At 70.0% G+C, this 50,377-nt stretch carries 50 protein-coding genes and 1 tRNA gene; 21 read left to right on the top strand and 30 right to left on the bottom strand.

What is annotated here, in order from left to right:
• Nucleotides 1-24 precede the first annotated feature (24 nt).
• A tRNA-Met gene (locus tag ACESM1_RS24550) sits at nucleotides 25-101 on the top strand.
• Here ACESM1_RS24550 and ACESM1_RS24545 read toward each other — a convergent pair.
• The 5 genes from ACESM1_RS24545 to ACESM1_RS24525 form a co-directional block, all read right to left on the bottom strand.
• Nucleotides 58-1,770, bottom strand: coding sequence for a recombinase family protein (locus ACESM1_RS24545; protein ID WP_372623861.1), 1,713 nt, complete (start codon nucleotides 1,768-1,770; stop codon nucleotides 58-60). The genes ACESM1_RS24550 and ACESM1_RS24545 overlap by 44 nt on opposite strands.
• Nucleotides 1,771-1,783: 13 nt before the next feature.
• Nucleotides 1,784-1,981, bottom strand: coding sequence for a hypothetical protein (locus tag ACESM1_RS24540; RefSeq protein WP_372623860.1), 198 nt, complete (start codon nucleotides 1,979-1,981; stop codon nucleotides 1,784-1,786).
• A gap of 397 nt (nucleotides 1,982-2,378) precedes the next feature.
• Entirely contained in the window at nucleotides 2,379-3,464 is a 1,086-nt protein-coding gene (locus tag ACESM1_RS24535) for an IS5 family transposase (protein WP_372623859.1), read from the bottom strand.
• A 149-nt stretch (nucleotides 3,465-3,613) separates the two neighbouring features.
• Entirely contained in the window at nucleotides 3,614-4,627 is a 1,014-nt protein-coding gene (locus tag ACESM1_RS24530) for a hypothetical protein (protein WP_372623858.1), read from the bottom strand.
• 122 nt (nucleotides 4,628-4,749) lie between these two features.
• Nucleotides 4,750-5,172 (bottom strand): hypothetical protein, encoded by a 423-nt coding sequence (locus ACESM1_RS24525; protein ID WP_372623857.1) that lies wholly within the window; start codon nucleotides 5,170-5,172, stop codon nucleotides 4,750-4,752.
• A gap of 749 nt (nucleotides 5,173-5,921) precedes the next feature.
• On the opposite strand from ACESM1_RS24525, the gene ACESM1_RS24520 reads away from it, so the two are divergent.
• The 4 genes from ACESM1_RS24520 to ACESM1_RS24505 all read left to right on the top strand — a co-directional run bounded on the left by ACESM1_RS24520 (nucleotide 5,922) and on the right by ACESM1_RS24505 (nucleotide 8,370).
• On the top strand, nucleotides 5,922-6,221 hold the full coding sequence (locus ACESM1_RS24520) for a hypothetical protein (protein WP_372623856.1): 300 nt from the start codon (nucleotides 5,922-5,924) through the stop codon (nucleotides 6,219-6,221).
• A gap of 318 nt (nucleotides 6,222-6,539) precedes the next feature.
• Nucleotides 6,540-6,851, top strand: coding sequence for a MucR family transcriptional regulator (locus ACESM1_RS24515; RefSeq protein ID WP_372623855.1), 312 nt, complete (start codon nucleotides 6,540-6,542; stop codon nucleotides 6,849-6,851).
• A 231-nt stretch (nucleotides 6,852-7,082) separates the two neighbouring features.
• Complete coding sequence (locus ACESM1_RS24510; protein WP_372623854.1) at nucleotides 7,083-7,769, top strand: hypothetical protein; 687 nt, start codon at nucleotides 7,083-7,085, stop codon at nucleotides 7,767-7,769.
• Between the two features lie 115 nt (nucleotides 7,770-7,884).
• Complete coding sequence (locus ACESM1_RS24505) at nucleotides 7,885-8,370, top strand: hypothetical protein (protein WP_372623853.1); 486 nt, start codon at nucleotides 7,885-7,887, stop codon at nucleotides 8,368-8,370.
• Between the two features lie 6 nt (nucleotides 8,371-8,376).
• Here ACESM1_RS24505 and ACESM1_RS24500 read toward each other — a convergent pair whose 3' ends face one another.
• Entirely contained in the window at nucleotides 8,377-8,661 is a 285-nt protein-coding gene (locus tag ACESM1_RS24500; RefSeq protein ID WP_372623852.1) for a multiprotein-bridging factor 1 family protein, read from the bottom strand.
• A 69-nt stretch (nucleotides 8,662-8,730) separates the two neighbouring features.
• On the opposite strand from ACESM1_RS24500, the gene ACESM1_RS24495 reads away from it, so the two are divergent.
• Together ACESM1_RS24495 and ACESM1_RS24490 are read left to right on the top strand one after the other, a co-directional pair.
• Entirely contained in the window at nucleotides 8,731-10,416 is a 1,686-nt protein-coding gene (locus ACESM1_RS24495; RefSeq protein WP_372623851.1) for an AAA family ATPase, read from the top strand.
• 254 nt (nucleotides 10,417-10,670) lie between these two features.
• Nucleotides 10,671-11,804, top strand: coding sequence for a hypothetical protein (locus ACESM1_RS24490; protein ID WP_372623850.1), 1,134 nt, complete (start codon nucleotides 10,671-10,673; stop codon nucleotides 11,802-11,804).
• A 174-nt stretch (nucleotides 11,805-11,978) separates the two neighbouring features.
• Here the strand turns inward: ACESM1_RS24490 and ACESM1_RS24485 are convergent, their stop codons facing one another.
• On the bottom strand, nucleotides 11,979-13,439 hold the full coding sequence (locus ACESM1_RS24485) for an IS4 family transposase (RefSeq protein WP_372623849.1): 1,461 nt from the start codon (nucleotides 13,437-13,439) through the stop codon (nucleotides 11,979-11,981).
• Nucleotides 13,440-13,572: 133 nt separating this feature from the next.
• Here ACESM1_RS24485 and ACESM1_RS24480 point away from each other — a divergent pair, with 133 nt between their 5' ends.
• Entirely contained in the window at nucleotides 13,573-13,737 is a 165-nt protein-coding gene (locus ACESM1_RS24480) for a hypothetical protein (RefSeq protein WP_372623848.1), read from the top strand.
• 18 nt (nucleotides 13,738-13,755) lie between these two features.
• Here the strand turns inward: ACESM1_RS24480 and ACESM1_RS24475 are convergent, their stop codons facing one another.
• Together ACESM1_RS24475 and ACESM1_RS24470 are read right to left on the bottom strand one after the other, a co-directional pair.
• Entirely contained in the window at nucleotides 13,756-14,496 is a 741-nt protein-coding gene (locus tag ACESM1_RS24475; protein WP_372623847.1) for an alpha/beta fold hydrolase, read from the bottom strand.
• Between the two features lie 30 nt (nucleotides 14,497-14,526).
• Complete coding sequence (locus ACESM1_RS24470) at nucleotides 14,527-14,871, bottom strand: hypothetical protein (RefSeq protein WP_372623846.1); 345 nt, start codon at nucleotides 14,869-14,871, stop codon at nucleotides 14,527-14,529.
• A gap of 353 nt (nucleotides 14,872-15,224) precedes the next feature.
• Between ACESM1_RS24470 and ACESM1_RS24465 the strand changes: the two genes are divergently transcribed.
• The 3 genes from ACESM1_RS24465 to ACESM1_RS24455 all read left to right on the top strand — a co-directional run bounded on the left by ACESM1_RS24465 (nucleotide 15,225) and on the right by ACESM1_RS24455 (nucleotide 16,405).
• Nucleotides 15,225-15,845 carry a hypothetical protein gene (locus tag ACESM1_RS24465; protein ID WP_372623845.1) on the top strand — a complete coding sequence of 207 codons (621 nt, stop codon included), beginning with the start codon at nucleotides 15,225-15,227 and terminating at the stop codon, nucleotides 15,843-15,845.
• Nucleotides 15,846-15,947: 102 nt separating this feature from the next.
• Nucleotides 15,948-16,199, top strand: coding sequence for a hypothetical protein (locus tag ACESM1_RS24460; protein ID WP_372623844.1), 252 nt, complete (start codon nucleotides 15,948-15,950; stop codon nucleotides 16,197-16,199).
• Nucleotides 16,196-16,405: a hypothetical protein gene (locus ACESM1_RS24455; protein ID WP_372623843.1), complete on the top strand. Its 210-nt coding sequence runs from the start codon at nucleotides 16,196-16,198 to the stop codon at nucleotides 16,403-16,405. Before ACESM1_RS24460 ends, ACESM1_RS24455 begins: the two co-directional genes overlap by 4 nt.
• A gap of 18 nt (nucleotides 16,406-16,423) precedes the next feature.
• On the opposite strand, the gene ACESM1_RS24450 is transcribed toward ACESM1_RS24455, so the two are convergent.
• Nucleotides 16,424-16,714 (bottom strand): hypothetical protein, encoded by a 291-nt coding sequence (locus ACESM1_RS24450; protein WP_372623842.1) that lies wholly within the window; start codon nucleotides 16,712-16,714, stop codon nucleotides 16,424-16,426.
• 541 nt (nucleotides 16,715-17,255) lie between these two features.
• On the opposite strand from ACESM1_RS24450, the gene ACESM1_RS24445 reads away from it, so the two are divergent.
• The gene (locus ACESM1_RS24445) at nucleotides 17,256-18,050 is read left to right on the top strand and encodes a class I SAM-dependent methyltransferase (RefSeq protein WP_372623841.1); all 795 of its coding nucleotides are present in this window, start codon (nucleotides 17,256-17,258) and stop codon (nucleotides 18,048-18,050) included.
• Nucleotides 18,051-18,499: 449 nt separating this feature from the next.
• On the opposite strand, the gene ACESM1_RS24440 is transcribed toward ACESM1_RS24445, so the two are convergent.
• From ACESM1_RS24440 to ACESM1_RS24420, 5 genes are all read right to left on the bottom strand, one after another.
• Nucleotides 18,500-18,922 carry a hypothetical protein gene (locus ACESM1_RS24440; RefSeq protein ID WP_372623840.1) on the bottom strand — a complete coding sequence of 141 codons (423 nt, stop codon included), beginning with the start codon at nucleotides 18,920-18,922 and terminating at the stop codon, nucleotides 18,500-18,502.
• A 128-nt stretch (nucleotides 18,923-19,050) separates the two neighbouring features.
• Nucleotides 19,051-19,959: an acetamidase/formamidase family protein gene (locus ACESM1_RS24435; RefSeq protein ID WP_372623839.1), complete on the bottom strand. Its 909-nt coding sequence runs from the start codon at nucleotides 19,957-19,959 to the stop codon at nucleotides 19,051-19,053.
• Between the two features lie 408 nt (nucleotides 19,960-20,367).
• Nucleotides 20,368-21,438 (bottom strand): hypothetical protein, encoded by a 1,071-nt coding sequence (locus tag ACESM1_RS24430; protein WP_372623838.1) that lies wholly within the window; start codon nucleotides 21,436-21,438, stop codon nucleotides 20,368-20,370.
• Nucleotides 21,439-21,552: 114 nt separating this feature from the next.
• A complete protein-coding gene (locus ACESM1_RS24425) occupies nucleotides 21,553-22,089 on the bottom strand; it encodes a hypothetical protein (protein WP_372623837.1) in 537 nt (178 codons plus the stop codon).
• 284 nt (nucleotides 22,090-22,373) lie between these two features.
• Entirely contained in the window at nucleotides 22,374-23,681 is a 1,308-nt protein-coding gene (locus ACESM1_RS24420; protein ID WP_372623836.1) for an IS701 family transposase, read from the bottom strand.
• A 462-nt stretch (nucleotides 23,682-24,143) separates the two neighbouring features.
• Between ACESM1_RS24420 and ACESM1_RS24415 the strand changes: the two genes are divergently transcribed.
• Nucleotides 24,144-26,030 (top strand): glycoside hydrolase family 15 protein, encoded by a 1,887-nt coding sequence (locus tag ACESM1_RS24415; protein ID WP_372623835.1) that lies wholly within the window; start codon nucleotides 24,144-24,146, stop codon nucleotides 26,028-26,030.
• A 66-nt stretch (nucleotides 26,031-26,096) separates the two neighbouring features.
• Nucleotides 26,097-27,419: a ferric reductase-like transmembrane domain-containing protein gene (locus ACESM1_RS24410; RefSeq protein WP_372623834.1), complete on the top strand. Its 1,323-nt coding sequence runs from the start codon at nucleotides 26,097-26,099 to the stop codon at nucleotides 27,417-27,419.
• Between the two features lie 1,131 nt (nucleotides 27,420-28,550).
• Here the strand turns inward: ACESM1_RS24410 and ACESM1_RS24405 are convergent.
• The 3 genes from ACESM1_RS24405 to ACESM1_RS24395 all read right to left on the bottom strand — a co-directional run bounded on the left by ACESM1_RS24405 (nucleotide 28,551) and on the right by ACESM1_RS24395 (nucleotide 31,144).
• Nucleotides 28,551-28,733: a CsbD family protein gene (locus tag ACESM1_RS24405; protein WP_372623833.1), complete on the bottom strand. Its 183-nt coding sequence runs from the start codon at nucleotides 28,731-28,733 to the stop codon at nucleotides 28,551-28,553.
• Between the two features lie 90 nt (nucleotides 28,734-28,823).
• Nucleotides 28,824-30,350 carry a hypothetical protein gene (locus tag ACESM1_RS24400; RefSeq protein ID WP_372623832.1) on the bottom strand — a complete coding sequence of 509 codons (1,527 nt, stop codon included), beginning with the start codon at nucleotides 30,348-30,350 and terminating at the stop codon, nucleotides 28,824-28,826.
• Nucleotides 30,351-30,445: 95 nt separating this feature from the next.
• Complete coding sequence (locus ACESM1_RS24395; protein ID WP_372623831.1) at nucleotides 30,446-31,144, bottom strand: hypothetical protein; 699 nt, start codon at nucleotides 31,142-31,144, stop codon at nucleotides 30,446-30,448.
• A 385-nt stretch (nucleotides 31,145-31,529) separates the two neighbouring features.
• On the opposite strand from ACESM1_RS24395, the gene ACESM1_RS24390 reads away from it, so the two are divergent.
• From ACESM1_RS24390 to ACESM1_RS24375, 4 genes are all read left to right on the top strand, one after another.
• On the top strand, nucleotides 31,530-32,945 hold the full coding sequence (locus tag ACESM1_RS24390) for a sensor histidine kinase (protein WP_372623830.1): 1,416 nt from the start codon (nucleotides 31,530-31,532) through the stop codon (nucleotides 32,943-32,945).
• Complete coding sequence (locus ACESM1_RS24385) at nucleotides 32,942-34,342, top strand: sigma-54-dependent transcriptional regulator (RefSeq protein WP_372623829.1); 1,401 nt, start codon at nucleotides 32,942-32,944, stop codon at nucleotides 34,340-34,342. The genes ACESM1_RS24390 and ACESM1_RS24385 overlap by 4 nt, the downstream gene beginning before the upstream one ends.
• A gap of 161 nt (nucleotides 34,343-34,503) precedes the next feature.
• A complete protein-coding gene (locus tag ACESM1_RS24380; RefSeq protein ID WP_372623828.1) occupies nucleotides 34,504-35,070 on the top strand; it encodes a DUF421 domain-containing protein in 567 nt (188 codons plus the stop codon).
• Between the two features lie 214 nt (nucleotides 35,071-35,284).
• The gene (locus tag ACESM1_RS24375; RefSeq protein WP_372623827.1) at nucleotides 35,285-36,997 is read left to right on the top strand and encodes an ATP-binding protein; all 1,713 of its coding nucleotides are present in this window, start codon (nucleotides 35,285-35,287) and stop codon (nucleotides 36,995-36,997) included.
• A gap of 181 nt (nucleotides 36,998-37,178) precedes the next feature.
• On the opposite strand, the gene ACESM1_RS24370 is transcribed toward ACESM1_RS24375, so the two are convergent.
• The gene (locus ACESM1_RS24370; RefSeq protein WP_372623826.1) at nucleotides 37,179-37,505 is read right to left on the bottom strand and encodes a transposase; all 327 of its coding nucleotides are present in this window, start codon (nucleotides 37,503-37,505) and stop codon (nucleotides 37,179-37,181) included.
• A gap of 219 nt (nucleotides 37,506-37,724) precedes the next feature.
• Here ACESM1_RS24370 and ACESM1_RS24365 point away from each other — a divergent pair, with 219 nt between their 5' ends.
• Both ACESM1_RS24365 and ACESM1_RS24360 read left to right on the top strand, forming a co-directional pair.
• The gene (locus ACESM1_RS24365; RefSeq protein WP_372623825.1) at nucleotides 37,725-38,204 is read left to right on the top strand and encodes a DUF2147 domain-containing protein; all 480 of its coding nucleotides are present in this window, start codon (nucleotides 37,725-37,727) and stop codon (nucleotides 38,202-38,204) included.
• Nucleotides 38,205-38,548: 344 nt separating this feature from the next.
• Nucleotides 38,549-39,898 (top strand): PRC-barrel domain-containing protein, encoded by a 1,350-nt coding sequence (locus ACESM1_RS24360; protein WP_372623824.1) that lies wholly within the window; start codon nucleotides 38,549-38,551, stop codon nucleotides 39,896-39,898.
• A gap of 94 nt (nucleotides 39,899-39,992) precedes the next feature.
• On the opposite strand, the gene ACESM1_RS24355 is transcribed toward ACESM1_RS24360, so the two are convergent.
• The 3 genes from ACESM1_RS24355 to ACESM1_RS24345 all read right to left on the bottom strand — a co-directional run bounded on the left by ACESM1_RS24355 (nucleotide 39,993) and on the right by ACESM1_RS24345 (nucleotide 43,460).
• Nucleotides 39,993-40,490, bottom strand: a complete 498-nt coding sequence (locus tag ACESM1_RS24355; RefSeq protein ID WP_372623823.1) for a hypothetical protein — start codon at nucleotides 40,488-40,490, stop codon at nucleotides 39,993-39,995.
• A 94-nt stretch (nucleotides 40,491-40,584) separates the two neighbouring features.
• Nucleotides 40,585-41,178: a DUF2793 domain-containing protein gene (locus tag ACESM1_RS24350; protein WP_372623822.1), complete on the bottom strand. Its 594-nt coding sequence runs from the start codon at nucleotides 41,176-41,178 to the stop codon at nucleotides 40,585-40,587.
• Nucleotides 41,175-43,460, bottom strand: coding sequence for a phage tail protein (locus ACESM1_RS24345; RefSeq protein WP_372623821.1), 2,286 nt, complete (start codon nucleotides 43,458-43,460; stop codon nucleotides 41,175-41,177). Before ACESM1_RS24345 ends, ACESM1_RS24350 begins: the two co-directional genes overlap by 4 nt.
• Nucleotides 43,461-43,675: 215 nt before the next feature.
• On the opposite strand from ACESM1_RS24345, the gene ACESM1_RS24340 reads away from it, so the two are divergent.
• Entirely contained in the window at nucleotides 43,676-44,041 is a 366-nt protein-coding gene (locus ACESM1_RS24340; RefSeq protein WP_372623820.1) for a response regulator, read from the top strand.
• A gap of 29 nt (nucleotides 44,042-44,070) precedes the next feature.
• Here ACESM1_RS24340 and ACESM1_RS24335 read toward each other — a convergent pair whose 3' ends face one another.
• The 8 genes from ACESM1_RS24335 to ACESM1_RS24300 form a co-directional block, all read right to left on the bottom strand.
• Nucleotides 44,071-44,511, bottom strand: a complete 441-nt coding sequence (locus tag ACESM1_RS24335) for a hypothetical protein (protein ID WP_372623819.1) — start codon at nucleotides 44,509-44,511, stop codon at nucleotides 44,071-44,073.
• The gene (locus tag ACESM1_RS24330; RefSeq protein ID WP_372623818.1) at nucleotides 44,508-45,533 is read right to left on the bottom strand and encodes a DUF2163 domain-containing protein; all 1,026 of its coding nucleotides are present in this window, start codon (nucleotides 45,531-45,533) and stop codon (nucleotides 44,508-44,510) included. The genes ACESM1_RS24335 and ACESM1_RS24330 overlap by 4 nt, the downstream gene beginning before the upstream one ends.
• A 1-nt stretch (nucleotide 45,534) precedes the next feature.
• Nucleotides 45,535-46,560: a hypothetical protein gene (locus tag ACESM1_RS24325; RefSeq protein WP_372623817.1), complete on the bottom strand. Its 1,026-nt coding sequence runs from the start codon at nucleotides 46,558-46,560 to the stop codon at nucleotides 45,535-45,537.
• A 3-nt stretch (nucleotides 46,561-46,563) separates the two neighbouring features.
• On the bottom strand, nucleotides 46,564-47,208 hold the full coding sequence (locus ACESM1_RS24320) for a TIGR02217 family protein (protein ID WP_372623816.1): 645 nt from the start codon (nucleotides 47,206-47,208) through the stop codon (nucleotides 46,564-46,566).
• On the bottom strand, nucleotides 47,205-47,714 hold the full coding sequence (locus ACESM1_RS24315) for a phage tail tape measure protein (protein ID WP_372623815.1): 510 nt from the start codon (nucleotides 47,712-47,714) through the stop codon (nucleotides 47,205-47,207). The genes ACESM1_RS24320 and ACESM1_RS24315 overlap by 4 nt, the downstream gene beginning before the upstream one ends.
• Before the next feature lie 26 nt (nucleotides 47,715-47,740).
• The gene (locus ACESM1_RS24310; RefSeq protein ID WP_372623814.1) at nucleotides 47,741-49,408 is read right to left on the bottom strand and encodes a tape measure protein; all 1,668 of its coding nucleotides are present in this window, start codon (nucleotides 49,406-49,408) and stop codon (nucleotides 47,741-47,743) included.
• Entirely contained in the window at nucleotides 49,398-49,583 is a 186-nt protein-coding gene (locus ACESM1_RS24305) for a hypothetical protein (protein ID WP_372623813.1), read from the bottom strand. Before ACESM1_RS24305 ends, ACESM1_RS24310 begins: the two co-directional genes overlap by 11 nt.
• Nucleotides 49,584-49,735: 152 nt before the next feature.
• The gene (locus tag ACESM1_RS24300; RefSeq protein WP_372623812.1) at nucleotides 49,736-50,113 is read right to left on the bottom strand and encodes a hypothetical protein; all 378 of its coding nucleotides are present in this window, start codon (nucleotides 50,111-50,113) and stop codon (nucleotides 49,736-49,738) included.
• Nucleotides 50,114-50,377: the final 264 nt, after the last annotated feature.

Genomic DNA, 50,377 nt, shown 5'->3' with positions numbered 1-50,377 from the left:
ACGACAGAACGGCACACAGTCCAACGCGGGGTGGAGCAGCCCGGTAGCTCGTCAGGCTCATAACCTGAAGGTCACAGGTTCAAATCCTGTCCCCGCATCCAACGTTGCCAAGACTTCTCCAGAACCCCTGTTCGCCCCCGCGCGAACAGGGGTTCTGCCGTTTCGGGCCACCGTGATCGGCCGGCCGGCATCCGCCTCGGCGCCATCCAGGAACGCCGCAAGGTCGCCGCGCAGCATCAGCGACACCTCGCCACGCCGCTCCCCCGGGATCACCAGGATCGCGTCGATCAGCGCACGCAGCGCCTCGGTCGCCACCGCCGCCGTCTCCGGCTCCGCCAGCGCCTCCTCCAGCGCCTCGACCCGGCGCCGATAGAGGTCTGGCAGGTTCGGGTGCAGCACCGGCACCGGCTCCGGCTCGCCCGCCGCCGCGGTCTCGCCGGCCAGCGCGTCCCGGCGGCGCTCGACCTCGCGCAACTCCGCCGCCATTGCCGGGCTGCCGTGGCCGTCCTTGATCAGCTCCAGCAGGTTCCGGATCTGCCGCTCGAGCTTCGCCGCCTGCGCCTGCAGGGACGCCTGCCGCGCGCCCCGGTCGCGATTCGCCGCGTTCACCTCGGCGACGTAGGCCGTGACGAACTCCTGCACCAACTCCGGCGCCAGCAGCCGCTCCTTGAGGCCGACCAGCACCCGACCCAGCAGCGCGTCGCGCGCCACGGTCCGCCGGTTGCCGCAGGTGCCGCGCTCCACATGGTTCGAACAGCCCAGCCGGCCGCCGCTGCCCACCACCGTTATCGGGCCCTCGCACAGGCCGCAACGGACCAGGCCGGCCAGCGCCCAGCGCGGACGCCGGGCCGAGGCCAGCGCGCTGCCGCGGTTCGGCGCCGAGGCCGCGGCCACGATCCGCCGGCCTGCCTCCAGGCGCCTCTGCGCGGCCTCCCAGACGTCGCGATCCAGGATCGCCAGGTCGGGCACCTGGCTGATCACCCAGGCCTCCCGCGGGTTCAGCCGCGCCACCCGCCGGCCGGTGTTCGGGTCCGTGTCGTAGTTCTGCCGATTCCAGACCCGCTCCCCGACATAGAGCCGGTTGCGCAGCAGCCCGGTCTCGCGCGCCGCCCCGCCGAGGAGCAGCGAGGCGGTCCACTTGCCGTTGCGCGGCCCCGCCACGCCCTCCGCGTTCAACGCCACCGCGATCGACCGCGGCGACTGGCCGGCCACGTAGCGCTCGAAGATCCGGCGGACGGTTGCCGCCTCCGTCGCCTCGACCTCGAGTTCGCCGGTGATCGGCGTGCCGTCCGGCCGCAGGCCCCGCCGGACCCGGTAGCCGTAGCAGAGCCCCCCGCCGCTGCGGCCGGCGCGCACGCGCCCCTCCAGGCCACGATGGGTTTTCTGCGCGAGGTCCTTCAGGAACATCGCCGCCATCGTGCCCTTGAAGCCGATGTGCAGTTCGTTGACCTCGCCATCCACGAAGGTCGCCACGCGAACCCGGGCGAAGGTCATCCGCTTGTAGAAGCCGGCGATGTGCTCCTGGTCGCGGCTCAGCCGGTCCAGCGACTCCGCCATGACCACATCGAAACGCCCGGCACGCGCATCGGCGAGCAGGCGCAGGTATTCGCTGCGCGTGTCGATCTGGCCGGTGACCGCGTAGTCGGCGTAGATCCCGACGACCTCCCAGCCCTCCCGTTCCGCACGGGCGCGGCAGATCCGCACCTGGTCCTCGATCGACGCCGGGGACTGCACGTCGTCGCTGTAGCGGGCGTAGATGGCGCAGCGCATCCTGTGCTCCTCCCTACCGAAGGTCGAGGGCCAGAGCCGCCGCCAGGATGGCGGCAACGAGGAGCAGCAGTAGCGCTGTCTCCACCATGCTGTGAGCCCGTCGGGCGCCGTGCCGGCGGGCAGCGTCGCGGCCCAGCGCCCGGGCCAGCGCGATCAGCGCCGGCGCCGCAGTCGGCGGGATCGGCGCCGCCCGCGTCATCATCGCTGGCATCGACCCCGCGCCAGGGCCGGGATCACCCGGCGTGCCGGCGGCACGGAGCGGGCGGCCGGCGGCTGTGAGGCTGGGCTCAGTTGCTCCTTCGGATAGGGCCATCTGGTTCCTCCTTGCGCATGATGGCTGTCGGCGGGCCGACCCGGTTCGGCGCGCCCGGTCGCGCCGGCGCCTCGGGGCGCCCGAAAGTCCTGGCGCACGGCGCCAGATCGAAACCAGAATGACGCGTGGTTCCGGAAAGTCACGCGGAAAGTATTGTCAACATTGAAGGTGGACACCTCCGATAACCGCCTGCGTTGCGCGGGGTGGGGCCGTTGATCGGCGTTGGAGCGGCCGGGAGTGGAGCGCTGGGACGGCGGCGGGAGGCTCTCGGGGCCTGTTCCGTGCGGCCGGCGGCTCAGGCGTGCAGACCTCTCCTATCGAGCCAGCACCATCGCTTCATGTTGTAGGCCATGTTGGCCAGCGTGACGGTGGCGCTCGCCCGGGCGAGGCCGATGGTGCGGATCACCAGGCCCATCACCCCCTTCTGATGCGCGAAGGGATGCTCGACATGGGCGCGCACCGCGGACTTGGTCGCGTTCGCCCTCGCATGGTGCCGCGGCATCGAGCGGCCCGGCGGCTTGCGGCGATGGATGCGGCTGACCTTGCCGGCGCCGGCGAGATACCGCTCGTTCTCCATCGAGCGGTAGGCGGTGTCGGCCCAGACATCGGAGGCGGTGTTGTTCGGATCGATCAGCCCTTCACGCAGCCGCGCCCCGTCATGCGCCGCCGCGTCGGTGGTTCGCTCGCGCCGGATCACACCGTGCCGGCGATCGATCGAGATGTGCGACTTGTAGCCGAAGTGCGGCACCGCGATATCGATCTGTGGCTTGCCGTCGGGGCCTGGCCTTGCCTTGCTGAACTTCACCGTCCAGCGCGCGTCGGTGTCCTTCTGCCGCGCCTTGGCCGGCTGATCCGGCCAGATGTCACGCGCCTTCTCGCCCGCCTTGATGCGCGCCTTCTCAGCCTCGGTGTTGCGCTGGCGGGGTGCTGCCACCAGGGTCGCGTCCACGATCTGGCCGGCCATCGGCAGATACCCCGCGCCGGTGATGGCCTCGTCCAGCCGGGCGAACAGCCTCTCCAGTGCGCCGGTGGCGATCAGCGCCTCGCGGAAATCCCACAGCGTGTTGGCGTCCGGCACCGCATCGCCGGGGCCAAGCCGGCAGAAGCGCATCCAACTCAGCCGGTCGGCCACCAGATACTCCGTCTGCGCCAGCGACAGGCCGTGCAGCGCCTGGAGCACCAGCATCCGGAACTTCAGCACCGGGTCGAAGGCAGGCCGCCCGCCCTTGCGAAGGTCGCGTGTGCCGAGCGCCGCGGTCAGATCAGCGCGGAACAGCTCGAAATCCACGGTGGTGGCGAGCTTCTCCAGCGGATCGCCCTGCGCCGAGAGCTGACGCAGGCGATCCTGCACGTCCCAGAAGCCAGCTTGGCCCGATGACATCCGCTGCCCCCTGCGCATCGCCCTACGCGAACGGAATCATCATCCCAGCCACGCCGCCAGGGGGTTTCCGGAGGTGTCCAGGTCGCGGCTTTGCAGGCGGAATGCGCGTTGGCAGGATAGCGTCTTGCAATACAGCGCCAATCTAGCCCCTATACGAGCGATAGAAGCCTGTCGGCTCGCTGAGCGTCGGCTGCGCTCTGCCCCAATTCACGCCAGTCCAGGACGCGGGTCGATATTGAGTCCGTCGCTTCCGTCACCCCGTTCCCCCCGGGAAGTGGCGCGGCGCGCGCAGTTTTGGGTGCGGCGGGCACGTCGTCTGCCGCGACCGCGGGGGGTGGCGCCTGTTGCAGAAGGCTCGCGCGCAGCGTCTCGGCGACACGCGCGCGCGGCTCGCGCAGCAGCATGTGCGCGGCGCCTAGCACGTACGGCTCCCGCGCGCGGCCGTCCCAGGCATCCACCACCCAGCCCGCCGCGACCGTCGGCGGCGGCGGCGCGATCGGCCGACCGTCCCTTTCCGCCGGCGGTGGCAGCGCGGGGTGCCGCAGACGCAGACCCTCGCGCCGCAGCGCCTCGTCCAGCGCGTTACGATTGAGGGCGTGTTCGGCCCAGATGCCCGCGAGCCGGCGCACCAGCATCGGCAGGTCGAGCGTCTCGCCTTGCGGGTCCGCGTGGCGACGTTCCAGCCGGCGCCGCTGCTGCGCCGAGTAGGCGGCGTATGCCGGAGCTCCCTCCTCGATGCCGGCCTCGCGCAGCCGCCGCGCGGATCGCGCATCATCGCCCTTCTCGAAGGCCGCCACCACGACCGTGTTGAACCGGCCCTTCGTGACCCGGTGCAACAATGACAGCTCGGCCCCGCGCGCGAGGCGCTCGTGGCGCGGATACATCCAGCGGCTGTCGAGCACCCGCCCGGTGACTGGGTCGATCTCCGGCACCATCAGGTGCCAGTGCCGGTCGTACCCCTGCGTGCCGAGGTATGGATCGTGGTGGGTTCGTCGCGGCTTCTGGTGCCGCACCAGGACGGCGCCCTCGGGATCGAACCCGAACTCGGCAGCGAGCGCCGAGACCACCGCGCCGGCTTCGGCGTCCGTGGTCGGCTCGCCCGGGGAGATGTGGAAATGCCGGATCGCGTAGGGATGGCGGCCGGCGCGGGCCATCTCGACCATGTCCTCCAGATCGGCCTCGCAGCCGGCGAGCGTGGCGACCTCCGCATTCCCCGGCCCGCGCCAGACATGCGCGGCCAGCCTGCGATGCCCTGAGCGGCTTCGGATCCGCGTCGCTGCGATGATCATGGCCCGGCCTCCTCGTCGCGCCGAGGCCGGCGCGGCATTCGGCGGCCAAGCAGCACGGCGCGGACATCCTTCCGAAGCTCGGAGAGCTCGGCGGCGATCTGCGCCGGGCCCCCGGGACCGGCCGGCAACCCTGCGGTGCCGCCGGCGAGGACCCCGGTGGCGCCCTCGAAGAGGATGTTCAGCCGGCGCTGGAAGCCGACGAGGTGCCGGCGCCAAGCCAAGGGATCGGTGCCGCAAGCTGTCGCCTGGTCAGCCACCGCGCGCAGCCATGCGGACAGATTGTGGACGCCGTTGCGTTCGGCCGCGGCGCGCCAGCGCGCGCGGTCGGCGGCGTGGATCCGCAGGCGGAGGATGCGCTCACGGCGGCGCTTGCCCTGCCGGGTCTGCGCCGGCTTCTGCCGCTGCTGGTCGTCTGTCATGTGCCTCTCCCGGTCTCGCTGCCGGGGGCGCGGAGGGAGCTGTGGGCACATTTCCCACGCCTGGCTCCCCCCGACTGCGCACCCCGGCTGCCGGAAGGGTGGCGGGCACGCTTGCAAGAGAGAGCACCGATGGCCAGGCGGCTCCTCGCCGGTCGATCAGCAGCCCGATCCGCGGCGGATGCCCGGGGCGAAGGGGTGCGCTCGCCGAGACAACGGCCGGCCCCCCCCGCGCCGTGCGGACACGGTGCTGGCACGGTGTGAGCACGGTTCGGGCACGGTGCTGGCACGGCGTGCTGCCGGGCCTGCACGGCGCCCATGCACGGGGCGATCCCGCATCTGGGCAAGCGCCGGAGCGTGGGCCGGACGCCACCGGCCCGAGCGGCGCACCCTTTGTGGCAGGATCCTTCCAATCCGGTCCCTGGGCTCGGCATCCTGTGCGGAAGGTCGAGGTGGGGAGGGTCGCGATGCGGCGTGACGACCCGACGCCATGACGCGGGGCCCGCCTGGCGATGCGCGTGGCGGGGTGCAGCGAAAATCGTCCGGATATGCACCAAAACTGTTGACTACGAACTGTGACCAGGAAATTGTCCTGGAGATGGCGGCGCCGAGCCGCCTTGAGGAGCCGCGCCCATGCGCCCGCCACGCAGCGCCCCCCGCCAGCCGTCCGCGCCAGTCCCTTTCGGGGCGCCGCCTTGTCCAGGCGCGCATGGCGGCGCCCGCGCCGCGGCAATACGGTTGCGGCTTGGCCGATGAGCCGAACGACCCGATGCCGCCGCGCGGCGCGCGGTGCGGCGGCGCCGAGGAGCCCGATCTCGCCGGATATCCCGATTCCGGCCGCCGGCGAGCCGGTGCCCTGGGCGACCCACCTGCGGGCGGAAATCCCCGCCTACGTGGCGGACCAGTTGCGCGAGGCCGCGCATCGGCGTCGCTGCACCATCGTCTCGCTACTGCTGCAGCTCATCGCCGCGCACCGGGACCCGGATGGTAGAGCGGTGTTCCACGTCCGGGCGGAAGACCTCGTGCGGGACAGGCGTCGGGCGCGGCGGTGACCCGACAGCGGTCCCCGGCGCGGCAGACTGGCGCTCGCTGTGGCCGCATCAAGCCGAAGCGAGATCAGCGAGGGCGCTGGCAGGTATTCCGTGCATGCGAGTCGTAACCAATCAGAATGCGGTCGGGTCAGGAGCCAAAATGCCCAGGGCGCTTGGCAATCACCCTGTCTGAAGCTCGAGTAAGCATCTCCATTCTCGCGTGAAGCAGGGGCCGCGTAATTATGGCGCTCGCTGAGTTAATTCGTTGACGCTCTATCCGATCGACGTCATGACCGTGCGCCAATCACGGCGGATTGCCAGCAGGCAAAGGAGCAAGAGATGCACGACCAGGATGACGGCCGCGCTGCGGGGGCCCGGCGCATGGCCACGGGCGGCCAGGTTCCGGCGGTGCCGATCGGCGAGTCGGTGGCCAGGGACTACCTGATCTGCCTGGAGGACGGCCGCCGGATGAAGATGCTCCAGCGACATCTGCGCGTGCACCACGGCCTGAGCCCGGCCCAGTACCGCGCGAAGTGGGGGCTGCCGCCCGACTACCCGATGGTGGCCCCAGGATACGCCGCGGCAAAGCGTGCCGTGGCGGTCAGGATGTGGGTGCCGTTTCCGATGCGACCGACAGAGGGCGACGGGTAGGGCGACGACCGGGGCTGAACCGCGCCGTCATGCCCGGCGGCAGCAACGTCGAGGGCCCACCGCTCGAGGCAGCCGGGGTGATGCTGGCGCGGCGGTCGGGACGTTGCCCTTGATGAAACCGGGGGGGCGTTTCGTCCGGATGCGCACCAAATCTGTTGACGTTGTCCTGGCGCCAGGATAATGTCCTGGTCACCAGCGGCCTCGCCGTCACCTCCTCCGGGACCCACCCCCATGCTCCACCCCGCCTACGCCGAATGCCGCGACGCCCTCGCGGCGGCACCGATGCCCAAGGCCGCCCAATGGCCTCTCGGCACGGTGGCTCGGCTGCCCGAACTCCTCGACCGCGCCGGATGGCCCGCGGAGCAGCTCTGGCTGCACCCCGACCTGCGGGCGTTCAGCGCTCACCGGGACCGGATCGAGGAGGCCCTGCACGCCCGCCTCGGCGCGATCCCCCGCGGCCTGCGGGCCGGGCCGCCGGGCTGCGCGACGGTGCGGAACGTCGCCGACTTCCTGGCCGAGGGTCAGCCCGACCGAGCCTGGCGCCTTGCCGCCCGGCTGTGCCTCGCCGCCCGGTCCGGGCGGATCGACGGGTTCGCGGGCCAACTGGCCGATGACCTCGCGGTCTCGGCGCTCCTCCTCGCCGGTGACGTCCATGGCTGCGTGCTCGGTGCCGTGGAAGCCGCTGCCGTGATGGGTGATCTCGCGGACCGGGCCACCGCCGGCGCGGTCCACTGTCCCGGGCTGGGGCTCGCCCCGGCCGAGCTCGCGGTGCGGATCTGCCGACGTCGGCAGGCCGTCCTCGATCGGGCCGCGAGCCGCGTGGCTGTGGACGGCGGATCCGCGCAGTCGATCGAGGGCCTGATGTGGCGCGCACCCGTCGCGCAGCGCCGCAGCGCCGAACAACCCGGCGAGGGCTGAGCCCTCGCGCGGCACGAGATGCCGCAGCGGCCGTGCGGATGCGACCCGAAGGGACGCGCCGCGGCCGTCCTCGCCCGGCGCCCCCGCCACTTCCACCTGCGGAAGGACACCGCGCATGGTCCGGGAAGAGCTGACTGCCGACCCTGGCTGGGTGGCCGACGCCGCCCTCGACCCCTGGCTCCTGGTCAGCGACGGCCCGGGCAGCGCCCTGTTCGGCTACGCCACCGGGCACCCGGCCACCGGCGGCCTCGCCTGGACGCTCAGCACGCCTGTGCGGCAGCTCGACACGCACCGGAGCCGTGCGGTGACGGCATCGGGGCGACGCTACGACCTCGGCCGCCGGATCGACGTATCCAAGCTGCCGGACGAGGAAGCGCGCTTCGCGTACGCCCTGCTCGTCTGCCCCATCATCGGCAGCGATCCCGCCGCGCACCTCGGGTCCGCCGATCCGCTGCTCGCCGCGGACTGGGTCCGCGCCTGCAAGATGGCGCGCCACCTTGGCGTGACGCCGCCCGAGCGGGACGTCGATGCGCTCTCGGCGTTCCTCCAGCGCCACGCCGACGCCTATTTTATCCTGATGCGCCGGAAGCTCGGTTACTGATCCGGATCAGGGCTCCGCCGTGTTCACCCGGGCGCGCAGCAGCACGCCCTCGCCGCCGGTCTCGGCCCACAGGAACACGATACCGGCGTCCTCAAGGGCGCGGCGCATGGCCTTGAGGCTCAGCCGGATCGGCTGGCGCGCACCCCGCTCGAAGTCGCCAACCGTCGCCCGGCCGACCTCGGCGACCTCGGCGAGCTTGTTCTGCGACCAGTCCAGCAACGCCCGCGCCGCGCGGATCTGCGCGACGGAGGGGAGACGGTCGGGCGCCTCCAGCAACAGGGGCAGGGGCATGCGGCGGATTCCGGTGACCGAAGGGGGAGGCGTGGCATCCAGCAAAAATGCTGACCCGGCGTCAATCGCATGGAGTGCGGCGACGTCCGGTGCGCGACGGCCGTGACGGCGCGAAAGTCGAAGTCGCCGCGCTGGCGCCCGTTCCGCGCCTGGTGCCACGCCCGGCTGAGCCAGGAGCGCCGGAGCGACGCGATCGCGGACGTCGCCGACGCGGTGCGCCTCCATGCCACGCGAGAGACCGAACCGACTCAACGGGGGGCCTGGCTGCGCTGCGCGGCAGGCGTCGCGGCCGGCGATCCGATCGCGTTCCGGATCGCGGCTCGCATTGGCGCGGAGGATTGGCACGAGGGTGGCCCCGAGCCGATCGGCCTCGCGCTCACCGCCCTCACGCTCGCCGCCTCGGCCGACACGTCGCGCAGGGCGCGCAGGGCGCGCCGCGCCTGCGTCGCCGCCGCCGTCGACCTCGCGGTGCTCGCGGCCAACTCGGCACGCATCGCCGGACTCGGCACGCCGCGCGGCCGTCGCCTGCGCGTGGCGACCTGGCGCGCGCTCGCGCGCATCGACCGACTGACGGCGCCGTTCTCGATGCACCAGCGCAATCCGGCGCACCCCGCCGAGGAGCTCGTCTGCGCGTGGCTGGAGACGGAGGTCGAGATCCTGCGCGGCGACCTCAGCGGTTGGCCACCGAACTCGCGGCTGCGCGACCTCGGCAGGCCGCTCGCGGCCGCCCTGGAGCTCGCGACGCGGCGCCCGCGGGCGGCGGACGAACCGGACCTTGAGCGCCTGCGCACCGGCGATACGGAGCTGGCCGCGGACGGGACGGATGCTGCGCCAGGGCACGCCATCGTGCTCCACCCCAACTTCACCGAGGCGCGGCTGAGCGAGCGCCGTGACCGGCTCTGGCGGCTGTACGAGTCGCTCGCCAAGCCGATGCCCTACGCGCCCGTCCCGACGCCCTCGGCGGTCCGACCTGCCCTTGAGGCGTTGCGCGTCGAAATGCCGAACATGGCCGCGGTGATCGACGCGGTGCTCGCCGAGCTCGCGATGGGGTGGGCCACCGGCGCGAACGGCCCGCTCCGGCTGCGCCCCATGCTCCTGGTCGGACCGCCGGGCATCGGCAAGACTCGGCTCGCCCGGCGCCTCGCCGACGCGCTCGGCCTGCGGTTCGGCTGGCTCGGGCTCGGCGGCACCTCCGAGCCGCGCGAGCTCGCGGGCACGGCCCGGGGCTGGGCGAGCACGCATGCGGCCTGGCCGGTGGACCGCATCGTCGCGCTCGGCTCCGCCAATCCGCTGCTGCTGCTCCTCGACGAGGTCGACAAGGTCGGCGAGTCCCGGCGCTCGGCCCACGCGCACGACACGCTGCTCGGCATGCTCGAGCGCGACAGCGCCCGCGCGTTCACGGACGAGTGCGTCGGCGGCCCGGTCGATCTCTCGCATGTGTCGTGGATCCTGACCGCGAACGACGCGGCTGGCCTGCCGGGCCCGCTGCTGTCCCGCCTGCAGGTGGTCCGCCAGCCGTCACCCCGGGCCGAGGACCTGCCCGCGATCCTCGACGGCGTGCTGCGGGACATCGCCGCCGAGCGCGGGCTCCGTGATCCGCGCCTGCTGCCCGGGCTCGACCGGATGGCGCGACGGTTCATCCGCGCCAGTTTCGCGCGGCGGCCCGACATGCGCGCACTCCGGCGCCTCATCGAGAGCCTCCTCGCCAGGGCCGCCCTGGACGAGTTGTCCCCCGGCGACGCCCGCCGGAACTGATCGGCAGACAATCTCGATAGGCGACGGCGGCAGGGCGTGATCCGCCATCAGCGGGTGGGCCGGACGGCCCGACGTCGTGGCCGCCCACCCGACGCAGCAGGCGTCGGAGCTTGGCGGAGGCGTTCGATACGCACGGCCAGGCTGTAATTCGATATAGAGCGGTAATTCTATGAATTATGCTTGGATTATATCGAATTAATCTCTTATAATCCAATACTGATCCGATAATTCCGAAACTAAAGAATTTATCTGTAATGTTCTTTCTGTCCGCGTCGCTGCGGATTATTGCCTTTATGGGCTTCTTCCACGCGATTTCGCGGCCCATATGCATCAAGGGCAAACCGAATCCGGACGGGGGGTGCTCGATGGACAGTGAAATGCGGATCTCGGCCAGCGTCTGGCAGCGGCACGCCCGGATCAAGCGATTCGTCAGCAGGGCCACGGATACCCAGCAGTTCTCGCTGCGCGTCGGGTCGTTGCGCCTGTATCGCAACGAGGATTGGTCCGACAGCTCGCAGACTTGCTTCGTCGGACTGGGAGGCCGCGGGGCCTATGTCGTGAGCATCGCCTCGCGCGGCCAAGAGCGGTGGCACAGACGAGGCGCGCTGGGCGTGCATGCGGAAGTCCTCCGCCTCGAGCCGAGCTGCGAACGTTGGGTTCGCCAGCCGCTCTACGCGTTTTCCAGCGAACAGGTCCCGTTCTTCGACGACCTCATGTTCCACCTCGACACCGCCCAGCCCGTGAGCCCGATGGCGGCCCTGGCGCGCCAGCGCCTCAGATGGCGGAACCTCCGACGCGCCCTCGCCGCTGTGGCTGCGTTCGAGGCAACAGGCGCCGTGGACGGTCTGCCCGAACCTGTGCGTGACCTTCCGGCTGAGGTGGTCGCCCTCGTAGCCCCGCGGCGCTACCCGGAAGTCAGGCTCCTGCGCCAGTGCGCCACATGGCCCGGCGGCGATGCATGGTATGCCCGCGCCCCCGGGGGGGTCCTCATAGCCTGGAACCAAGTGTACATGTGGTGGGTCGACTACCACAGCGAGCTCGGACCGGCGCTCTCGCTCGGCATGATGCCGTCAAGGTTCCGCCGCGCCGTGCGGGAACTCGCGTTCCGACCGCTCGACGAAGCAGCGCCCGACGTGCTGGCCCTGCAACGGGAGGCGCGGAGACGCGAATGGCCGCCCGAGGCGGTGCTCGCAGCCGCCCGCCACGCGATGCTCGCCGCGGGCCTGAGCGAGAGCTTGCTGCGCCGGGACCTCCTGCAGCAGCTCTGCAGACAGGCGGAACTGCAGGACATCAAGCGCCGCGAGGAGGCGGAGGAGATCGCTGCGATGTTCTCATCCCCGCCGAGGCAGCCCGCCCCCGTCATCCCGCTGCGACACAGCACGCCATGAAGGGCGGCTTCGCCGATGCGGCGGGGCCCTGCTGCCCCACGGAATTCGCATAAGGGTCGCGAGCACTGACCGGATCAGCGCTGTCGCAACGGCGTGGCGCTCACGTAAGTGGAGTTGACCCGGTTTTGGGGACACCCCGAGGCTTGAGACGTAACCGTCATCCTGACCTTCCGATTACCCACATTTCTGCTGCATGGCGTCTGCTCCGAGCATCATGTCTGTCAGGCGTGACCAACCGCGCCACATGACGATGATGCCGGGCGGCGGATCGCGGGCGCGAGCGAGGTAGCCGCCGAGGCAGGCGATCTTCGTGAGGTAGCGCGCCAGCGTGGCCGCCGCAGGCGTTGATGGTCGGTCCCTGACAGTGCGATCGAGGAGAACGACCTCGGTTTTGGTCAACACGGCTTTGGTCGGGGTGCAGGGCGCAGCGCGGGCAACCATGGTGGTCCAGAAGACGCGCCAAGCCAGAATGCAGAACAGCGCAATCAGCTTGGTCAGGCGCTCGGCGGTCCGCAGCCGTGCCGCTTCGACGTGGCAACCGGACTTCAGGACCTTGTGGAACGACTCGATTTTCCAGCGCTGGGCATACCAGCGGAGCTTCTCGACCGCGCTCCGCACCGAGTTGACGGTCAGGTCGGTGACGAGCTTCCACTCGATGCGGGCTCGGCCGCGTGGCTTTTTGGCTTCGAACGCATGGATCACGGTCAGGTCGAGTGCGGGGTAGCGCTTCTGCTTGCCGATCGGGGGCAGGATGTGGAGCCTGCGGAAGCGCAACTGGAGGATCGCCGTGGCGGGACGTCCCTTCGCGTCAGGCACCTCGACCGTATGCTGCCCAGAGACCGGCACGCGGGCCATCATCCGCGCGACCGTGCGATGACCATCGTCGGCCAGCCGATCGACGCAGGTGCGGATCAGGAAATGCGTGCCGGCCTCCCTGGCCGCGCAGAAGAACTCGTAGATGTCGTTCTCCCGGTCCCCGACGAAGACGCAGCGGCCGGGATCGCCGAGCAGCCTGGTCGATTGCCTCAGGCTCGACAGCCAGCGGACGCTCTCCTTGTCCTCGATCGGCACCCGCGTCGGATTGACGTGCCGCTTCAGCTCATTGGTGCTCTTGAAGGCCTTGCGGCTCCAGAACTGCACGGCGGTGAGACCCAGCGGCAATCCGTCGCGCGTCACTGCCAGGCTGCCGTGCATCAGTAGGCCGCATTGCGTGCGGATGCGCGGCTTGCCGTTGCGGTCCAGCCCGTTCGGCACCCGGCCAATGGCGCCGATCGTCTCGCGCTTCGCCCAGCGGAAGCTGAACTCGGTCGTGTCCTGGACGACCAAGACCATCCCGGACGTGCTGGCGAAGCGGTCGGCGGTGGCCTGGAAATGCCCGGCCAGCAGCGCATCTTCGCTGAACCGCTCGTTCGACAGGAAGCGGTAGGCCGCCTTCGTGTTCGCCCAGTCCTGGCAGGCCAGCGGCAGCGGCGCCCCCGCCGCCTGCTCGAGTTGCCGCAGCAACAGCCGCAGGCGCTTGCTCAGGCGCTGATCTCCGAGTTGGCATCCCGCCACCTCGGTGTCGATCCAGCTTCGCCCGGCTTCGCTGGTCCCGACCGGGACGCTGTCGCCCGTCCGTTCCGACCCTGCCGGCATCGCCGCCTCGTGCCACGCAACGCACGGCAATCAGCCCGTCATCGCCACCTCGGTTCCGACGCTCCCGCCTAGAAATGTGGGTAATCGGAAGGCCAAGACGACGGTTACGATCGAGCGCGGATACCTCGGCTCGTTGCTCCGGCTAACGCTGCTGGCGCCCGACATCGTGCAGGGCATCCTCGATGGCCGCCCGCAGGGCAGCGTGATGCTGCCACGGCTACTGGCGCCATTCCCGGCCGACTGGGCGCAGCAACTGCACTCTCTTGCCGACCCTTGCGCATCGGCGGGGTCGGCATGAAACCCAGCCCGTGGATGATTAAGTCGCGCGCCAAAGCGTTCGCAGCACCTCGTTGAGAGGCCCGCCCGCGAACTGAATTTCGTGGCCGGCTCCTTCGATCACTGTCCGAGAAGCTCCGATTCGTTCAGCCGTCTCGTTGCAGATGGCATCGAACCCCGTGCTATGCCCACCCGATATGACGAGCTTGGGGAACGCGGCGGACGCCAGGGCAGCCAACGGAAGCTCTGGTTCCCACATCGGTCGTGCGCGACGAAGCACGGGCACGAGCGGTACTGCAGCCGCGACCAGTTCAGGTGAGAGTGCATCCGGATCACTCCCCACAAGCTGCAGAAAGCGGATTACCCATTCCTCGTCAGGGAGATCCTGATCCCAGTGGCGGCGAACGTCTGCCACGAGTGCCCTCGCAGCTTGATGCTTGTGGCCGAGCGCGAACGCGGCTGGCTCCAGCAGCGTCAGAGATAGAGTCGCATCGGGACGTCGAGCAGCGGCGAACATGACCCCGAGGCCACCGTAGGAGTGACCAACGAGATGAGCGCCATCGCCCATGAGATCAGCAATATCCTCGGCATCAACCAGGAAGTCCTCGCCGTCAGCCGCAGGGCTTAGCCCATAACCTCGCCGATCCGGCGCCAACAGATGAAAGCCCTCTTGTGCGAGCGATCGCTGAGCCTGCCACTCGTCGGCTCCTATCGCTAAAGAGCCGTGCACCAGCACGACCGGCACGCCCGATCCCCAGGAGTTAACGAAGAGGCCGCTCATGGTCGACTTCCTTGCAATCGCTCAGTTGGCTCACTGCGCCGCCACGTTCCGTGTCGCGCAGGTGTTCACCTGTCGCTGCTCCCACGGGCGGCCGTTCGCGTAGATCACCCGGATGTCGTTGATACACTGGCCACCCGGCAGCAGGACGACCATCGTCCGGCCGGGGATCAACGGCGGACCGCTGACCTCGCGTGTGCGGTCTGGCCCCCAGTTCGGATCGCTCGACGCCGATACGTAGACCTCGCGGAAGGCCGCCGCACCCTGGTTGTGCAGAACGAAGGACGCGTTGGGCGGTGGTGCCTGCGCGGCGGCGGGTCCGGCGAGGATAAGGGCCGTGACGACGCGGAACGCCAGGTGGCGGGTGGGGCGGGTCATGGGGCGATCCTCCTGCACGGTTGCGAGCTCCGGACTGCGGTGCGGTCCCGACCTGATGGATGCGGCCGCGCCCGCTCGTTGGTGAGCTTCGCCTGGCGATATTTCAGGGCGATGTCGCGGGGGCTGGAATCGGGTTTCGTCCCTTGCGTCGGCAACACGTGCACCCGGCTCTGGTCAAGGCGCTGGCGCGCCCCTTCAGGTGCGACCCGAGCCCCGCTGGCGCGGTGGCGGCGTGACGAAGCCGAACGCTCGCCGGAGCTCCCGAGGCGAGACCCGCCGGCATCCCGGCGAACTGATCCAGGACCATAGTCGAGCGTTGTAGACTGCGTGAGCCACGCGTCGCACCGGGGTCCATGGCCATGCATCTGAACCTGCGCAGCTACCCGACGATTGGAACGAGCCGAGGCACGATCGAGAAGGCGGTGCATAACGAGCTCTTGCCGACCCTCCAATCTCAATCCGGCTTCGAGGCCTACTTCGCGTTCTGGGACCAGGCGGGCGCTGGCGTTAGCGTCAGTCTCTTTGCTGATGTGGAGGCGGCGCACCTCTCCACCGACGCCGTCCGCCGCTGGCTGGCGAGTCATCTGGACTTCTTCCCTGCGCGCGGCGAGGAATTCTCGGGCGAGTGCTTCATGCACGAGGAGGCGCCTCGGCGTGCAACGGATGCGGCCGATCCGCCGTACCTTCTCATCCGCGTGCTGTCAGGCGTCCCGGGCACGCAAGATACGCGCGCGTTTGTGGAACAGCGGACGCTCCCGTTGATCGCACGCTCGCCAGGCTTCCAAGCCGTCTGGATGGCACGGAGCGACCGGGAGGCGGGCGACGCCCTCGTCACCACGCTCTTCGACGGCCCGAGTGAGGCCATGGCGTGCCACGGGTTGGCCGTGAGACTTCTCCACGAAGGACTTCCCGCCGTTTCGGTGACAAAGGTCATGCATGGCCGCGCGGTGATCGCGTGCCTCGGTGCGGCATGAAGGGATGCGGCCGTCGGCGAGCAGTGACGCCGCGATCCAGAAGTGGCTCGATCCGGCACTGGTGAAGGCGTTGGCGCGGTCGTTCTGGCAACAGACCAGCGCGTGCTGGACGAGGGCCCCTACGCCAGCGTGAGCGAGATGGCCGCGGCGGAGCAAATCGAGCGCCGCTACCTCGGCACGCTGCTGCGGCTGACGCTGCTCGCGCCAGACCTGTTCGAGGCAGTCGTCGACGGCCGCCACCTCCAGGAGCTGACGCTGCCGCGGCTTCTGGAGCCGTTGCCAACCGGCTGGATCGAGCAGCGCCGCACACTCGGCGGCAGAACATCCCACCAAGCAACAGGAGACCGAGCGTGAAGCGCATCACCTTCACCATGGACGAGCGCGGGCTCGTTCATCGCATCTGCGCCGACGAGGACGTGGAGGTCTACATCGTCTGCCCAGGCATCCCGCGTGACCGGGTCTACCGGTGGAGTTCGCTGCAGGTCGGGCCGGAGCACGTCGACGAGGAGATCGACGGCTGGCCGGTGGGCGATAGGGATCACCTGCCGGCGCGGCACTGATCCGGCCGCATCGCGCATTCAACGATCGCGGAAGGCGATGGCGTTGCGCAGGGCGTGGACGATCTGCTCCATGCGTCGCTCGAAACCAGCCCCCGCTTCGGGATGGCCGAGCGCTTCCGCTCCGATGACGCCACGGAGGACTGACGCTTCGAGCTGGCCGGCCATGGTCTCCATGGCGCGCAACGCTGCACCTGAGCCGCCGCCCTCCATCGAAGCGCGCAGGACCGCGATCTCGCCAAAGGCAGCCGCGAGCGCTGTCTCGAGTGCGACGACCTCGCCGCGCAGCTCTTCGATCTTATCCACGGCCATGCCATGCTCCAGGCCCATTGCACGCGCCGTCAACGCGCAGGGTGGTTGGCGGTGCCGACTGAGCCGGCGCTGGTGAAGGCACCCGTCGAGCCGGGCGGACGGAATGCCAGCCTCCCTGATTGCTACTCCCGGCGGCGCCCGGGCAGGCGCGCCACAACCATCAGGGCGACGCCCACCGCAATGATGCCGTAGGTTTCCGGGTTCGACCGGGGCATGTCGACTACAGCCATTGGCAGCTACAGCAGCGCGTCCCAGCCGAGCAGCAGCGCAGCCAGGCCGAGCGCCACCAGCAGAGTTCCCAGGGCCAACAGCAGCCTAGTGGATGGCACCTGACGGAAGGTACTGTCCAGGGCTGCCCGCTGGACGCTCACGAGAAGGCGTGCGTATGGCCAGTGGTTTTCCGCCTAGCCTGTGCAGGGCGGCCGGATCGTCCGGGATCTGCGTCGGACGCGAGGTGCAGGTCAGGATTGCCACCGGTCGATGATGGCGCGCACGAGCGCAATGAACCTCGGGGCGCGGTGAGGGAGGCGGCAAGGGTGCGATGGCGACGGAACTGACTTACGGCGAGGATGCCGCGGCGGGATACGAGCGGGCCTTCGCCCACATCTCGACGCACTTCGTTCCCTTCCTGCTGCGCGCCGCGCGCCTCGCGCCGGACATGCGCGTGCTGGACATCGCCGCGGGCACTGGACTTGCTGCCGAGGCGGCCCTGACCGTCGTCGGCCAAGGCGGCCACGTCACGGCCGCCGACATATCGCCCGCCATGGCCGAGAAGGCGCGCGCACGGTTCGCCGGCGCCCCGAACGCCACGGTGAGCATCGAGAATGGCCAGTCTATGGGCTTCCCGGACGAGAGCTTCGATGCCGTTCTGTGCAGCCTAGGACTGATGTTCTTTCCCGACCCGGCGGGGGGCCTGGCGGAGTTCCGCCGCGTCCTCTGGCCAGGCGGATGGGCAGCCGTGTCTGCCCCGGCGGCGCTGGAGCGGTCCTGCAACGGCAAGATCAACCGTGCGATCGTCCGTCACGCGCCGTCGCTCGCCGAGGCCACCGAGCGCTTCTTCTCCCTAGGCGATGAAACGCGCCTGCTTTCGCTGTTCAAGGGCGCGGGCTTCCAGGAGGTAGGCATCACGACGGAGAGCCACCGCTTCGCGTTCCCCTCCTTCGATGCCTACTTCGGGCCTTTCGAGCGGGGAGGTGGATCGACCGGACAGGCGTTCCTCGCGCTGACGGAGGAGCAATGCCGGACCGTGCGCGAGGAGATGCGGCGCGAAGTGGGCGACGCGGGCGGGCCGATCGGGATCGAGGTGGACATCAGGATCGCCAGCGGGCGGCGCTAGGCGGGGCAGGCGAGGATGAGAAGCCAAAGAGCCAGGGCGAAGCGGCGAGCGCGACACCGCCCGCGACATCCAGCGCCAAGTGCTCCTGCATGGTCAGCGCCGACACCAGGCCGAGTTGGTAGTCGGCCAGGCCGGCGTAGGCGATCGCGCCTGCACCGGCGGCTTGGCACGTGCGCGCCTCCGCGGAACGGGACGGTAGGTCCAGCACGCGCGGCGCAAGCAACAGGGCGACGCCCCAGGCGTAATCCACAACGCCAGGACGCGGGTAGGGACCAAGCGCAATTGATTCTTCCTCTCCCGGCGGGCGCTGCCGACCGGCCGGATGATCCGTCTCACTGATCCTCGCAACGCTCGCGAGAGGGAGGTGTTCCGGGAACCGGACGGCGGGAACCGGCGTCGGCCTGCGTGCCTCTGACCATCAGGTGAGCGAGAAGGCCGCCGTGCAGCGTTCACCGCTTCCGATCCCGGCCGCGCCCGGCTGGCTTACTGACCTCAAGGTCTGGCTCAGGGCCCGCTGCGCGTGAGACGAGTTGCACGACGGCGGCGCGGGTTGGGACATCCAGGCGCCGATAGTGCCGCAGCAGAGCCTCTTCGTCTGGCGCGAGCAGGCCGAGCTCACCCTGCGGGTCCTCCAGCATGTCTGCCGGGACGAGGTCTCCTGGTTCGAGCCCGAGAATGAACTCCTCGGCTACGTCCAGAGTGGCCGCCAGTCGCCGCAGCGCATTGCCGCGGGGCAGCTTTCCGGATTGATGTACGATGGCAGCGACGGTGCCTGCAGGCAGTCCCGCTTGGCGATCTGCCTCCTCAGCGGATAGCCCGAGCCGCTCCAAGCGGCCTTCAACACGGCTGGCGATCTCGGCGTCGGCATCCAACTCTCGACCTCCCTAAGCGAGGATCTCGAATGACCGTAGGCGCGCCACATGGCCGTAGATCGCTATTGCCCGGCTAGCCGACCCGACGCACCGAACTGGAGGTCCGGATCGAGGCGTGACGTCTGATCCTACCGCTTCGGGAGCCAGCGCTTGGCGATGCGGCAGGCAACCGTGAAGGCGGGGTTGAAGACATTGCCGACATCGTAGCGGACGACTTGGCCCATCAGGTGGCTGGCGGCGCGGGCGTCCAAGCCGTAGTCCTCGCCGAGCCAGCGCGACATCTCTGTCGTAGCGTGCTGCAGCGCCTGGTCCAGCGGCCGGGCATTGCCGACGGTGAAGATGTCGTCGGCCGTCTCACCGCGCGGCCAGGTGATCGTCCGCTTCAGGACGCGGAAGGTCACCTCCATCTCGAAGGATGTCTCGATGCCGGTGCCGGTGATCTCCCCGTCGCCTTGGCAAGCATGCCCGTCGCCGAGATAGAAAAGCGCGCCGGGTACCGCGACGGGAAACCAGGCCGTCGTGCCCGGTGCGAACAGGCGGTAGTCCATGTTGCCGCCGTTCTGCGCGCTTGTCGCGGTGGACAGCGACTGCCCGCCCGCTGGCGCGACCCCGAAGCAGCCGATCATCGGCTGGATGGGCGGCGCGAAATCCTCCAGCCCTTTCACCTTGTCCTGCAACCGCACCGTCCCGGCCTCGCGGTCGATATCCCAGACGACGCGCTGCTGTGGTGGCCTGTCGAGGATCGCCGCCGGATCCAGCACGGTGAGAGCGAGCGGCGAGTAGGTCCAGCCGGTCGCACGGCTCGGTGTCAGCCGATCGATCCGCACGGCGAGCGTGTCCCCGGGCTCGGCGCCCTCGATGAAGAACGGACCCGTCATCGGGTTCGGCCGGCTGGCGACGGTCACATCGCGCGCATCGAGGCCGGACGCGTCGAGAGTGTCGGTCACCACCGTGTCGCCATCCGCGACGCGTAGGCAGGGCTCGGCGACGCCGATCGCGTTGAAGTATCGTGTGGGACGGAAGCGGTGCGTGGCCATGGGCCCCCCGGGAGATCTCACTGGCATGGGCCGACCGGTCCGCGCCAAGGCTGCTCCCGGCACGCTAGGAACCGGGTCGCGTGGCGGTCAAGGCAAGGAGCGAGCCATGGCGTTGGCGCCGATATGCGTATGCGAGTCGAGGGGCTGACCGGGCGGCTAAGGGCTCGATCTCGGCGCGGTGGCGGGCACCGCACGGACGGCCGCATGAGCTCTGTCACCAGCATCCCGGTCCGGTTCGTGCTGACCATCCGGCGGCGGCCGGGGCGGAGAAAAGATAGTGGTGACGCCGGTCTGGGCCGGCCCTCTACACGGCGCTTCCGACACGGACCGACCCAGTGCTACAGGGGACCGTTGACCGGGCGCGGCAATAGAGCGTGCCAACAGCGGACCAGGAGCTTTCGCTTTCGCCTAAGCCCCTGCTGGCTGCCCCTCCTTGGGCTGGCTGGGCCGAGAAAATTCGGGCGGCAGGGTCGGGAGACCTCGGACAATGGTGTCGACTAGCTGCCGGAGCTGTCGTGATTTCTCGCGTGATGGCTCGGTTTTCGCAAGCATGAGCGCATAGCCCTCGTCGGCCACCTTGCGGGTGACCAGCATCAGCAACCACCTGAACCTATCCTCCGCGAACTGCAGAAAGGTGTAGATCGGCTGCATCGCGTCAGTGTCGAAGATCGACAGCGTGTGGTGTCCTCCGCCAAACTGATTCCGCAGTACCACCATGGGCACGAAGGTGGTCTCAATCTGGTCAGTTGGTATGCCGAGGCGCGTCAATCCGGCACGGACGTGGTCGATGGAGCCTGGGCGGTCCCGTTCCCTCTCCTCTCCCATGAAGAGGGTGTCCAATACCTTGGCTAGGTTCAGGATTATCTCCGGCGCGAACTCCCAAAGCGAGTTGCCAACTCTTGCGAGGCGGCAACCGGTCGCGAAGTAATGCAAGGCACCGAAAACGCGTGGCTCATCGCCGAGTCTGGTGATCCGGTATAGGTGTGCCACGAGTTCCTGGCTGTACTCGCTGTGAACAACGCCTCTTGCAGACGGAAGGACTTGGTGAAAAGCCCATTGCACCGGTGTGTCACCGATGGTTCCAGTGACTTGAACGATAGCCGCCGTATCGAGGATGGCGAGGTTCAGAAGGGGCAGCACGCGGTGCTCGACCAGTCCGATGATGTCGGGGATCTCACCAAGTTCCTGGATGCGACCGGACACCACGATCCTGCCGGTCTCGATGCTAATCTGGTGCGGTTTAGTCAGGAGGCAGAAGGCGACCGGAGGAAGCGGTGGGTCCGACACGATGCCCGTACGGCCGGAGTAGAAGTCGATCGACACGGCGCCGAGCCCCGCATGAGCAGTGAGAGCTGGCTGGTCTGACCCGAGCAGTCCGGCCGCGGGCGCCAACTCCGCGGCTAGGCGGAAGTCGGCAGGGATCGGCGGTGGTGTGTCGAACATCAGGGTCCGGCGCTGCAGCCGATAAAGCGAGACCATGGCGAGATCCGCGATACGAATACGTGCTCATCTAGAACAGTCATACCGATGAAGCATGCGAGATTTCACGACCCCGCCATTCAGGGCTGCGCGCGCCTTACCGGGACCCTGGAGCTACCCACACGCCGCGCAGGTCGTCAGACCGCGCCGCTCGCGCGCCGGCTGGATTGCGTAGCCGCAGCGCAGGCAGTTGGCCCTGTCATCGGCCGGGTCGAACGGGTCCGCGGTGCGCCTGATTGGTGCCACGGCCGCCTGCTTCCGGGGCCGCCCACGACCGCGGCGGTCTGCAACGACGGACTTCGGACCGGGGACGACATGTGCGGCTTCGGCCGCAGGCACCGGAGGCGACCGCGCGGGCATGATGTGAAAGGTCGGTTCGGCCGGCGCACTGATGCTCGGCTCCGGCGCGGCGGGACGCTGAGGCGCCTGCCTGGCCGGGAAGCCATTGTCCCACGCCGCCGCCCGGACGCCGACGGACGAATGACGCGGCTGGTCGGTGGAACGGGGCGTTGAGCCGGACCGAACATGCACGACCTCGACCGTCCTGCTGCCGCGGGCGCCACGCTGAGGAATGCTGCGCGTCTCGCGGCGATCGGTGGATGGAGACTTCTCGTCGCGAAAGTTGGCGAACACGTCGTCGATCTCGGACATGGACCTCCACGGATGTCAGGCGTTCCGGCTCCGGCAGGCCGACTGCTGCCGAGGCTTGGGGCCGAGTAGAAAGTTGAGCGGCAGCACTGCCGAGCGATCGGAAAAGCTGAATATCGTGGCAGGGTGCTGCCAAGAACGATTCGCGATCAAGCACTTAATGCTACTGTGTCATGAATATTTGTTGTTGCGTGAGGCGTTGGCAGCAGGGACATCGCGGCATGCTGCGGGCGAGTTCACGGGCGATGCGGACACGCAGGGTGGCGATGGAGTTTTCGACGTGGCGTTCAGGCCGGATTGGCGGCGCCTCTTGGCCGGTAGTCCTTGGGAATGCCAGGTGCCTGGATGATTGGCGCGCCGGGTTCTGCTGAGGGGGGAATCGCTGCCCGTTCGGCGACCAGGAATCCGTAGGCTGCGATGCAGAGGGTGGCGTGGTGGTGGAAGCCGCGCCAGCCACGGCCTTCGTAGTGGCCGAGGCCGATCTCCTGCTTCATCTCCTGGTAGTCGCGCTCGATGCGCCAGCGCAGCATGGCGTGGCGGACCAGGCTGGTGCGGCTGATCGTGGCGGGGAGGGTGGAGAGCCAGAACTTGGTGGGCTCGGCCTCACCGACCGGCCATTCGGTCAGGCACCACTCCTCCGGCCTCGGCGTGGCCGCGTTGTAGTCCCGGTGGGCGGGGCGGACGCGGATCGCGGCGAAGCGGGAGGCGAGCGGCGTGTTCGTGCCCTGTCGCCAGGTCACCCGGCGCCAAGCGTCCCTGGGCAGACTGGCAGCGAGTTCCCTGGCCGAGACCGGCTTGTGGGTGGCGCTGCGCCCGACGCGGCTCGGCGGCCGTCCGCGGCCGCTCCAGGGCTTGACCGGCAGCGGCGCCTGGCCCGGCGGCCAGAGGCTGGTCGAGGACTGGATGCCGACGACATAGGCCAGGCCAAGGGCGGTGATGCCGTCGCGGAAATCCGTGTCCACGCCATAGCCCGCATCGGCCAGGACGGTGCCGGGCGGGATGCCGTCCGCCTGCGCCTTGCGGATCTGCTCGAGGGCAATTTGCGGCTTGGTGGCGAAGCGAAGGTCGTCGGGCACGCCGGCCTTGGCGCGCCGTGCAGCATCCTCGGCCCAAGCCTTCGGCAGGTAGAGCCTGTAGGCGACCGGCAGGCTGGCATGCCCGTTGGCGACCGAGAGGCTGACGGCGACCTGGCAGTTCTCCTGCTTGCCGAGTTGGCCGCAGTACTGCCGCGCGACGCCGACGGAGTGCGTGCCCTTCTTGGGAAAGCCAGTGTCGTCGACGATCCAGGCCTGGATCGGCCCGTGCTCCTGGATGGCGGGCAGCGCTTGGGTGCGGACCACGGCCAGCACCGCGGCGTCGGACCAGTCGGCCTTGGCGACCAGGTGGTGCAGTGACTGATGGGCGGCCTGGACCCGGCCGGGCTCGACCCGGGCGGCCATGGGCTCGATGCTCTTGCGGTCGCCGGGCAGCAGCAGGCCAGCGCAGTAGTTGCGTAGCGGGGCGACGCGGTCGGCATGGCCGAGGGCCGCGCCGAGCGCCTCGACATAGGCAGCAAACCGCGATTCACTGCCGTCCGGTGGGGATGAACGAGCCAACCGATGCCTCTCTGCGTCAGAATCTCCACGCATAAGAAAGCAGCGCCGAATCGCACAAGCATTTCATGACACAGTAGTATTAAGCTTGAGGGTAAAATCGGCCTACCCTCAAGGTCCGGAGAGACTCCGTCGATCGGAGAGGGTTTTCGCCTCTTCGTTCCGACATTGCACCATCAAGGTTGGTGCGCGAACCTCGGCCAGACAGGCGTTTCCGCATGGCCAAACCGACACGGGAGAGAGTTACGGTAAGGACAGACTGGAGCAGCGGTAGGAACTGGGACCACAACCGTCTCTGGGCACACGCTCTGCCGGAACGCGTCACCGAACACCGCCGCGCTGCGCGCGTTGCTGCCCGATAGGGAACGTCTTGGGCGGCATTTAATCACCATGACGACCATACCCGAGGACACCCGCCCGAGGGACGGAGCTCACGGCGAGCCCGATCACGCCAGGGAGATTTCCATGACCGGCAAGCAAATCGGCCTGCCCGCCCTGCCACTCCCCGGCCGGGAGGAGGAACGGGACTTCCTCCCTATCCGCGACTACGGGCTCATCGGCGATTGCCACGGCGCGGCGCTGGTGGGGCGCGACGGCTCGATCGACTGGTGCTGCTTCGAGCGCTTCGACGCGGCGCCGACCTTCGCCCGGCTTCTGGACCGCAGGCGCGGGGGCTTCCTGCTGCTCCGCCCCGAAGCGGCAGTGCCTCGCGTCCGGCGGCGCTACCTTGAGGGGACAGCCCTGCTGGAGACGGAGTTCGAGACGCACTCCGGAACCGTCGCGGTGATCGACATGATGCCGGCCGCCGCCCTGCCGGATGGCGGCATCGGCCCGGCCGGCTGGGTCGTCCGGCTCGCCGAGGGCCGGGCCGGCGAGGTGGCGATGCGCGTCGCGCACCGTCCTGTCCACGACTTCCAGGCGCCGCCAATTGAGCTGGCGCGAGACAGCCACGCCGCTCTCGCCGCGCGCTGCCCGACCCTGCATGGCGAGGTTCCCTTCTCCCTCCCCGAGGCCGGCACCGCCGCTGTCGCCCGCTTCACCCTGCGCGCCGGCGAGCGGCGTGCATTCCTGCTCGCCCCCCCGGAAGCCGAGGTTGCCGATCCCGCGGCCACCGCGGCGGCCTTCCTGCAGCGCACGCATGCCTTCTGGCGCGAATGGGTCGGGGGCATCCGCTATCATGGCCCCTATCGCGACACCCTGTTGCGAAGCGCGCTCATGCTGAAGCTGCTGATCTATCACCCGACCGGCGCGATGGTGGCGGCCCCGACGACCTCGCTGCCCGAGACGATCGGCGGCTGCCGCAACTGGGACTATCGCTATTGCTGGCCGCGCGACGCCTCCTTCGCGCTCTATTCGCTGCAGAAGCTCGGGCTGACGGCGGAGACCGAGGGCTTCTTCCGCTTCCTCGTCCGCGCGGCGGAGGAGACGTTGCCTGTGATCCCGCCGCTCTTCACGATTGATGGCCAAGGTTGCGGGGCGGAGCGGATTCTTGAGGATCTGGAGGGCTACATGGGCAGCCGCCCCGTGCGCGTCGGCAACGAAGCCGCGATGCAGCACCAGCTCGACGTCTATGGCCAGCTCCTCGACCTCATCCATCTCTACAGCAGCGCCCGGGAGGATGGGTTGTCGGATGAGCTGCGGCGGCTCGGCACTGGCCTCGCCGATTACGTCGCCGCTCGCTGGCGGGAGCCGGACCACGGGATCTGGGAGCCCCGCCTGACGCCGCGGCGCCATGTGCACAGCGCCATAATGGCGTGGGTGGCCCTCGACCGCGCGCGCCGCCTGTTCGGCCCCCGCGCTGATTGGGATGAAGCGGCGGTCGCGCTGCTCGATGAGATCCGCAGCCGCGGCGTGCACCCCTCAAGCGGCTTCCTCACGCAGGTCATGGACGGGCGGGACACCGACGCCGCCCTGCTGCTCGCACCCATGGTCGGCCTGCCGATCGCGGATTCGACGCTCGCCCGGACAGTGGAGGCCGTGACCGCCGAGCTCGCCGAGGGGCCGCTCGTCTGGCGCTATCACAGCGAGGACGGGCTGCCGGGCAAGGAGGGCGGCTTCCTCGTCTGCAGCTTCTGGCTAGTGGATGCGCTGCTCGCGCTGGGACGCGGCGAGGAGGCGCGGGCACGTTTCGAGGCGCTGCTCGCGCTCGGCAACGATCTCGGCCTCTATCCCGAGGAAATGGCCGTGGATGGCACCTTCCTCGGCAATTTCCCGCAGGCATTCACCCATCTCGGCCTGGTGCAGTCTGCGCTGCTGCTCGATCTGTACGAGGGCGGCGGGGCTTCGGCCATCCGCGGCACCCATGCCGATCGTTGGCGCCGCATGTCGGCGCGGCCGGAAGGCAGCGCGTAGCACCCTGCGCGGAACCTGCGTCCACCGGTCCGGTTCCGGACGCATACCGAGCGGGAGGGCTGGGGCATGTACTGGCGGGCGGCGGCTTGGATCGGCATCTACCTGTTGCTCGTGCTTGCGCCCCAGGCCGTGCTGCTGCTGGGCGAGGTGCCACCGGGCCGGGATTTCTGGTGGAATTTCTCCATATCGCTCGGCTTCGCTGGAATGGCGATGATGGGCGTGCAGTTCGCCCTGACCGCACGCGTCCGCCGCATCACTGCGCCCTTCGGAATAGACATCATCTACCTGTTCCACCGCTATCTCGCCTGGATCGCCCTCGCGCTCGTCTGGGCCCATTTTGCGATCCTCTGGGTGGGCTACGAGGAGGCGCTGGGTCCCACGATCGACCCGCGCGAGGCCCCGTGGGAGCTGACGGCGGGGCGGGCCGCGCTCGTGCTCTTCACATTGGCTGTCGTCACCTCGGAATGGCGCAAGCAGCTGCGGCTGGAGTATGGCCTCTGGCGCTACGCACACGTCGCCTTCGCCACGCTGGGCTTCGCCGCAGCCGTCGCGCACATCCTTGGCATCGGCTACTTCACCGCCGCTCCGCCGAAGCGCGCGCTCTGGCTGTCCGTCACGCTGGTCTGGGTGCTGCTGCTCGTCTGGGTGCGGGTGGCGAGGCCGTGGAGCGAGAAGCGGCACCCGTGGCGGGTCGTCGAGGTCCAGCCGGAACGGAACGACACCTGGACCCTCGCGGTAGAGCCGGTGGGTCACTCGGGCCTGAAGGGCTTCATGCCCGGCCAGTTCGCCTGGCTGACGCTGCGCGCCTCGCCTTTCGGACTGCGCGAGCACCCCTTCTCGATCGCCTCAGCGCCCGAGGATCTGCCGCGCATCGAGTTCGGCATCAAGGCACTCGGCGACTTCACAGGACGGATCGGTGAGATCCGGCCGGGCGAGACGGCCTACGTTGACGCGCCCTACGGGATCTTCTCGATCGACCGCAACCGCGACGCGGCCGGCTTCGTCGGCATCGTGGGCGGCGTCGGCGTGACGCCGATGATGAGCATGCTGCGCAGCATGGCTGCACGCGGCGATCGGCGACCAGTGTGGCTGTTCTACGGCAACAAGAGCGGGGAAGCGGTGGCATTCCGGGAGGAGTTGGGCTGCCTGCGTGAGAGGCTCGACCTGCATCTGGTTCATATTCTGGAGCAGCCGCCGCAGGATTGGCGCGGCGAGACCGGCTACGTGTCGCGCGACCTGCTGGAGCGCCACTTGCCTGCGGAGCTCCGCACGCGGCTACACCATTTCCTGTGCGGCCCCGCGCCGATGACGGCAGCAGCGGAGGAGGCGCTCCACGCGCTCGGCGTGCCTGCTCATCGGATCCAGACGGAGGTCTTCGAGTTCGCCTGAGGATGATCGTCCATGCGTCGCAAGATCGCATTCCGCCTGGCCATGTTCACCGGCGCGCTCGTGGTACTGATGGCGCTTGGCTTCGCCGTGGCAAGGTAGGGCTGCTGGAGGCCGCAGCCCGAGGTATCCTTGGCTGACTTTGCGCTTTGCGGTGCTCGTGGAGCCTTCGGGGTGCGGCGAGATGGACCGGACCGGACCGGACCGCAGCCGCAGCCGCAGCCTGGTCGCGTCCGCACGAGCGCTTCCTGGGCCGCCGCGCCCCACCGGTGAGTATTCGGCTGCTTCTCCTGCAGGTCCAGCTCGTTACAGCTCGGCCCCGGATCCCCGATGTGCGGAACCCGGAGGCTGACCTGCGTCTGCGCTATCGGCTTGGTGTGGTTCCACCGCCGCCAGAGGGCGCCGCCGTTGTCCCACCAGTGCCCCCACTCCTCGCCGGCGGGGAGGCACGGTCGGCGCCCGGAGGCGGTACTATCGTCACATTGGCCCCGCCGCTCGGCGGTACTACCGTGACGTTGGCCCCGCCGCTCGCCGGCGCAGAGGCGGCCCCGGCGCCCGAGCCAGCGGACGGCGGTGATGCGGCGGTCGTCCCGGTCGTGGACGATGGTTGCGTCGCGCCTGCGGAAGGTGGCGGTGATGGCGTGGCAGTAGGCGGCGCCGCGGGAGCGGCCGTCGTCCGGTCAGGCGTGGACGATGGTTGCGTCGCACCCGCGGAGGGTGGCGGCGACGGCGTGGCAGCAGGCGGCGCCGCGGGAGTGGCCGTCGTTCGGTCCTCGGTATTCGCACCGGTGGTGGTCGTGTCGTCGCACGCCGCAACAGACAGGCCCACCAGGAGAAGAGCCGCCGCGGCAGCCTTATCGATTGTCCGTTTGGTCATAATGCCCTCACAATTTTGCGGACAGCGGTCGGCACGCCGAGCATTTCCGGTCGGCGGCCGGTCGCCATCCGGTTGCCTTCAGAAGATCAGCGCGAGCACGCCGATCACGACAAGCAGGCCGATCAGGAAGATGATCCCCGCCATTCCGCCGAAGACTTTCAGGATCGTGCCCATGCATCACCTCGCTCGAAGGTTGCGCCCGAAGGGTGGAGGAGAGCGGCCAGCGCACTCCGGCGTCGGGGCCTTGGCGGCCATTCTCAATCCAAAGCGTCGCGCGCCTTGTCCTTCGCCTTGCCCGCGGTGTTCTGAACCTTGCCCTCGGCCTTATCCATGCTGCCCTCGGCCTTCATCTTGTCGTCGCCGGTCAATTCGCCGACGCCCTTCTTGACCGAGCCCTTGGCTTCCTTGCCGGCGCCTTCAATGCGGTCCTTGTCCACCATTGGAGTTCTCCTTTCCTCGTTCGGTTCTCGCCGAAGCAGCGGCCATGCCGGAGCGGCGGGACGCCGCCCTGGCACAGCTCGCTTCTCGGGTCAGCCTTCGTCGTTGTCGCGGCGCTCGCGTTGCAGCAGGGTGCCGCTGCGTGCGTTCAGGCGCAGGTCGTACTCGCGGCCGTCCCGCCGCGCCTGAGCGGTGATGACGTCGCCGTCGCGCTCGATGTTGCCGACATCGGACCAGCCACGCTCCCGCAGAACGGTTCGGACCTGGTCCTCGTTCAGCCGACTCTGGTTCCGCACCTGCCCGGTCATGGCGTCCACGCGAAGACCCTCGACGCGCTCGCCATAGCGGCGTGCATCGGCGGTGTAGCGGCCGTCCTCACGCTCGAGATCCTCGATGTCGGAATAGCCCTGGGCCCGCAGCCGCTCGCGGATCCGCTCCTCGCCGAGCGGACGGGGACGCTGGAGATCCATGGCCTCGCCGCCGGGCATGCCGAGCGTGACACCGCCCTGGCTGCCCTGGCTGCCGCCGCCATAGCCCTGCGACCCCTGACGATCGCGCCAGAGCCGCTCGCCGCCATAGCCAGGCATGCTCTGCCGGCCCTCGGTGCCATACTGGCCGCCGCCCCAGCGCTGGTCGCCGCGGCTGTCGAAGTCGCGATCGGTGCCGGATTGCCCACCGTAGCCGCTCCGCTGGTCGCCCCAGCGGCCGCCCTGGCCCTGCTGGCCACCGTAGCCCTGCTGGCCGCCATACTGGCCGCCGCCCCAGCGCTGGTCGCCGCGGCTGTCGAAGTCGCGGTCGGCGCCAGATTGCCCGCCAAAGCCGCTCCGCTGGTCACTCCAGCGGCCGCCCTGGTCCTGCTGGCCGCCATACTGGCCACCGGAGCCCTGCCGGCCCTGGGTGCCATACTGGCCGCCCCAGCGGCTGCCCTGGCCCTGCTGGTCGCCATACTGACCGCCGTAGCCCTGCCGGCCTTGGGTGCCATACTGGCCGCCCCAGCGCTGCTCGCCGCGGCTGTCGGAGCCGCGATCGGCGCCGGATTGCCCGCCAAAGCCGCTCCGCTGGTCGCCCCAGCGGCTGCCCTGGCCCTGCTGGCCACCGTAGCCCTGCTGGCCGCCATACTGGCCGCCGCCCCAGCGCTGGTCGCCGCGGCTGTCGAAGTCGCGGTCGGCGCTGGATTGCCCGCCAAAGCCGCTCCGCTGGTCACTCCAGCGGCCGCCCTGGTCCTGCTGGCCGCCATACTGGCCACCGGAGCCCTGCCGGCCCTGGGTGCCATACTGGCCGCCGCCCCAGCGGCTGCCCTGGCCCTGCTGGTCGCCATACTGACCGCCGTAGCCCTGCCGGCCTTGGGTGCCATACTGGCCGCCGCCCCAGCGCTGCTCGCCGCGGCTGTCGAAGCCGCGATCGGCGCCGGACTGCCCGCCAAAGCCGCTCCGCTGGTCGCCCCAGCGGCTGCCCTGGTCCTGCTGGCCGCCATACTGGCCGCCGTAGCCCTGCTGGACGCCATACTGGCCACCACGGAACCCGTAATCCTGCTGCTGCGCGATAGCAGGCGCTGCGATCAGCGCCGTGCCGGCGAGAAGAGCGGTCGCCAGCGTCAGCTTGCTCCTGACGTTCCTCATCCCTGGTTCTCCTCGGTTGCTTAGAGACTGTTTTGGCCTGGCCGGCGAAGAAGCAGGCGCGCCGAGGCGCGCCTGCCGGTTGCCCGCCGTCAGGGTCAGTTGCTGGCCTGCTGCTGCGTCACCGTGCCGGTGCGGGCGTCGATGCGCAGGTTCAGCTCACGGTCACCCTGCTTGGCCTTGGCGGTGATTGTGTCGTCGTCGCGGCTGACACCGCTGATGTCGCTGTAGCCGCGGTCACGGAGCAGATTGCGCGCCTGATCCTCGGTCAGCCGCTTCTCGTCGCGGACCTGGCCGGTCCTGGCGTCGATGCGCAGATCCTCGACGGTTTCGCCGTAGCGCTTGGCCTCTTCGACCTTGAAGTTGTCGCCATCACGCTCCAGCCCCTCGATATCCGAATAGCCGCGAACGCGCAGCGCGGTGCGGATCTGCTCCTCGCTCATGGGGCCGGTCTGCTGCGCCTGACCCGAGGCGCTCCCCTGGCCCATGGTTGTGCCCGGCGTGCCGCCACCCTGGCCCATCGTCGAGCCAGCCGTGCCGCCGGTCTGACCCATGGTGGAGCCGGTCGCGCCGCCGCTCTGACCCATGCCGCCCTGCGTCGTGCGCGGCTGAGACATCGGGCCGGACTGGGTTGGGCCGGACTGCGCCTGGAGGCCGCCGCTCGCGCTGCCCGGCTGGGCGGGGTTCACCGCCTGGGCACCGGCGAAGCCGTGAGAGCCCAGGGCGAGCGCGGCAGCGACTGCGGTAGTCGAAAGAATGCTCTTCATGATGTATTCCTCTCCTGCTTTGATGTTCATCGGCGAGTATCGAGAACTTGCCACCGCGACGATATACTTCCAGAAGTCCGTGATTTCGTGATCCTAAGTCGGACCTGGATCTGATCGCAGTGCATTCCGCCGACTTTCTCCTAAACGACCTGTCTCCGAAGATGTTCCAAGCTATTACGCTACAGGATGGGCTGATTTATTGTTCAGATTACTTCATTTCTGTTCGGGTATTCGGACCTTGATGTTCAGATTTCCGAACATGCCCGCGGGCCGCATCCGTGAGAGAACCGGCTGAGCGACCACGCCGCCTTCCGAGCGTTGAGGAAGCCCACAGTGACGCTCGGTCCCCTGTCTTCCCGATGATTGCCCGCCGCCCATGACGCTCCAGCTCCCCCACGTGCCAGTCGCGCTTCGCGTGCCGCTGCTGGCCGGCACTGCCGTCTTCCTGTTCGTCGTTGCGACGAGCCAGGTGGCGCTGTGGGCGATGGGAACCCGCCTGGACCGGGAAGCCGCTCGCCTCGGGCGCGTCTACCTGGATGGCCTCTCGGCGGCGGTGCTGCCGGCGATCCGCGCCGGCGACGAAGCTGCTCTCGAAGCGGCCATGTCCCACGCGCTGGGCTTCCAGGAGGGCATACGGGAACGTCGAATTGTCATCGGCACGCCCACCGGTGAGCGGCTCTCCGTTGCGGGCATTGGGCCAGACCCTGATTGGCCGCCGCCCTTCGTCCGGGGTCTGCGCGGACATGTCTGGGAGTTCTCGCCGGACGGGGACAGCGTCTGGGCACAGCGCCCGCTCGTGGATGGCGATCGCGCCGGCGTGCTCGTCGCCGCGCATCTCGACATTTCGCCCATCGTTGAACGCCGGCAGCGGCTGGAACTCGCCCTCGTTGCCTTTGGCCTCGCGCTCGCCATCCTCGGTGGTGGCTTCTCGGCGCTTGCTGCGCGCCGGTCCCTTCAACCCGTGCTTGTGGTCACGGAGGCGCTGCGTCGCGCGGGCTCAGGTCACCTGGCTCCCATCGGCAGCGACGACATGCCGCCACCGGATACCGAGGCTGGCCGCCTCTCGGTCGCGTTCAACAAGATGACCGCCCACCTTGCAGAACGGGAGGACCTGGCCGGGCGGCTTGCGGACAGAGAACGCGCCGCGGTGCTCGGCCGGCTCGCCGCCACGGTGGCCCACGAGGTGCGCAACCCGCTGGCCGGCATGCTGACCGCACTCGAGACGGCGCGTGCCTTTGGCGACGACCGCAGCGAGCGCGAGGAGGCGCTGGAGGTGCTGGAACGCGGGCTTCAGCAAATCGAGAGGGTGGTCTCCTCCACCCTCGCAGTCCATCGTGATGGCGGCCCTCCGCGGCCCCTCGTTGCGGCCGACCTCGAGGATCTGCGCGTGCTCGTCGCACCGGCAGCCCGCCGGCGCGGTGTCGTTCTCGACTGGCGCGTCGCCCTGCCCGAGTTCTTCGGCGTGGATGCGCCACGGCTCCGCCAAGCGGTTCTCAACCTGCTGCTCAATGCCGTCGCCGCGTCGCCTCCTGGCGGTCGCATCGTCCTCCACGCCCAGGTGGAGGCCAATGGCGACCTGGAGATCACTGTCGAGGACAGCGGTGCGGGCCTGCCGCCATCGGCTCATGGCCGCCTTGGGCTGGCGGCAGGCAGTCCTTCGGGTGCCGAAGACGGGCGGCAGGGCCTTGGTCTCGAGGTTGTTGCGGACATCGCGCAGCGCCTTTCGGCGCGCATTACGGCCGAGGGTGGCGGACCAGGCGCGCGCGTCACGCTGCGCGTGCCACCGAACGACCAGGCGTTCGTGCCGCCATGCCGCGAGGTGGCCGCGTGAACACAGTGGCCGGCGCCTCAGTGGTGATGATCGAGGACGACCCGGTGCTGGGCCGGTCACTCGTGCAGCGTCTACGGCTCGCGGGTGTGACGACACACTGGGCGCGGACGGCCGCGGAGGGCGAGGTATTGCTGCGCCGGCACCGCCCGACGATGGTGCTCTGCGACATCTGCCTCCCGGATGGCAGCGGCGAGGCGCTGATCGCGCAGCTGATGCCTGAGCTCGGAGACGTGCCGGTGGTGGCCATGACCGCCTATGGCGGCATCGAGCAGGCCGTGCGGCTGATGCGTGCAGGCGTGGATGACTATCTGGCGAAGCCATTCCCCGTGCAGCAGCTGCTCGACAAGGTGGCCGCCTTCTCGGCCGGGGCGCTTGCGCCCGTCACGGAGGGCGAGGGCAGCGACGCGGGCTGGGGCTCGCCGCAGATGCAGAAGCTTCGCGATGCGCTGGAGCGGCTCGCTGCAGACGATAGCCCCGTGCTGCTGATCGGCGAGAGCGGCGCCGGCAAGGGCGTCGCACTGCGGCGGATGCACGGGCTCAGCCGCCGCTCGGCAGAGCCCTTCGTCGTGGTGGACTGTGCCTCGCTTCCGGCGGAGACGGCGGAGGCCGAAGCAGTCCTGCTGGGCCGCGACGGCGGCGCGGCGCCGCCGGAAGGCGAGCCGGGTCTCGCCGAGCGTGCGGGAGCGGGCACGCTGTTCCTCGACGAGGTCGCCGAGCTCGCCCTGCCGCTGCAGGCGCGGCTGCTGCGCCTCGTCGACGAGCGCCGGTTCCGCCGCGTCGGAGGCCGGGATGAGCGTCCCCTCCATGCCCGTCTGGTTGCCGCGACGAATGCTGACCTGGAGGCGAAAGTCGCGGCGGGCACGTTCCGGCAGGACCTCTGGTTTCGCCTTTCCGGCATGGTCCTGACGGTTCCGCCCCTGCGCGAGCGTCCCCAGGACATCGAGGCTCTCGCGCAGCACTTCCTGACATGCTTCTCCGCCGCGCGGGGCAAGGAGGGTGTCGCCTTTGCCGAGGATGCGGCCGCCCGGCTGACCGTGCATCCGTGGCCCGGCAACACCCGCGAGTTGCGCAATCGCATCCAGCGCGCCGTGCTGCTGGCGGGGTCGGCGCACATCGGCGTTGCCGATCTCTTCCCGGAGCACGCCGTAGAGCCGGCCGCGCGGAGTGGCGCCGAGTTGGCACGCGAAGCGGGTCATGCTGCCGAGGAGCGCGACGGCGCGGAAGACAACGAGGACCTGCACTCGCTTGCGGAGATCCGGAAGGCAGCGGAGCGAGAGCACATCCGACGCGTGCTGGAGCGCTGCGGGGGCCGCGTGGGCGATGCGGCGCGTGCGCTCGGCGTTTCCCGCACGACGCTGTGGGAAAGAATGCGCCGGCTTGAGGTGCCATCGCGCTGACACGCCGTTGCGGCCGCGGGCTATGCACGATGACCGACGGATCGGCCACATGAGTGGTGGTGGGAGGCGATGAAGGTCCAAGCCCGGTCGATGGCAATGCGCCATCACGGTCGCGGCCGAGCAGGAGAGCGAGGCAGTCGCACGCCACGGAGAGCAGATCGATGGAACAGCTACAGGAGGTGGCACAGTCGCTGCTCGGCGCCGGGCGGGAGGACCTTTCGCTCGGCCAGATGGCAGCTCGGGCCGTTCTCGTCTACCTCGCCGCGCTTGCCATGGTGCGCTGGGGCGAGAAGCGCTTCATGGGCAAGAACACCGCCTTCGATGTGATCCTCGGAGTCATCCTGGGCTCGGTGGTCAGCCGCGCCGTCAACAGCACGCCTGACATCCTGCCCACACTCGGCGCCGGTTTCGTGCTCGTCGCAATGCACTGGAGCTTTGCGAGCCTCGCCTTCCGCTCCGACCGGTTTGGCAACGTGGTGAAGGGCACGACCAGGGTGCTGGTGAAGGACGGGCAGATCGACTGGGACCAGATGCGGCGCTCCAACATGAGCCGCGATGATCTACTCGGTGCTTTGCGCTCTGAAGGTGTGCAGGAGCCAAAGGAAGTGGCGGAAGCGCGGCTGGAGCGCAGCGGCGATGTCAGCGTCGTGAAGGTGACGAGCGGACCACAGATCTTGGAGGCCACCCTCGAAGGCGGCACCCTGACGGTGCGGATCAAGATGGAATAGAGGGCAGGCGAAAAATGGGTGGCCCTCGGGCCTTGGCGCTTCCGGCATTTACGCGACGCAACCGGCCGGAGCCGCCGAGGCGATACCAAAAGGCGCTCCGACACTGAACCAGCCTACTCCAGGACCAGCAAGCGAAGCAGCTCGGGCACGGGTCCGTGGTGCACGTCTGCAGTCGCTCCGGAATGGCGGGTTCGGGCCACTTTGGCTCGCTTCGATGCTGGTCCCGCTCGCGGCATTCTGCGCAGCTGCCCTCGTTTCCTGGTACCAGGTGACCGGCCAGGCCGAGGCGCGCCTCGCGCGCACGGCGGAAATGCTGCAGGAGCATGCACTGCGAGCTTTCGAAGCGCAGAACGCGGCGCTGATCGCGGTCGCTGCGCTGATGCGAGACAGGGATTGGGACGGGATTCGCGCCTCGCACTCGCTCCGGTCCGTGCTGGCGGCCCTCGACCGTGCGGCGCCGGCCACCGCGGGCGTGGCGCTGATCGCCCCGAATGGGGAGCTTGCGCTGGCAAGCCGCGTGGAGGTGCCGGCGCCGCCGATCGACCTCTCGGAACGAGAGTACGTGGTCGCGCATCACGGGGGCGGCTCTGCGGCTCTCCTGGCCGGAAGTGGAACCTTCGTCGGCGAGATTTCCCCCGGCGCCGTGACGGGCCGCCCGGTTTTCCGGCTGAGCCGGCCCCATCTCAATCTGGACGGCCTCCCGGATGGTGGTGTGGTGAGCACTGCCTTCTTCCCAGCGTACTTCTCCGACTTCTGGCAGTCTGTCGTGGAGTCGGCGGACGATATGGTCTGGCTTGTCCGGCACGATGGTGCCGTCCTGGCACGCCAGCCCGAACACCCGGACCCCGTAGGCGTGCGCCTGGTGCCCGGCGACCTGCTCGAAGCCGTACGCGACGGCAGAGCGGCCCGGAGCCGCGTGCACCGACTGGAGCCAGAGCCCGGCCTCGGTGAGCGTCTGGTTGCGATCTACCAGCTCCGCGGATTCCCCGTTTCCGTGGCCTATGCGTTGGATCCGGGTATCCTGCGCAGGGATTGGCTCCGCCGGCTGCCCGCGCCGGCGCTCGGCGCAGCCGCCGCCGCCGCGCTGCTGCTGCTGCTGACTGGCCGAGCGCAGGCCGCGGCTGCGCGGGCACGGATCGAGGCCGACCGCCGCGGTGCGCTCGAGGCGCAACTTCGCCGCTCCGAGACCGGCGCGGCCGTCGGCCAGCTCGCAGCCGGCGTAGCGCACGACTTTGGCAATGTCGCACAGGCTGTGGCGAGTGGAGCCCGGCTGATCGAATGCCATTCCGGTGAGCCGGATCGGGTGCGCCAAGCGGCTGCGCTGATGGCCGGCGCGGCGGAGCGCGCCGCTCGCCTCTCCGCACGCATGCTGGGCTTCGCACGTCGCGGCGGAGGCGGGCCCGCGGGCGCCTTAATCAAGCCGTACGATCCGGGCGCCGCACTTGCAGAGGTGGCGGAACTGCTCGCGCAGACGCTCGGCGCCGGCACCCGGGTGCGCTTCGAGCATCGCCCTCCTCGGCCACCGCAGGTGATCGCCGATCGCGCAGAACTCGAATCCGCCATCATCAATCTTTGCGTAAACGCCCGGGACGCCATGCCCGCTGGCGGCAACATTCTCATCACCGCGACCGGCGATGCCGTGGCTGCTGGCGAAGCGCATGCGGCTGGGCTCGACCCCGGCGCGTACGCCCGCATCGATGTGCGCGACACCGGGACGGGAATGGATGAGGAAACGCTCGCTCGCGTCGGTGAGCCCTTCTTCACGACCAAGCCGCAGGGCCAAGGCACCGGGCTCGGCCTATCGATGGCTCGTGGTTTCGCTGTGCGTGCAGGCGGTGCACTCCGCATCGAAAGCGAGGTCGGGCAGGGCACGACCGTGTCAATCTGGCTGCCGGCCGCTCAGCAGGACGGCGGGAGTGCCCGCTAACAGCTGCGCAATGTCCAGCTCTCCTGGGGAGTGCCACAGCTCCAGCGCGAACGGACAGCCGGCCGTCAGTCCGACAGGATCTCCTGCTGAATGACTGCACCGCGCCAGGCGTGGCGCGCAGCGCAAGCTCTGGTGTGGGCGAGCACGCCTCTCGTGATAATGGGCCGTAGGATCTGAAGCGCTACGGCACCCTCCGCTTCGTCACCTGCACGGAGAGCACCGCCGCATGCTCTCCCAAATGCCCGCGGCGGCCCGGAAGGCGCGAAAGCAGCCGTGCACCGTTGGGCCAGGGTGGGAAGGCCGGAGCCGGCGGCAGGTGCCGCCATTGGCAGCCTGTGCGCACTACGTAGAACAGCCCGTCGAGCAAGCGCCGCATATCCGTGGTTCGCAGCCGACGGCCGGGCTTGGCGGGCGGGATGAAGGCCGCCAGCAAGCGGTATTGGTCATCGCTCAGCGCTTGGCCGGCCCCGAGATCCCCGGCCAGCGTGCGATCCTCGGGCGTCCACATGGCGACCTCCGAGCAGGAGAGCCCGCCGTCACCACAGCCGCCCAGCCGTAGTCAAGTCGGACAGCGCACTCTTCGAAGACGGGGACTGTTACGGCCCATGCTGGAAGTCAGAACCTGCCGAGCAATCTCGGCGTTCCGCGGTGACGGCATTGGGAGACAGTCGTGATGCCGATCTCGGATTGGCCCCGTTCCGGGCTGCATGGGACAAGGGAACCCATCTTGCGCCACCCGCTGCGGCAGCCCGGTCGCGCCGGCCTGCTGATGGTCGCGCTCATGTCCCTGCTTGTTCCACGCACCCTGGCCTGGGCGGCGGTTCCGGCCGGCGTGTGGCTCATCGACGGCAAGGCGGCCGTGCAGATCTATGACTGCAGCGGCCTGCTGTGCGGCCGGATCCTGTGGCAGCAGACCCCCCGCGACGCCCAGGGGCAGCTGAACCGCGATAGAAACAACCCCGATCCGGCGCTACGGCAGCGCCCGTTGTGCGGCCTGACCGTCCTTTGGGGGTTGCGCCCCGCCGGTCCCGACCGCTGGGAAGGCGGCTGGTTCTACAACCCGGACGACGGGGAGACATACAACGTCTCGGCGGAACTCAGGTCCGACGACCTGATCGTGGCGCGCATCTACTCGGGGATCCGGCTCTTCGGCGAGACCAAGACCCTGCGCCGGGTTCCGCACGGAACGTCGGAAGGATGGTGCTGAGCAAAGAAAGCGTACGGGCTGAGGCAGACGGCATTACCTACCGGCGCCGCTGATCTTAGCCCCGGCCTCCGCGTCAGCCGCCCGTCTGCCTGACTTTCAAAACGGGCAGTGAGACATGCCCGTTGCGGTTCGAGTAGGCGCGGGCGCGTTGCCGAACCGCACCTCAAAGCGGTCCAACGCGGCGTTCACCCCCGCGCACAGGATGCGGGCATCAGTTCCCTCGGCTTCGCCTAGGTACGGACACGGAATCCTCTGCCTCACCCCGCCTCTTAGATGGGACTGGTTCGGCACAGCACTGGGCGGGCAGCCTCTGGCTCGCCCTCATACCGGAGAGGACTGACAGCATGACACGAACTCCCAATCACCGTCCGCACGTCGCCGCGCACCGCCTGGGCGGCCGCGCCCTCCTGCTCGCCGGCGCTGCCGCGCTCGCGCTGAGCTTCGGGCATGCGGCGCTTGCGCAGCAGGGCCAGGCGCAACAGGGCCCGCAAGGCCAGGCACAGCAGCGCCAGCAGGGTCAGCAGACGCAACAGAGCCAACAGGGTCAGGCGCAGCAGGGCCAGCAGGCGCAGCAGGGCCAGCAGCAGGCGCAGCAGATGCGCACGGTCGAGCAGTCGATGCGCACGGCCGAGCAGCAGCTTTCGCGCGAGGGGCAGCAGCCGAACTTCCAGCAGGCGCGCACCGCCGTGCAGGCGGGCCGCGAGGCGCTGGGTCGTGTCCCGCAGCAGATGCAGCAGCAGGATGCCTATCGCACCGCGCAGCGCGAGCTGAACGAGGCGCAGCAGGCGCTGCAGCAGCAGCAGCCGAACCGCGAGCAGGTGGCCAGCTCGCTGCGTGAGGCGGCTGAGGCTTTCAGCGAGCTGCAGCGTGAGATGGGCGGCATGGCGGCTGCCGGCGGTGCGGCTGGTACGGGCGCGACGGGTGGCGCCCGGATCGCCGTACAGCAGCCCGCGCCGCAGGTGACGGTGCAGCAGCCACAGCCGCAGGTGACCGTCCGCCAGCCTGAGCCGCAGGTGCGTGTGCAGCAGGCCGAACCGCAGGTGCGCGTGCAGCAGGCCGAACCGCAGGTGCGCGTGCAGCAGGCCGAACCGCAGGTGCGCGTGCAGCAGGCCGAACCGCAGGTGCGCGTGCAGCGCGAGGGTCAGCCGCAGGTACAGATTCAGCGTGAGGGCCAGCCGCAGGTGACCGTCCAGCGCGAGGGCCAGGCGCAGGTGCAGGTCGAGCGCGAGCGCCAGGCGCAGGTGCAGCGTGAGCAGGCCCGTCCGGGCACCAGCGAGCAGCGCACCGGCGCGACCACCGCCGCCCCGCCGCCGGCGCAGTCCGGTGGCGCCCAGCCGCAGCGGACCGCCGCCACGCAGCAGACAGGGGTCGAACTGCAGTCGGTGCAGGAGCTGATCGGCAAGGACGTCTACGGCGCTGAGGGCCGCCAGGCCGGCGCGGTCGAGAACCTTCTGATCGACAGTGCCGGCCGCGTGCGCGCCGCCGTGATCGAGTGGGGCGGCTTCCTCGGTATCGGCCAGCGCCGCGCCATGGTGCCGATCGAGCGCATCCGCCTTGGGCAGACGAACGAGGACCGCGCGGTGCTCGAGATGACCCGCGAGGAGCTCGAGGCGCTGCCGCGCTACGACCGCGACAACATCGCGGAGTACAGCCGCGGGCGGGGCTGGGGAGAGGGCACGCGCCTCTATCGCTGACTGCACAGGGCGGCGGCTGCGGCCGCCGCCTGCACAGCCAGGCAAGGGCGGCGCCAGGAAACTGGCGCCGCCTTCTCCTGTACAGCCGGTCCGGTCATCCGATTACCAGCACGGAACGGGCGGCCGCGGAGCTGGCCGCTGGCGCGGCGCCTGCGCGGCGCATAACTGCCGAGGCCGCGGCGCCGTCGGGGGCGCGGCGTGTGATGATCGCGCTCGGCACGGCGCAGACGCTCTCCTGGGCATCGTCGTACTCCCTGCTGGCGACTCTCGCGTCGCCGATGGCGCGCGAGCTGGGCGTGCCAGTCTCCTGGGTGTTCGGCGCCTTCGCCGCGGCGTTGGTGCTCTCGGCGCTATTCGGCCCGCGGTCGGGCGGGCGCCCGCGGAAGAGCCGCACCACCTGATCGGAGGTGGCGCCGATTTCTCGCGCGGCGATCGAGAAGCGCTGGAAGGCGCCGACGCTCTCGGATAGGGCGACGCCGGTGGACAGCGCGCTGCAATACAGCGCCTCGCAGATCGCACCGGCCCGCTCCACCGAGCCTGTCGCGTTCTGCAGGCGGGACAGGCTCTGGGTGAGCGCATCGCCGGCCTCCACCGGCGCCCGAGCGGACAGCGTCCCCGACAGCAGCGGCGTGCCGTTCAGCGGCGTTCCGTTCAGGCGTGAGCAACGGACGGCGGTCCGGCCGCGACTACGGCTTCTCCATTCGCACCCTCAGTGTCCCACCGCCCAAGTCGACTGCGTCCGCCGTACCGTTTTGAAGCCGCACGCTGACCGTGTCCGCCGCCGACACCCACGCCGGCAGCGTGATGCCCTGCAGATCGAGTGAGAAGCTCGCGCGCGCGAAGTCGCCAAACGCAGCGCCGGGGACATCGACGGTGGTGGTGACGCCTTCGCCGGCGGCAAGGCGCGGTGGATCGTAGGTGATGCTCGCCTGCAGCAGCCGGGGCGCGACAAGCGTCCAGGCGCTGCCGCTCCAGCCCCACTGCGCTAGCTTCGCGGCATCGAACACCACCAGCCCAACGAAGGGCGCGTAGAACACCCAGGCGCCGCCGATCCGCTGCGTCAGCCGGTTCGCCTGTCCCGCCCAGACGCCGGTCGGGACGGCGCCGATGATCCAGCACTGCCCATCGGCCGGAGAGGCGGGCGGTGTGTTGAGCCCGATCTGCTGCACGACGGGCTGCACCAGCGCATCCAGCCGTTTCAGCCCGGCGGCGTGGGTGACTTCCTTCTGCGCCTGCTGGGTTAGGATGTAGGGCATCGCGAGACGAGGCGTGGTGCTCATTCGATGGCCTCCCTGGCCGCGCCGCGGCCGATGGTGTCACTGATCTGCTGCACGCGCACCCGCACCGAAACCTGCGGCGCGCCGAAGTCGGCGGCCTGCTCGGGGGCCGTGTAGGTGACGCTCGGGCTCGTGCTGCTGATGGTGCGCAGCGTCGCCGTGTTCGCGGCGTTACGGATGTCGACCTCGTAGCGCTCCGCTGCTTCGCCCAGCGGTACGTCGGTGCCGTCCGCCCAGGCCGAGGGAATGCGCGTGCGCCGGATCCAGGTGATGATGAGATCGCCTGCGTCGTCGCGGCTGCCGGCGACATGCACCGGGCTGAGCGGCGCCAGGCTGGCGGCCGTGTTGGCGAAGCCCGCGGCCGCGACTGCGGTCTCCTCCTGCCAGAGGCTCACCGCCTTGTAGCTGCGGCTCATTCCCCGCGGCCCCAGCCCGTCGCGGATCCGCTCCAGGCCCAGTGTGCCCGAGAGCAGCACGAAGCGCTCGCCTGGCCCGTGGGTCCCGATGCGGTCATCGGTGCCGAGCCGCCCACGCAGCAGGCCGGACAGCCGATAGGTGCCAGGAGCGATCAGCACCGCGTTGCGAAAGCCGATGACCTCGTCACCGACCAGCGCCGCGTTGCCGCCGGCCAGCACCTCCGCCTCGGGGATCGCATCGAGCTCGTCCTCCGGATTGAGCAGCAGCACATCCAGCGTGCTGGCCTCGTCGAAGTGGGCCCAGGGGCCCGAGGGAAGGATCGTCTGGCAGGTGCCGAGCGCCGCAGGCGCGTCGAGATAGGCGATCTCCTCGTAGCTGACGCCATCGCCCGAGCGCAGGATCGCCGCCGCCCGCCAGCCGGCCCCGCCGCCAGCCGCGACGTAGAACCCGGCATCATCGTCCTCGGCTCGGAGCATCGGCAGATCGAGCAGATGCAGCGTGCTCGGCACCACCCGCGGGATGTCCTGCACCGGCAGGCTTCCCGGTTCGGCGCTGGCGGTGCGCGGCAGCCAAGTGACGCCCTGCTCGATGGCAGCGGCGATCTCCACCAGGCCGGAGGGGGCGACGGTGGCGCGGGTGATGTTCAGCCGCCGCAGCCGGCCGGCCAAGACCACTTCCAGGCTCTCGCCCGGCTGCAGCGTGGCAAAGGCCGGCGGCAGGGTGAGGGTCTCGACGGTGTTTCGGGCCGCCCAGAGGTCACGATGCGCCTGCTCCGCCCGTGCCTTGGCCTCGGCGGCCTCGAGCACGACGGCAATGTCGTAGGCTGCCTTCGCCAGGCCGGAGCCGTCCTGGCGGGTGCTGCGCACGGTGCCGGGCTGGTAGTCCCGCGCCGGGTCCATGTGGGTCAGCGTCAGCTCGCGCGGCAGGCCGTTCTCCTCGGCGCGGGCCATGGTCCAGCGATCGGCATCGGCGTCGCCCTCGGCACGGGCGCCGAACGCCTCGGCCTCCATGCCGCCGAGGGCTGCGACGCCCCTGGGCTTGACCGCTACCCCGCCGGGCACGGCGCAGCCGACGAGGGAGTAGGCGAGCATCAGCTCCTCGATGGCGGCGCGAGCGCTGGTGGGACGAGCCACGGCATAGCCGGCCAGCGGCCGAGCGGCGGAGGCGGCATCGGTGGTAGCGACGCCGGCACGGCTGGCCAGAGCATGCAAGGTGCGGGCGAGGTCCGCCCCTCCGGTTTCGATCTCGGCGGTGATCTGGGGGATGCGGTTGGCGAAGTCGGCGAGCTGCAGGCCCTCGAAGACCAGGTAGCAGAGGCCGCGATAGGCCGGGCAGTTCGCCGCCCCGACATCGGCCGCGATCAGCGCGTCCGCCGCCTGGCTCTCCGTCCCGGTGTAGATCCGGATGTCGGAGGCCAGCGTCTGCGGCGGGCTAGCAGTGGCATCGTAGAACAGCTTCCCGTCGGCCCAGATGCGGCGGATGCCGGCGACCGGTCCCTCGCAGAAGGCGACGGCGAAGTTGGCGCTATAGCTGTAGGTGGTGCTGGTCTGTCGCCGGCCGCCGCCCTTGCCGCCGCTGCGCTTGCTCGTGGCGGTCTCGATCAGCGGCATGGCCCAGATGATGTTGCCGCCCATGCGGATGCGCTGGCCGTAGGCGAGCGGGATGGCGGCACCGTAGGTGGAGGTGGTGACGGTGAGGTCAGCCAGGCGCGGCCCCTCGATCCGCTGCCCGCCACCGCTGCCGAACAGCGCGTTGTCGATCGCGGAGCCGGCAAGCGCGCCGAGGCCGCGGCCGATGGCGGCGCCGAACGGCCCGCCGATGGCGCCGCCGACGATGCTGCCGACGACCGAGAGGGTAAGCGTGGCCATGGTTCAACGCCCGTCTCGAGGTAAACTGCCGAGCGCCGCACAGGAGTGTTGCCGCGCACCCAACTCACAACATCCCGTGATGCGCAACTGCAAAGCAGGTCGAAGCGGCATGCCTAACAAACTGGTGGCTGACCGCGGTCTTTGCCTCGCATCAGGTTGGATGGCACGAACATCCCAGAAGCGCCCTGACATCTAGTGTCGAGGAAGCCCACGTCATGGACGTCATGGTTGTCGATGACGAAGCGCTTATTCGCGAGCTGATGGTCGATGAGTTGGCCGAAGTGGGAGTAGTAGTCACCGAGGCAGCAAGCGCCGAGGCAGCATTACAAGATATCGCCCAAGAGGGACTCCCGCCCTCCGTAGTCGTAACGGACGTCAATCTTGGCCCTGGCATGGACGGCGTCGAACTCGCGGCGGAAGTGCGACGCCGCTGGCCGAACGTCTGGCTTATCATCGTTACCGGAGATATTCGAAATCTCGAGCGGCTTGCTCCTGGCTCGTGCGACGGAACGTATGTGAAGCCGTTCAACCCGCGGCGGCTTGCATTTGACGTTCAGAACTTTCTTGGGCGTGGAGCATAGCGCGGGTGCGACAATCTGAGGTCGGCGGTCTACAGACCCGGCAGGCGGTAGATCAGCGGCCCGGCCGCGTCCTGCACAATGCGGTCACGCCATTCGGCGGTGAGGCCGTGCTCGACGACGCGGCGGATGCCGGCCCAGGCGTGGATTATGCCCCAGCCCTCCGGGAGGGTGCTGACGATGGCGAGGTGCTGCGGCTGCGCGGCCCAGCGCATGAGAAGCACGGCGCCGGGTTCCAGATCCGGGATGCGGCGGCACTGACCTTCGACGCAGGCGCGCAGGCTGACGCCGTCCGGCAGGCGGGCATAGCCGGGCGGGTGGTCCTGCACCAGCAGACCCAGCGCCTCCGCCACGCAGACCACCAGCCCGCCGCAATCCACGCCGACGCCACGCAGCCGGGCCTGGTGCCGCCAGGGCGTGCCGAGCCAGCGCCGCGCCTCGGCGACGACGTCGGCTCCGGTGACCGGGTTCATCGTGCGTCGGGATAGCGGAAGGCGGCGTCGGTGCCGGGGACGTGCGGGAAGCCGCGGAAGTTGGCGACGTTGGCGAAGCGATCGCGGCAGGTGGTCAGGCGCTTGTCGCAGCCGGCAGTGATCGAGATCGTGTCGCCCACTACCAGCGCCGCCGCGAAGGGCTCCCACAGCTCGATCCGGCCGTCCGCGCCATGGCTGCGCACCTCGCGCCGGGCGCCGGCGTTCGGGCCGGACGTGACCGTCACCCGCCCGTAGTCGGCCCAGCCGGCCGGTTCGGTGAAGGCCGCGGCGACGAAGGCGGTGTCGGACAGCACCGCCGTGATCGTCGCCGTGCGGGTCCAGGCGGCCGCTGCTACGCTGCAGGCCGGCGAGAACAGGTCCACGCGGCATTCCGGCGTGTAGAGGTCGAGCACCGGCCGATCGAGCAGGGCCGAGGGCAGCAGCAGTTCCGCCTCGAAGCGGGTCTGCCCCGCCGTGACCCGGCCGATGCGCCCGGCCAGCACCACCTCCGCCCCGCGGCTGGGGGTGCCCCAGTCCACCCGCAGCACCGTCACCTCGGCATCGTCATAGAGCCCGTTCAGCAGGTCCTCCGCCGTGATCTCGGGTGCTGCCAGCAAGCCCGCCACTTCCATCTGCCCCGCCGCCAGGCTGCGCGAGGCCTCGGCTGCGGTGGCATCGAACGGTGCGGCAGCGGTCCAGGTCTGCCCGCCCCAGGTGACGTCGGCGTCCAGGCTGGCAAAGAGCCCCTCGGTGCCGTCGCGGCGGCGGATGCGCCAGAGCAGGCAGACCTGCGACACCTCCTCCGCCTGCAGGCTGTCCGAGATCAGCACCTCCAGCACCGCCTGGGTGAGATAGACCGGCGCGCCGTCCTCGGTCAGCGCCTCGAGGACGAATTGGGTGGCCAGGATCGGATCCGAGCCGGCGTCCAGCGCCTCCAGCACGAGATGCGTGACCTGGATTGCGCCCTCGCCAGCATCGACCAGGCTCTCCAGCACCTGCTGGGTGACGCGGATGGTGGTCACCTCAGAGGATCCGCTCGATGCCGACGCCAAGTGCGTTCACCGCCGAGGGCGTCCAGGCCGCGCCGGTGGCGGGGTCGGTCGGGAACAGGGCGGAGAAGTAGCGGTAGGTCACGTCCGGCGCATCGTCCGGCCCTTGCGCCACCGTCGCACTCGACTGGAGGAAGCATCGGGTCTCGGCCGGCACCGCATCCTGCTTGCGCACGCGATAGCTCAGCCGCACGCCGGAGACGGTGGCGACCGACGCCGGCAGGTCCTCCAGCCCATAGCGGTCCACCGGCCCGGCGGCGACCGCCGAGACGTAGCCCGTGTCATCATCGGCGGCGGCATCGGCGACCCGGGCCGCGTTCGAGCCAACCGGGGTCGCGGTCCACTCCGCCTGCAGGTCGGCATTGGGCAGGAGGGTGCGCACGCGGCGCTGGCCGAGGAAGTCGTTGTTGGCCGTCCCGGAGCCGTCGCAGATGTAGAGGTCGTCGAGGCGAAAGCGCAGGCCGCTGCCGCCATTCTCGATCGCCCGCACCGCATCCACCACGTCCGCCGCGGCCAGCTTGGTCTGCACCCCGGTCAGCGCGGCGACGATCTGGCCGTTACGCCGCAGCGTGATCGCGCCATTGGTGGTGTGGTCGAGCACGGCCTTGAGCTCGTAGTGCAGCCAGGTGCCGGCGGGTTCGACATCGGTGCCGGTCCACAGCACGGTGGCGGTATCGCGGCGCAGCTGCAGCTGGCCCGAGCCGTTGGTGCCCAGCGTCAGGTTCACCCGGGCCTGGTTGCTGGCCCAGAGCTGGATCGGCAGCTGGTTGCCGTTCGGCGCGGCGACGAAGAACACCCCGGCGCCGACGATCAGGGTATTGCCGCTCGGGACCACGTTGAAGCGCGCATTCTGGCTGTTCCAGAACTCCAGGCAGCCGCGGCCGGTGCGTGGGGTGGTGGTGACGATGGCCGGCGTGGTGGTCGAGGCATAGTTGGCCTGCTGCAGCATCTGGGTGGCGGTGGCGTATTTGTCGAAGCCCTCGAAGAACAGCAGCGCCATGGGTCAGATCCTGATCTCGATGAGGTCGATGTCGCGCACCGCGACGGCCCGCCAGGTCTCGTAGGTGCCGGCGAGCGCGTCGGTGTCGAAGCGCACCGGCACGTCGAACTCGAAGCCGGCGCGGATGGTGAAGAGGGGGTGCGGCAGCATCGGCCCGGTGAAGCTCAGCAGGCCGGTGGTGGCGTCGACCGACCACGGGTAGAGCCAGCCGGGCGCGATCTGCTCGGTGCCCTCGACCGACACCCGCACGCTGCCGGCGACCGGCTTGCGGATGGTGCGGGTCCAGCCGCCGCCGGCGTCGGCATAGAGTTTCGCCAGTTGATGCGGCCCCGGCCCGGTGCCGAGGACCTGGTCCATGGCCGTGACCGGCACGTCCGGGGAGGCAGCCGAGGAGAAGTCCTGCCAGTCCTTGAACCGAAAACCGTGCAGGCGGCCGCGCCGGGCCTGGAAGAAGCGCAGCACCTGGTGGAAGTCGGCCAGGCGCTTGATGCCGGTGGCGACGTTCCAGCGGTGGCGGGCATGGACCCAGTTCTGGTTGCGCTGCTCGGCGCCGGTGGACAGCGCCGCGATGGTGGTGGACCAGACCGGCCCGCCGGTGGCGCCATAGGCGATGCTGTCCGGGAAGCGCACCTCGTGGAAGGGGATCATCTGAGGCGGGCTCCACGGCGGACCGCATCGCCGATGGCAGCGGCGACCTGCGCGCGCGAGCGCCGGAAACCCTCGGCATCGGGGCTGGTGATGTTCACGGTGACGGAGACCGCGCCGCCGCCATTGGCCTCCACCCCGAGGCGGCCGTCGCGGGTGCGGCGCAGCGGCATGATCGCCTCCGGCCCGGCCTCGCCCATCAGCCCGCCCCCGCGGGCGAAGGGGAACAGGACGGGGCGGTCCACGACACCACCGCGGGCGAAGGGCACAACGCCCATGCGGTCGAGCACGGCGCCGTCTGCTGCCTTGAGGCCGCCGCCCCCGGAGAAGGCGCTGGACAGCGCCTTGACGAGGTCGAAGGAGCCGCCGCTGCTCCCGCCACCACCACCGCCGAGGAACCCGCTGAACAGGTTCGCCAGCGGCTCGGTGACGGTGCGGCGCAGCACCATGCGGGAGAGATCGGTGACCAGGCCCTGGATGACGTTGCGCAGCCGCTCGCCACGGAGCACCGCATCCTCGAAGGCGGAGGAGAAAGTCAGGCCGAGCTCGCGGCATCGGAGCCGCGCTGGGTCACCTCGCCGAGGCGCTTGCCGGAGGCTTCCAGCTCCTCGAGCGCGCGCGCCGCCTCGCGGCGGATGGTCTCCTCCGGCACCGGCTGGCCGGCCCGCTCGGCGCGCTCCACCAGCCGGCCGAGGGTCTCCATCCGGCGGGCGTAGCGCTCATAGGCGTCCTCATTCTGCTGGATCAGCCGCTCGCGCTCGCGCAGCACCTCGTTCAGCTCACGCTCGGCGTCGCGCCCCTCGCGCCCCGCCGCGGTGACCCGGCGGGTGGTGCCCTCCAGCCGGCGCAGCGCCTCGTCCCGCTCCTGGGTGGCCAGCGCTTCCAGGCGCCCGCGCTCGGCGGCGGTGACGCCGCCGGCGGCCTCCGCCTCGCGCAGCCGGCGCAGGCGCTCCTGGTATTCGCGCTCAATCCGGAAGCGGTCGTCGAGGTCGTTGGTGAGATCGAGCACGTCCTGCGCCGCGCGGCGCCGGCGGGCGTCGGCGGCCTGCTGGCCGGCGCGCTCCGCCTCCTCGATCCGGCGCGCCGTCGCAGCGCGCTCGGCGGCGTCCACCTCGGCGAGCAGGGCGAAATACTGCCCTCGCAGCTCCTCCAGCCGCTGCGCCGGATCCACCCCGGCCTGCTGCTGCGCCGCCCCGACAAGGCCGGGGCGGATGCTGCCGCGCCGTGGCTGGGCGCGCAGACTGGGACGGCCGTCATTCTCCGCCTCCAGCCGGCCGATCTGATCGCCCAGCGCCTGCAGCTGCCGGCGCTGCTCAGTGAGGCGCTCGGTGTCGGTGAGCAGGCCGGCGCCCTGGCGCACCCCGTCCACCGCCCGGGCGGCGCCGGACAGCGCCCGGGCCAGCGTGTTGGACAAGCCGATGGCGCGATCGAGCTGGCCGAGGAAGCCCTCGGTCGCCGCCGTCAGCTGCCCGAAGGCGCGGCCGAGCGACAGCGGCGCCTTGTCGAGCTCGGCGCCGACCCGCTCGGCCGCACGCAGCAGGGCAGGGAACACCCGCTCCGCCGTGAGCTTGCCCTCGGAGCCGAGCTGGCGCAGCTGGCCGATCGAGACGCCGAGCTCGCGCGCCAGCCCCTCGGCCAGCAGCGGCATGGCTTCCAAGATGGAGCGCAGCTCGTCGCCCTGCAGCACGCCGGAGGCGAGCGCCTGGGCGAGCTGCAGCGTGGCGCTGCCGATCTCGGCATTGGAGGCGCCGGAGACGATCGCGACCCGCTGCAGGCCGGCAACAAGGCGCACCACCTGATCCGAGGTGGCGCCGATCGCGCGCGCGGCGATGCTGAACCGCTGGAAGGCGTCGACGCTCTCGGAGACGGCGTCGCCGGTCGACAGCGCGCTGCGATACAGCGCCTCGTAGACCGCCCCGGCGCGCTCCACCGAGCCGGTTGCGGTCTGGAGCCGGAACAGGCTCTGGGTCAGCGCGTCGCCAGCCTGGACCAGGGCGCGGGCGGCGACGGCCACGCCGGCGATCTGCGCACCGCGCACCGCGACGTCCATCAGCGACAGCGCGCGGGAGGCCTTGTCAGCGCCGTCCTGGATGCGCTCCAGGCTGCGCTGTCCCGTCTCGCCGACCTCGCGCAGCTCGGCCTTGACCCGGGCGGCGTCGTCCAGCGACAGGCGCACCGAGACGCGGCGGGTGTTATCCGCCATGGGCGACACCTCCGGCGTCCGGGGTGGGAGAAGCACGCGCTGCCAGGCCCTCGGCGAGGCCGAGGCGCAGCGCGGTCAGCAGTTCGGCGGTGGCCCAGCCGGCGGCACCCAGCTCGCGCGCCATGGCCAGAGCGCCCACGAGGTCGAGATCAGCGCCGATGCCGGTGGTCGTCACGCAGGCGGTGCCGGCGCTCCACACGGCTGCGCCCTCGACAGTGCAGGGCGCGTGCGCCGCGTAGGGGCAGGCGTCGGCGCAATCGCGGCCGAGCGCGTCGCAGCCGCGACAGTATTCGGGCCCGCGGCCGAAGTGCCAGGCAGCGCGCGCCCTTACCCGTTTCCCTCCGCGGCCACCGCGGCCACCGGTGCCGTGGCGCGGTCCCAGAACCCAGCGGCGATATCGTCGAAGTCCATGAGGCGCTCAACCGCCTCGGGCGAGAGCGGAAGCGGCGCACCGGCGGCATTGCCGACGCCCTCCCACGCGGTGACCGCGTGCCGGGCGAGCGCCTTGACCAGGAACGCGAAGGCGAGGCCGCGCGACATGTCGGAATCCAGGTCCGGGTCGGCGGCACGGACGGCGCCCAACCGACGCGACGCGTCGGCCTGCGCGGCCGCCATGACGGCGGTGGTTACGGGGCGGATCTCAACGCGCACGCCGCGCGGCAGGTCGAGCCAATACGGCTCGGCCGGAAGGTCGAGGGTGAGCATGCGGTTCTCCGTTCAGTGGGCTTCGGGTGATCCCGTGAGAGTGCGGGATGCGCGCGTGGGGCGTTGCGCTCAGCCTCAGCAGCGGAGCTCACGCGATAAGCTGGCGCGCCGAAATGGAAGACCCCGCGCCGAGTTCTACCGAGGCAATCTAGTCTGAAGGCGGTTGCCCAGCCGTGAGGCTTCACGGCTTCGTCGCCGCTGTTCGACAGACGCTCGGGCCGCAGACAAAGCCTCCCGGGATGGATAAGTCTGCCCGATCAGCCG

The sequence above is a fragment of the Falsiroseomonas sp. genome, assembly GCF_041690465.1.
Taxonomy (GTDB): Bacteria; Pseudomonadota; Alphaproteobacteria; order Acetobacterales; family Acetobacteraceae; genus Falsiroseomonas.
This window is presented reverse-complemented; position numbering and strand designations above follow the sequence as displayed.

Bases quoted from the DNA above. Each gene is read 5' to 3' on its own strand.
- ACESM1_RS24545 (WP_372623861.1), bottom strand. From the start codon at position 1,770: ATGCGCTGCGCCATCTACGCCCGCTACAGCGACGACGTGCAGTCCCCG.
- ACESM1_RS24540 (WP_372623860.1), bottom strand. From the start codon at position 1,981: ATGCCAGCGATGATGACGCGGGCGGCGCCGATCCCGCCGACTGCGGCG.
- ACESM1_RS24535 (WP_372623859.1), bottom strand. From the start codon at position 3,464: ATGTCATCGGGCCAAGCTGGCTTCTGGGACGTGCAGGATCGCCTGCGT.
- ACESM1_RS24530 (WP_372623858.1), bottom strand. From the start codon at position 4,627: ATGGTCGAGATGGCCCGCGCCGGCCGCCATCCCTACGCGATCCGGCAT.
- ACESM1_RS24525 (WP_372623857.1), bottom strand. From the start codon at position 5,172: ATGACAGACGACCAGCAGCGGCAGAAGCCGGCGCAGACCCGGCAGGGC.
- ACESM1_RS24520 (WP_372623856.1), top strand. From the start codon at position 5,922: ATGAGCCGAACGACCCGATGCCGCCGCGCGGCGCGCGGTGCGGCGGCG.
- ACESM1_RS24515 (WP_372623855.1), top strand. From the start codon at position 6,540: ATGCACGACCAGGATGACGGCCGCGCTGCGGGGGCCCGGCGCATGGCC.
- ACESM1_RS24510 (WP_372623854.1), top strand. From the start codon at position 7,083: ATGCTCCACCCCGCCTACGCCGAATGCCGCGACGCCCTCGCGGCGGCA.
- ACESM1_RS24505 (WP_372623853.1), top strand. From the start codon at position 7,885: ATGGTCCGGGAAGAGCTGACTGCCGACCCTGGCTGGGTGGCCGACGCC.
- ACESM1_RS24500 (WP_372623852.1), bottom strand. From the start codon at position 8,661: ATGCCCCTGCCCCTGTTGCTGGAGGCGCCCGACCGTCTCCCCTCCGTC.
- ACESM1_RS24495 (WP_372623851.1), top strand. From the start codon at position 8,731: ATGGAGTGCGGCGACGTCCGGTGCGCGACGGCCGTGACGGCGCGAAAG.
- ACESM1_RS24490 (WP_372623850.1), top strand. From the start codon at position 10,671: ATGTTCTTTCTGTCCGCGTCGCTGCGGATTATTGCCTTTATGGGCTTC.
- ACESM1_RS24485 (WP_372623849.1), bottom strand. From the start codon at position 13,439: ATGCCGGCAGGGTCGGAACGGACGGGCGACAGCGTCCCGGTCGGGACC.
- ACESM1_RS24475 (WP_372623847.1), bottom strand. From the start codon at position 14,496: ATGAGCGGCCTCTTCGTTAACTCCTGGGGATCGGGCGTGCCGGTCGTG.
- ACESM1_RS24470 (WP_372623846.1), bottom strand. From the start codon at position 14,871: ATGACCCGCCCCACCCGCCACCTGGCGTTCCGCGTCGTCACGGCCCTT.
- ACESM1_RS24465 (WP_372623845.1), top strand. From the start codon at position 15,225: ATGGCCATGCATCTGAACCTGCGCAGCTACCCGACGATTGGAACGAGC.
- ACESM1_RS24450 (WP_372623842.1), bottom strand. From the start codon at position 16,714: ATGGCCGTGGATAAGATCGAAGAGCTGCGCGGCGAGGTCGTCGCACTC.
- ACESM1_RS24445 (WP_372623841.1), top strand. From the start codon at position 17,256: ATGGCGACGGAACTGACTTACGGCGAGGATGCCGCGGCGGGATACGAG.
- ACESM1_RS24435 (WP_372623839.1), bottom strand. From the start codon at position 19,959: ATGGCCACGCACCGCTTCCGTCCCACACGATACTTCAACGCGATCGGC.
- ACESM1_RS24430 (WP_372623838.1), bottom strand. From the start codon at position 21,438: ATGGTCTCGCTTTATCGGCTGCAGCGCCGGACCCTGATGTTCGACACA.
- ACESM1_RS24425 (WP_372623837.1), bottom strand. From the start codon at position 22,089: ATGTCCGAGATCGACGACGTGTTCGCCAACTTTCGCGACGAGAAGTCT.
- ACESM1_RS24415 (WP_372623835.1), top strand. From the start codon at position 24,144: ATGACCGGCAAGCAAATCGGCCTGCCCGCCCTGCCACTCCCCGGCCGG.
- ACESM1_RS24410 (WP_372623834.1), top strand. From the start codon at position 26,097: ATGTACTGGCGGGCGGCGGCTTGGATCGGCATCTACCTGTTGCTCGTG.
- ACESM1_RS24405 (WP_372623833.1), bottom strand. From the start codon at position 28,733: ATGGTGGACAAGGACCGCATTGAAGGCGCCGGCAAGGAAGCCAAGGGC.
- ACESM1_RS24400 (WP_372623832.1), bottom strand. From the start codon at position 30,350: ATGAGGAACGTCAGGAGCAAGCTGACGCTGGCGACCGCTCTTCTCGCC.
- ACESM1_RS24395 (WP_372623831.1), bottom strand. From the start codon at position 31,144: ATGAACATCAAAGCAGGAGAGGAATACATCATGAAGAGCATTCTTTCG.
- ACESM1_RS24380 (WP_372623828.1), top strand. From the start codon at position 34,504: ATGGAACAGCTACAGGAGGTGGCACAGTCGCTGCTCGGCGCCGGGCGG.
- ACESM1_RS24375 (WP_372623827.1), top strand. From the start codon at position 35,285: ATGCTGGTCCCGCTCGCGGCATTCTGCGCAGCTGCCCTCGTTTCCTGG.
- ACESM1_RS24370 (WP_372623826.1), bottom strand. From the start codon at position 37,505: ATGTGGACGCCCGAGGATCGCACGCTGGCCGGGGATCTCGGGGCCGGC.
- ACESM1_RS24360 (WP_372623824.1), top strand. From the start codon at position 38,549: ATGACACGAACTCCCAATCACCGTCCGCACGTCGCCGCGCACCGCCTG.
- ACESM1_RS24350 (WP_372623822.1), bottom strand. From the start codon at position 41,178: ATGAGCACCACGCCTCGTCTCGCGATGCCCTACATCCTAACCCAGCAG.
- ACESM1_RS24345 (WP_372623821.1), bottom strand. From the start codon at position 43,460: ATGGCCACGCTTACCCTCTCGGTCGTCGGCAGCATCGTCGGCGGCGCC.
- ACESM1_RS24340 (WP_372623820.1), top strand. From the start codon at position 43,676: ATGGACGTCATGGTTGTCGATGACGAAGCGCTTATTCGCGAGCTGATG.
- ACESM1_RS24335 (WP_372623819.1), bottom strand. From the start codon at position 44,511: ATGAACCCGGTCACCGGAGCCGACGTCGTCGCCGAGGCGCGGCGCTGG.
- ACESM1_RS24325 (WP_372623817.1), bottom strand. From the start codon at position 46,560: ATGGCGCTGCTGTTCTTCGAGGGCTTCGACAAATACGCCACCGCCACC.
- ACESM1_RS24320 (WP_372623816.1), bottom strand. From the start codon at position 47,208: ATGATCCCCTTCCACGAGGTGCGCTTCCCGGACAGCATCGCCTATGGC.
- ACESM1_RS24310 (WP_372623814.1), bottom strand. From the start codon at position 49,408: ATGGCGGATAACACCCGCCGCGTCTCGGTGCGCCTGTCGCTGGACGAC.
- ACESM1_RS24300 (WP_372623812.1), bottom strand. From the start codon at position 50,113: ATGCTCACCCTCGACCTTCCGGCCGAGCCGTATTGGCTCGACCTGCCG.